Origin of the sequence: Bacillus sp. 196mf (assembly GCF_003217275.1) — a bacterium.
In the GTDB taxonomy this organism is placed as follows: domain Bacteria; phylum Bacillota; class Bacilli; order Bacillales; family Bacillaceae_G; genus Bacillus_A; species Bacillus_A thuringiensis_S.
This window is the reverse complement of record NZ_QJTG01000020.1, coordinates 37,334-95,004: the sequence shown is the minus strand read 5'-3', so window position 1 is coordinate 95,004 and position 57,671 is coordinate 37,334. Positions and strand designations below refer to the sequence as shown.

The window sequence follows — 57,671 nt, the reverse complement described above, 5'->3', positions numbered from 1 at the left end:
CACCTCAGAACCCGTAACAAAAGACATGCAAAAACAACTTACTTGTAAAACAGAAACTGTCCCAGATGGCGGCTTAGTCGTTGAAAGGAACTGGAAAAAATCAAAGTTCATCACAACAGTAAGCCCACTTAACACAACAAAGTTTCAAGGAAAGCTATATATGTTATTAAAAACATCTTTCCTAGAAAATATGTTACTTAAACTCATGAACCAATTTCTTATCATTAGCGTTTTAACAATTATTTTAACAACAATTTCTGTCTTTGTTTTTTCACGCGTTATTACAGAACCACTTGTAAAAATGAAAAGAGCGACAGAAAAAATGTCAAAATTAAACAAGCCAATTCAATTAGGTATTAAACGAAATGATGAACTCGGTAGTTTAGCAAAAACAATTGAAGATTTATCGAGTGAACTTACGTATATGAAAAAAGAGCGCAATGAATTTCTCGCTAGTGTCGCTCATGAACTATTAACTCCATTGACCTATATGAAAGGTTATGCAAAGGTAGCAAAGAGAGACTCTTTAACAAAAGAGGAGCGAGAAGAATACTTACAAATCATTGAGGATGAAACGGATAGTGTAACCGATCTCGTCCAAGATTTATTTATGCTTGTACAATTAGAACAACACCAATTTGTTATAAAAAAACAAAAAGTACTTCTTCAGCCATTTTTAGAACGAATGGTAGAAAAAACAAAAACAACATTAACAAATAAGCAAATGCAGCTTCATGTATATTGCAAAGATGATTTAGAAGTTTGCATAGACGAAAGACGTATGGAACAAGTTATGTTAAATTTATTACACAACGCTTATCAACATTCGCCAGAAAACACATCTATTACGATACGTGTACTCATGAAAACAGATTCTTTTACAATAAGTGTACAAGATGAAGGTGAAGGTATTCCTGAAGCAGATATCCCGCATATTTTTGACCGCTTTTATCGTGTCGATAAATCTAGAACACGAGCTACAGGCGGAAAAGGTATCGGGCTAGCTGTTGCAAAGGAAATTGTAGAATTGCATAACGGTTCTATTCTAGTAACAAGCCAATTAGGAGCGGGAACAAACTTTATAATCGAGCTACCTTTTGAATAATATGCGTGTGAAAACACCAGTAGTAGTAAACACTACTGGTGTTATTTTGTTCATAAAAACAGTTCATATAAGCTAAGCTTTTGAAATTATTCTTATTTCAATATAAAATAAAGGTACATTTGCAAAGATTTGGAGGGTGATATAATTGGATATCCATGTATTAACAAAAGACGAAGCAGAAATTTACTTAGAACTTCGCGTAGAAGGATTAAAGCAAAACCCTGAAGCATTCAGCTCTTCTTATGAAGATATTATTAATAAAGAGTGTGCGATTGAATATAAAGCACAAAAATTAGCACAAGATGAAAACTATACGCTAGGTGCATTTAAAGATGGAAAATTAATCGGGGTTGCAACACTGGAAACGAAACCATATGTAAAACAAGAACATAAAGCTAAAATCGGTTCTGTATATGTATCTCCAAAAGCACGCGGACTTGGAGCAGGAAAAGCACTTATTAAAGAATGTCTTGAGCTTGCTAAATCTTTAGAAGTAGAACAAGTTATGCTTGATGTTGTTGTTGGAAACGATGGAGCGAAAAAACTTTATGAATCATTAGGTTTTAAAACATTCGGTGTACAAGAACGTTCATTAAAATATAACGGACAATATTGGGACGAAGAGCATATGGTCTTATTCTTAGATGAAAATAAATAATAAAAAACATCCTCATGTTTGGAGGATGTTTTTTACTTTCTTGTAAACCATGCCGTGTGTAATAATTGAATCGCTTTCGCAATTTCTTCCTCTGATAATATCGCAAACCCAAGTAAAACTACACTCTCAGGCGCCGTACCGTCTTTATAGTACGTAGACACAGGATATATTTTGATACTATGTTTCGCAGCTTCTTGAATTAATTCTTCTTCCCGCATTCCATTATGCACTTTTAATAAAATGTGTAATCCCGAATCTTCTCCTATCACTTCAACACGATTAGAGAAATACTTCTCTATTTCAAAAACAAGTCGATCTCTCTTCTTTCGGTAGACGACACGCATTTTATGAATATGTTTTTCCCAATAGCCTTCATTTAAAAATCTTCTAATCACTTCTTGGTCCATTCTTGAAACACTTTGTGTATAAAATAAATATTGCTGTTGATACTTTTTAATTAATTTCTTCGGCAACACCATATAGCTCATCCGTAGCGATGGCAATAATGCTTTAGATAGTGTCCCCATATAAATAACTTTCCCCTCTGTATCTAACCCTTGCAACGCCGGTATAGGCTTTCCAGAATAGCGAAATTCACTATCGTAATCATCTTCAATAATATACCTGCTCTCTTCTTTCTTTGCCCATTGTAAAAGCTGCATCCTTCTCGTAATAGGCATAATCATTCCATATGGAAACTGATGGGAAGGTGTAACAAATACAACATTCGCATTGCTATTTTCTAAATCTGCAATACAAATTCCATCTCTATCTAAAGATAACATTTGGACTCTTGCTTCCCCCTTTTCAAAAACAACCATCTTTCTATGATACCCTGGGTTTTCAACTGCATAATTGCTTCCCTTTAACAATTGAAACAATAGTTTCACTAATATTTGTGTTCCCGCTCCTAATATAATTTGACTAGCTGAACAACGTACACCTCTAGATTCATACAAATAATTCGTAATCTCTTCTCTTAAGCTCGCTTCCCCTTGAGGGTGTCCTAGAAAGAGAAGTTCGTTATTATGCGGCTGCCATATTTCATTTACAATTTTCCGATACATATTGAATGGAAAAGCATTTGTATCAATTCCTGTTTGTGTAAAGTCAAATTTATAACTCTTCTCCTGAAACAGTACTTCTTCTATTCTCTCTCCGCTATCCTCTATATGAACCATTTGCTCAATCTTGCATACAAAATAACCTTTTCTCGATATCGACTCAATATAACCTTCTGCAAGTAATTGTTCGTACGCTGCCTCTACTGTATTTTTACTTACTTGTAAATGTATCGCTAACTTTCGCTTAGCCGGTAATTTCGTAAAAGGGACAATCGATCCATCTTTAATTTCTTTTTTTATATACTCATACAATTGCACATACAATGCCTTTTTACTATTCATATTTAAATTAGGCGTTAATTCTAACATAATATCTGACCCCTTAATAAAAATAAAATCTGATACTTTTTACAGTACCAGAAGTTATATATAATTCCTTTTATCATGTCACACATAAAAAATCAAATACTGGAGAGGAGAAACATGATAATGAACAATGGTAGACGTATCGGACTCATTATGATTATTACAGGGGCTACATTATGGGGATTATCTGGTCCAATGATTCAGTGGCTATTTCAACATACTAATGTATCCTCAATTGATTTTTTAACAATTCGATTGTTGCTCGCAGGAATATTTATTTTGTCTTTCTTACTTATAAAGAAACAAAACATATTTCAAATTTGGAAACACCCTAGATATTTTATACAACTTATTATTTTCTCTATTCTCGGCATGCTTGGTGCGCAATACGCCTTTATCGAAACAGTTCATATTAGTAACGCGGTCACAGCAACACTATTTCAATTTCTAGGTCCTGTTCTTATAACCATGTATGTTGCATTTGAACAAAGAAAATTCCCTGCTTCCATGCAACTATTCGCAATTATAGCCGCGCTAATAGGAACATACTTTATTATTACAAATGGCTCAATTGAAAATGTTGTTTTATCTAAAGAAGCTATTATTTTTGGACTATTAACAGCAATTGGATTTGCATTTTATACCCTTCATCCGGCTTCTCTCATTAAAGAATGTGGGACAACTGTAGTAATTGGTTGGGGGATGTTAATCGGAGGAATTGCACTACTTATTTATAATCGTTCATTCGGGTGGAATCACTTTTCACAAACCCTTACACTAAAAACTTTTTCTATGCTTATCCTTATCATTATTAGTGGTACCCTTTCTTTCCTTCTATATATCGGTAGTCTTAAATATTTAGCAGCAACAGAAACAAGCATTTTATCTAGCATTGAACCCCTTGTAGCTGCCATCGTTTCAATTACTTGGCTAAATGAATCTTTTGGAACATATCAATTATTAGGCGGCGTATGTATCGTTCTGTCCGTTATTTTTTTGACGATGCCTCAAAAAGAAACCGAACCAACCTATACAACTGAACAAGTATAAAGTGAAACTTTAATTAGTGGGGCTATCTCCCACTGATTATTAACCTACACCAATCGGGCTTTTACGGGATAAAAAATGTCAAAAGAGGTCGTACAAAACTTACGACCTCTTTTTATACTTTAAAGGAATTGTCCCGCCTTCTAGCAAATACAATTACACTAACAATAAAAACTAGGAGTGTGGCACCATGAAAAAAATCGGAACTATGCTACTTCTCTCCTTCCTCATCACTGGATGCACACCAGCACAACCTGATTCAAAAGCATCTAAAACTGAAGCTGTCGCAACGTCATCCAATCAAGTGAACGCACCTTCCTTCTTTCATCTTAGTGTTTTAAAAGATGTAAATTGGGAAGAAGCCCCCTCATTCATAGACGGAAAAATACCTTTAAAAGGCATCGAAGGAAAAATCGCAATGGCTGATAGTCCTATTATCGCGAATGAACAAAATGAAATAATGTGGTACTTTCTAGATTCTGAAATACCAACTGGAAAATTGTCTATTATTGCGCTAAAACAAGGATCTGTAACTCCGACACCAGTACTCTTTCAAAAAGAAACTTCCAAACAAACTTGGACCACTTCAAATACAATCGATTCTACTGCAAACGAACTCCCTCTCACTATGTCACTACCTTCATCTGGATTATGGTTATTAAATATATATGTGAATGAAAAATATTATGATCAGTTTGTAATCACTGCTGAGTAAAGTGACAAAAATAAACCACTTTCTTACAACAATGTAATTTCTACGGCATGTACTTCGATAGTTGAATTATCTCTCTTCTCTTATACTTAAAGTAAGAAATGAAACGAGGAGAGATGAGAGATGAAAAAAATGATAGAAGTAATCGTAGCAGTAACTGAGGTTTTAGTGAATGGTAAACAAGTTGCAATGGAATTAAATAAATAGTGAAGAAACATAAATAATTCTACACTTCTTCATTATTTTGATTTCTTATCTCAAAAAAGCAGTGCCTTTTAGGCACTGCTTTTAGCTATTAATAACTTGGTATTTTCGTAATTTGCGCCACGCCCGAATCAATAGCTGCTTTCGCTACTGCTTCTGCAACACTTGGAACAACTCTTTTATCTAATGGATTCGGGATTACATAATTCGCATTACGTTCTTCGTCAGTAATGATGTTAGCGATCCCATATGCTGCCGCTAATTTCATCTCTTCTGTAATATCAGTTGCGCGCACATCTAACGCACCGCGGAATATTCCGGGAAACGCCAATACATTATTTACTTGATTCGCATAATCCGAGCGCCCAGTTCCTACTACAGCTGCCCCAGCCTCTAATGCATCCTCAGGGAAGATTTCTGGAATTGGATTCGCCATTGCAAACACAATTGCTTTCTCATTCATCGTCTGTACAAGTTCTTTCGTTAATACGTTAGGAGCAGATACGCCAATAAAAATATCAGCTTGGTGAATCGCTTCTTTTAACGTTCCACGCACATGTTCACGATTTGTCTTTTTTGAAACTTCAATTTGTGCTTCGTTCATCCATGTTTCACCTTCACAAACAATACCTTCTAGGCTAACTAGCGTAATGTGCTTTGTACCAGCCTTTAATAATAATTTTCCAATTGCAATTCCTGCCGAACCCGCACCGTTAATAACGATTTTCACATTATCCATTTGTTTGCTAACAACTTTTAATGCATTAATAACAGCTGCTAAAACGACAATAGCTGTTCCATGTTGATCATCATGGAATACAGGAATATTCGTTTCTTCTTTTAATCGTTTTTCAATTTCAAAACAACGTGGTGCTGCAATATCTTCTAAATTAATCCCTGCAAATGTAGGCTCTAAATTTTTTACAAGGGTAACGATTTCATCTACATCCGTTGTGCCTAAACATAATGGGAAAGCATCTACATTCGCAAATTTCTTAAATAAAATACTTTTTCCTTCCATAACAGGCATAGCCGCTTTCGGTCCAATGTTTCCTAAACCAAGTACCGCTGTTCCATCTGAAACAACTGCCACCATATTACCACGTGCTGTATAGTCATACACCGTTTCTTCATCTGCCGCAATTGCTTTACAAGACTCCGCTACACCTGGTGTATACGTCAGGCTTAAATCATCCGCTGAATTTACTTCCACTTTACTTGTAATTTCAATTTTCCCTACTAATTCTTTATGCAATAACAATGATCTTTCATTAATTTGATTTGCTAACATACTTATAATCTCCCCTTAATTTGACAAGCTAGCTATATGAATATAGCTAGCTTGTTTGATCATGAAAACATTTTTAATAATATTGTCGCCGTTACAACCATTGCCGCCCCGCCTAAACGAGTTGAAATTTGCGCGAACGGCATTAATTCCATACGATTTGAAGCAGATAAAATAGCAACATCTCCAGTTCCACCTAAACCGCTATGACATCCAGTTACAATCGCCGATTCAACTGGATACATCTTCATCACTTTCCCTACAAGAAAACCTGATGCTACCATTGTAAGAACAACCGATGCGCACACAACAACATATCCTACTGAAAGAACTGCTGCTACGTCTTTTAACGGAATATATAGCAATCCTAATCCAACCATTAAAGGCCAAGTTAAATTCTTCGAAATAAATTTATATAAATGGAATGCTCCTTGCTCCATTTTTGCTGGCATTAATTTAAAGTATTTCACAAGTGCTGCTGAAAAAATCATAATGATTGCCCCAGGAATACCGATGAACTTAGAAGCAAATCCTCCGAAGATGAAGAACGTACACGCAATTAATAAACCTGCTCCCATTAATGAGAAGTCAATTGGCTTCTCTGTATTTTGTTCTTTTAATAATTCTGCTTGATTGTCTGTTTTCACTAATACACCGTTACCACTAAGCTCCGGTTTCTTCTCACCTAAACGCTTCATATACCCTGCACTTACAATTGCGAACATATTTCCAATAATAGCTGCTGGAATAAGCTGTGATACAAACGTTGCTGACGATTCATTTAAAATATCACTATAAGCTAGCGACAATGGTAAAATCCCTTCCCCGATACCACCACTTACAATTGGTACGATGATAAAGAAGAATGTGTGCTTCATTTCAAATCCAAATAATGAACCGACCAATAACCCTACTGCTACAGAAGCTAACGTCCCTACTACTAAAGGAATAAACATGCGAACGAAACCTTGTACTAACACTTTACGGTTCATTCCTAAAATACTTCCGACTACTAAACAAGAAATATATAAATATAAAAAGTTCGATTTTTTCATTAACATAGTCGCAGCTTCCATTGAAGCTGGATTCATCCAGTTAAAAAATACAAGTAATGATGGAATAAATAACGAAAGTATTGCTGGACCGCCGATATTTTTTAAAATTGGAATTCTCATCCCAATATCGCCTAAGAAAATCCCCATGATCATAATAACTGCAAATCCACCAATCATATCTGCTGGCAATTTATTATATACAGATGCCCCATAAATAATAGCAGCCAATACTACATATAACGGTAAAGGTATAACACCGATTTTTACATTCATAATTTTAGAAGCGAAAGATTCTCTTTGTACTTCATTTCCGTCAGAAAATGATACCGCTTCCACATTCTTTTGAATTCCCATATGGCACCCCCTCGTTTTCTTAATAACAATATTAAAACGCTTTCAATAGTAAAAATAGTTTTTGTAAGTTTTGTAATTGATTTTGTAATTAAAAAAAGTATAAGCGACTTATACTAAGTCGCTTATACGTAAAACTCTATTTTCTTTTGATTAACACATCTTAATTTACTTACAGGTCTTCCCACATGTTGGTACATCATTTCATTTTCTAACACCCCAATGTCAGTCAGAAACATTACATATTTCCGAATAGAAACTCTTGAAATTCCAACTAATTGTGCCATTTCATCTGTTGTAAACGCTCGTCCATTCAACGACTCGATCTTCTGCCAAATTAATTGCAACGTTTGCTTCGTTAATCCTTTCGGAAGCTCTTTAGTGACAGTAGGCTCTCTTTTTTCTTTTTGTAAAATTAACGAATCTAATTCCGATTGACTAAGCTTTTGTTGTTCTTTCATGAAAGTAAGTTTTTCTCGATATATAGTTAATGCCTCTTTAAATCGTTCGAATGTAAATGGTTTAATTAAATAATCTACAACTCCGTATTGTAATGCTTTTTTAATACTCCCCATATCATGTACAGCTGAAATCATTATAATATCGATTTCTTTTTCTTGATTCCGAATATACATTAAAAGCTCAAACCCAGTCTCTTCAGGCATAAAAATATCAAGTAATACTAAATCCACTCGTGATTTCTCTAATACTTCTATCGCCGACTTTACTGAGTTAACTGCTTGAACAAGTTCAAACCCTCCTACTTGCTCTAAATAATGCGTATTTAACATTGCTACCATCGGGTCATCTTCTACAATTAAAACTTTAATCATATTTGCCTCTCATCCCTACCTTTAGGTATTTCAATTGTTATCGTTGTTCCCTTTCCTACTAATGAATGTATATCAATTTCCCCATTTATTCGCTGTATACTTTCTTTTACAAGATACAAACCATAACCGCGGTTATCTCCCTTTGTGGAATAACCTTTCGTAAATAATTCCTCTATTTCTTTTTCTTGTATACCTTTTCCCGTATCTTGCACTGTAATAGTTAATATATCCCCTTGTTGTATCTCAACTTCAACTTGCTTCTTTTCACAATTCGTCACTGCCTCTAACGCATTATCAATTAAATTTCCCACAATCGTAATAAGTTCATGAGTAATACTTTCATCATCTATTTCCGGCATATGAGAATCTTCACTTATAATTAATTTGATATTCTTCTCTCTAGCATAGCTGAGCTTACCTAGTAAAAAACCAGCAAATACTGGATTTTTTATTCTTTTCATAACTCCACCAATTTCATATTGATGCTCTGATACCATACCGCTTATATACTTCTGTAATTCTTCATACTGTTTCATATGTGTAAGCCCTAATACGACATGCATCTTATTCATAAACTCATGAGATTGTGCCCGTAATGCTTCTGCATATAGTCTAATACCAGTTAGTTCCTCTGCTAGTTTTCGAATCTCTGTTTTATCACGAAATGTTGCAATTGCGCCAACTATTTCTCCTTTTACATATAAAGGAACTCGATTCGTCACAATCGTAATTCCATAAATATTTTGTTCTTCGTTTAATTGTACTTCTCCCGTTTGCAATACTTCTTTTATACGTGAATTCGGCATATACAACTCAACATCTTTACCGATAAAATCTTCTTCAAGTCCGCTTTTTTTAAATAGACGTTTCGCTTCATTATTAATTAGCGTTACTCTAGCCTCTTTATCTACAGCAATAATACCTTCCTTTACAGATTGTAGCATCGTATTTCTTTCTTCAAGAATTTTTGCTATCCTGTGAGGTTCAAGACCGAATAAGCTTTTCTTTATATGTCTAGCTAGCAATATCGCTCCTATAATTCCGACTAATACTCCAACTCCAACTCCAATATAAATGATATATCTACTTTCCTTAACTCTCTCTTTTACATTATCTGCTGAAATACCGACCGCCACCGCTCCAAGCTGTTCACCCGTTTCAGAAAATACAGGTACAAACACTCGCATTGAAATACCTAAAGTTCCTTCTGCCAGTGATACATGTTCCTTTCCTTTCAATGCAGGCCCTTCATCTCCCCCAATAAAATGATGACCTATTTTTTGAGGATTTGGATGTGATTTTCTTATTCCATTCATGTCCATAACTACAATAAATTGAACACCTGTGTTTTTTAATATCCTATTTGTATACGTTTGGATTGCAGAAGTATCTGCTTTCCCAATCAAGCCATCGATTACAATCGAATCATTCGCCACAATGTGTGCAATTGTTTTTGCTTTCTCTGCTTGGTTATCCTCCGTTGTCCGTTCTACATTGTGACTAATTAATATATCTGTCACAAGTAAAGAAAAAATCACAACTGTACAAACTAACAATGTAATCGTTTTCCATAAATTCCATAGTCTTTTTCTTTTTTTCATCCCGTTAATGACTCCCCTAATTGCTGAATAGAAAAATAAGTAAGGTGATATTATTTTCACCTTACTTATCTGCTGTTATTATACTTTAAATTTACTAGTCATCGCTTGTAATTCTTCTGCCATCCCAGCTAAGTTTTGCGAAGCAGAACTAATTTCTTCCATTGAATTAACTTGTTCTTCTGTTGAAGCTGCAACACTTTGCATACTAGCTGTATTTTCTTCTGCAGCCGCTGCAATTTCATCAATAGCATTTGTCACTTCATTTGCATCTCCCGCAATTCTCTTCGTTGTTTCTACCATTTGATTAACTTGAGAAACAATATGTGTAGTAGAACTTAAAATTTCCGTAAAACTTACTTTCGTTTTTGTTACAACATCAAGGCCTTGTTGAACTTCTCCATTCACATTATCCATTGCCTTAACAGTATGTTCAATATCCGCCTTAATTTCTGCAATTAAATTTGCAATCTCTCCAGATGACTCTCCTGATTGCTCTGCTAATTTTCTAACCTCATCTGCTACAATAGCAAATCCTCGTCCCTGTTCACCTGCTCTTGCTGCTTCAATAGCCGCATTTAAAGCTAATAAGTTCGTTTGAGTAGCGATATTTTGAATTGCTTCAGAAATAGCTCCTACCTGCTTTGATTTCTCATCAAGAAGTTTAATAATAGCATCTGACTCGGATACCGACCTAGAAATAGACTGCATTTGTTTTGCGGTTTGTTCAACTAAATCTTCTCCCTCTTCAGCTCTTTCTCGCGCATGTAATGAGGAAATAGAAATTGACTCTGCGCTTCCAGTTACATCTTGAATTGCTGTATTTACTTGTTGTAATGTAGCCGCACCTTCTTCAACACCTTGGCTTTGTGATTCAGCCCCACCTGATACTTGCTCCATTGCAATTGTAATTTGATCTGTCGCATCATTCGCTTGCTGTACGCTCGCTGTTAACTCTTCTGCCGATGCTGCAACATGTTCTGCTGAAAAGCTAATTTGGGTAATAACATCTTGTAAAGACGTAGACATTTCATTAAATGAATTCCCTAGTTTCCCTATATCATCTTTGGAATGGATTGTAATTTTCTCTGTTAAATCTCCCTTACTAATTTTATGTGCCGATTCAGCTATTTTTCGTAATGGCCTTGTAATAGACTTTGTAATGAAATAAATTAATACACTACCAAATACAATAGCGATAGCAATAACAATTAAAGTCTTATAAAACACTGGATTTGCAGCTTGGGTAATTTCTTCATCGAACATAACTCCAACTACTTTCCAGCCTGTTTTCTCATTTGTTGCAAAGATTAAATTCTTTTTATCATCTTGTTCTGTATAAGACACATTTCCTTGTTTATCTTCATAAATTGGTTTAATCCAAGGATCAGTAACTTTTGTACCTGGTTTTCTAGATGGATGACTAACAATTTGCTTATTTTGATCTAAAATAACTGCATAACCTTTTTCACCAATGTTAATCATTTTGGAAATTTTTAAGATGTTATCTAAGTTTAAATTAATTCCTATAACACCTTTACCATCTTTTACTTCTTTCGCAATTGTCACTACCATATTTTTTGTAGATGCTGACTGATATGGCGCAGTAACAATTACTTTCCCTTTATTTTCATGTGCTTCTTTATACCAAGATCTATCTGTTGGATTATACCCATCAGCCATTTGAATAAATGGTTCTCTTATAAACTTTCCCGTCTCTGTTCCAATATAAATACCTTCTACTTCTGGATGAAGCTTTATATATTGTGCTAACTTCGTTCTTACTATTTCTTCTTGTCCATTTGGATATGTATCCTCTGTTAAGATGTCTGCAAAGTACGTCGCATCAACAAATTTCTCTTCTATATTTTGAGAAATAACAGTATTTAAAATCGAAATATTCTCCTTTGCCTTATCTGTCATTTGATGTTCAAAATTTGTTTTGGCAGTTTGATATGAAACACCACCGATAATAATTCCTGGTATAGTTAAAATAATAAAAAATGAAATGATTAATTTTTTATTGATACTCATACATTTAACCCAGTTAAATACTTTTTGCATAATAAGCCTCCTTTATGTAATGTGGATACTTGTGTCATTTTATACAATTAACATATATAAAACAATATATAATGATAAAATGTAATTTTTTCTTCAATTATGCATTTTTACATATTTACTCCCTATAAGTATTTTAATCATAAAAACAAGAGAACTTTAGCATTATATATGCTAAAGTTCTCTTATTTCTTAACAGCTTCTACTCTATAAAACTTCTCTTATAATCCTCAAATGTTTTATCCTTCACCTTATAGTCATATTACTAAAAATCTTCTTCCTAATTTATTTAGCGCTCTTTACATAACTAATTGCCTGACTTCCCATTTGTACCCATGCCTGTTCAAAGGTTTCTCTCGGTACTTTTACATCTAAGCTATCCTCAAGTGGATCTCGAATATATACAGATTCCTGATCATACCCAATAAGTACAACACAATGTTCATTATACGTAATAGAAACATCTCCACTATTTGTTTCCCATGTAGTAAATTCATCTTCATCTAATGGTGCAAATGTTGCATTCGTGATCATGACTACGGGTTTCCCTGCTTTTACACTCTTATAAATTTCTTCTATATTCTTCCCTGTTAAGTCTACAGCTTTATTAGGTAAATATTTTTCCGCTAACTGAAAAAGTGGCCCATGATATACACCGTATCCTGATTCAGAGAATGTATAAATATTACCTACAAATCCTTCATTTGGATTCCCGCGCACACCATCGTCTATAAAATCAACTTTTTTTATTTCATTTGCTAATGTCATCTTATCCACTGAAACACCAGCGTATTGTAACATCATCGCTAAGCTTGTCACTTCACAGCCTCTATCCAATTCTGGTAACTGCTGAATTAATGGAACATTTGATAAGATGACTTTTTCATCGTTATTACTAAACTCCGTTTCTTTTCCTCTTTGTATATTTGAGAATGTTAACTTCTCTACATACTTTGGAATTCCATTTGTATATACACTCCATATTGCTGTACCTAGTAAAGCTGTACATATATACCACTTCAATTTTCTTATCGCTTTCACGCCCTTATTAATTCGTTAAATAAGAATAAAATGCGTCAGCATCCGTTCGTATCATCGGTACAAAATTTAGTTCTTTTCCTTTTTCAGGCTGATCTTTTTTTATCTTTTCCGCTAACTCTTGAATATTCATATTCATTTTATCCATATTAAGCTCATCTGCCATTTGTAGCACCATTTGTTCATTAATTTCTCTTAATATTTGATATATATCTTTACCATACAAATCAATATGATATTTTTTTGCTTCTTCCTGTACTTTTTGTTCGTACACTTCTTGTGCTAACTCTTCAATTTCTTTTCCTTTTTGAGAAATATCTAACTTTCCTGCTTCTTCTCTTACTTTCTTTCCGTAGATTTCTTCCGCGATGTCTTCGATTTCTTGTCCATCTGTCGAAATACCTAATTTATCTGCTTCATCTTTAATTTTAATCGCATTAATTTGAGTAATTAAATCTACAATTGATGTATTCTCTATAGATATACCTAGCTTTAACGCTTCTTGCTTTACTTTTGTTTCATAGATTTCTTCTGACAGCGTCCCAACATCTTTTCCTTCAATCGATATGCCTAACTGCTCTGCTTCCCTTCCTACTTCTGTTTCATGAATTTCTTTTTCTAGTGTAATTTGTTCTTTTCCTTCCGTTTCAATACCTAGTTTCTCTGCTTTTTCTTCTGTATGCACTGCATGTATCTTACCATTGTTCAATTGTTCTTTACTGCGCTGTGTGTAATCTGTCTTTCCTTTTTGTGTTTCAGAAGGAGAGGCACCCCCTAATATACTTAAACTCATTACTCCAATAGTGAATACCGTCATCATTTTCTTTTTCAAAATTAATTCCTCCCTCTTATACTTTCTTTCCCATCATTCCCCTAGTTTTTTTAATACTATACATACATCTCATCGCTGCTTGAGATAACATTATGATTGATAAAACTCACTCACATACACCTAGTCTCTTCTTCATATAACGAACTTTCTTTATGCCATACATAATATAAATAGTTTCTTAACTTTCCCTTAAAAAAGACGACCTTGTAAAAACAAGATCGTCTTCTTACTTATATTTTTTGATTTTTAGGGAAAATCACTTCAAAGCAAGTTCCATCTCCCCATTTGCTCTCTACTGATATTTTTCCATAATGCTTTTCTACAATCCAATTTGCGATTGAAAGACCTAATCCAGCTCCTTCTGACGTACTTCTTGCTTTATCCCCTTGATAAAAACGATCAAATAATTTCGGAATATCTTCTTCTTTCACTCCTATCCCGTCATCTTTCACATGTATACGAATTGAACTACTCGTTTGCGTGCAATCGATTTGAATATGCCCACCTTCGTTTGTATACTTCATCGCATTATCTAACAGTATGACCATCATTTGATGAATCCGCTCTCTATCCCCCATAAAAGATACACCACGTTCTACTTTTAGCATCATTTCTTTTTCTTGATAAGAAGCAATCTCCTTATATGGAGCTACTATTTCTTCTAACAATTTATCAAGTTCAAATGTTTTCTTATCCATCTCAATTTGATTAGAATCAGAACGTGCTAGCAATAATAAATTACTAACGAGTTTCGATAACCGCCTACATTCTTTTGAAATTGTAGAAATATCCATCGCTTTTTCTTCTATCGTAGCGGATGGTGACTGGAATAAAACATCCGTTTTTGATTGAATAACTGCAAGTGGTGTCCTGAGTTCATGTGATGCATCAGAAACGAATTGCTGCTGTTTCTCCCATGAATTTTGAATAGGTACGAGTGCCCTACCAGCTAAGAAAAAGCCGATTCCTATTGCACATAAACTTCCTATGCTACAACCTATAATAAGAATTAAAAATAAAGTATTTAACATTCCTTCTTCCGCTGTTATATCTCGCACGATTTGAACTATTTCTCCATCTTTTTGAAGCGAAAATGCTCTAAAATATCGTCCTTGTACTTTGATATCTTGTAACTCCCCTATTTTTTCCGGAGAAAACTTTTCCAAATTCTCTTCAAAAATAGAACGGAATTTACGGTTATCGCCCTCTATTTTCACTATTTTCCCATTCCAAGTTATTCTAGTTACTCGCGGATCTCCAATTTGGATATTCTCCATACGTTTTCTTGGTGGTATTTTAACATCTAATTTTTCTCTATACTGAGCCATCATTTTTATAGATTGATCCACTTCATTATAAATACGCTTATATGTGTATGAATAAATAATACTACCTAATATACCTATTAATAGGATAAATACTAATGAATTCACTATAGTCAAACGAATGCGTGTCTTTTGAAACATACTTCCCTTTTTCATTGTTCTTTTAATATATATCCAATACCTCGAACGGTTTGAATATCTTTCTGATAACCGAATGGTTCTAATTTTTTACGCAAATGATGCACATACACTTCCACAATGGCTACTGTCGTATCTGAATCAAATCCCCAAACACGATCAAAAATTTGTTCACGCATTAAAATCTTCCCGCTATTTTGAATGAGATACTCTAGTAGCTCATATTGTTTCAATGTCAACTTAATACTTTGTCCATCTACTTGAACGTCTTTATCTTTTCCGAACAATTCAATCCCTTTATAACGAATCGTTTGCTGGGTTGTTAAACTACCACTTCTGCGTAGTAAAGCGCGAATTCTCGCTTTTAATTCAGGGGCCTGGAATGGCTTAACTATATAGTCATCTCCACCAAAATCCAATCCCTTCACCCGATCTTCTAAAGAATCTCTCGCTGTCAAAAACAGGACTGGTGTTTCAATCTTTTCATCACGTATTTTTTGAATTACTTCAAATCCGTCCATCCCTGGCATCATCACATCCAGCAAAATTGCATCATATATATTTTGAAGCGCTAAAAACAATCCATCTTCTCCATTTATTGCCGTATCTACTTCAAATTCATCACGCAAAATTTGTACGATAGACTCTAATAACGAGGCATTATCTTCTACTACAAGTAATCGCATGCTCTCACCTTCCATCAAATAGTTCAATTCTATTTATTATTACATTTCTTCTCTTCATAAAAAAAGAATGTAGTTACATTACGTATTTTCATTTTTAACTATTTCCTTCTAAAATTTTGAAGTTTTATTATAAAAACTTTGTCTTAAATTTAGCTTAATAAAAAATTGAAAGAAATAAGATTCCTCTTATCTCTTTCAATTTTTTATTACATATACCTTTTTACTCGGCAACTCCAAACAATTTAGCTGACCACCATACACAGCCCCGCCATCAATTCCAATAATACGATTACTCCCAAAATACACTCCGCAATCCTCACTACCATGAAGCGTTTTTGTTTCCGTATGCCCAAATACAACAACCTTTTCACCACTATATCCATTATGAAATTCATTACGGATCCACATTAACGTATATGGTTCAGATTCAGAAACTCGTTTCATCGGTTCAACCCCAGCATGTACAAATATATACTCTTCTGTTTCAATGTAATGATCTAATTCTTGAATAAACTTTATATGTTCCTCTAATACACGAGATTGTAACATCGGTTTTTGGAAGTCTTTCTCATTAACCGCAATATCCTCTTCTACAAATCCATAGCTATGTAATGTCTTATCTCCACCATTTCTTTTTACCCAATGGTTCCATGAACGTTCCTCATTTGTCGTTAACGCCTTAATCATCATATCTTCATGATTTCCTTTTAAAATGAGTGCTCCCTCTTCTTTCAATTCTCTTACCTTTTCAATTACAGCACGCGCATTTGGACCACGATCTACATAATCTCCCAGTAAGATTAATTGATCCTGTTTCGCATCATATTGAGCTTCTTCCAATAACTGTTCGAACTTTTCTATCTCTCCATGAATATCACTAATAACAAGAATTCTTTTCATATTATCCCCCCTCTTTCTAATTATAGTTCAAAACGACAGAAAGTTCAGAATTGAAATCCCGCATTAACGGGCAGTAAGCCCCCCACTGATTACAGTTTCACTTTATTACAAACTAAACTATTATCCTTACAACAATGTAAGTCTCTTGTCATCCAATTCGATAGTTGTAATTACTGTATTTCCTTATACTGAGAGTAAGAAATGAAACAAAAAATAAGGAGAGATGAGAGATGAAAAAAGTAATGGAAGTTGTAGTAGCGGTAGTAGAGGTTTTCGTAAATGGTAAACAAGTCGCAATGGAGTTAAATAAATAATGAAAAGGACAACATTCACTCTAGACCCTTTACTCATATAAAAGAGATAAGACTTCATCATTTCTTTGATCCCTTATCTCCCTATAGAGAAAGCCGTATCCCTTTTAAGGATACGGCTTTCTCTTATTTTTGACTCGTACGAGCTGAAATGCTAATTGCTCTATCTGTTGCTTTGGCAGCTTCATCTAACGCTTCTTTACTATTCTTCCCGTCATACATTGCTTCTAATGCTTTTACAACTGCATCTCTTGATTCTGGGAATACACTAATTAAAGCACCTTGTGTTGCCGGAGTTTGCTTCGTCGCTTGCAGTTGATCTACTGTTACTTTCAACTGCGGATATTTTTCATATTGCTCTTTTACTAATGGCTCATTATATGCATCTGGATTAATTGAGAAATAACCTGTTGCAGTATGCCATTTTGCTTGTACGTCTGGCTTCGTTAAATATTTCATAAAGTCCCAAGCACCTTGTTGCGTTTCTTCTGAAACCATATTCGTCATCCATAATGATGCTCCACCAATAACAACACCATTTTGTTTCGAATCCTCTGGATACGGAATATATGAAACACCTACATTAAACTTAGATGCATCAATTAAATCACGAACACCTGCTGAAGAATCTAAATACATAGCAACTTGTCCAGACTGGAACGCGGCACGAATATCATCCCAACTTGCTCCATACTTTCCAAGTGCGCCAGCTTTATTTAAATCATCTAACATTCCAAATACTTTCTGTCCTTCTTTACCGTTAAATACCGCCTTCTTTGCAGCATCTTTACGGCCGTTTTCGTTATCTACATATAAAGCACCTTGTGTCGCTAACAATTCTTCAAAGAACCAACCATAGTTAAGCATGGAGAATCCATATTGTTTTACATTTCCACCTTCTTTAATCGTTAACTTTTTCGCTGCTTCTTGTAATTCCGCATATGTTTTCGGAGCTTTCTCTGGATCTAAGCCCGCCTTTGCAAAAGCATCTTTATTATAAATTAATACTGGTGTAGATGAATTAAATGGCATAGAATACATTTTTCCATCAACTGAATAATAATTTGTAATTGCTTTTTCTAATTTTGACGTATCGTACTTATCTTTTTTTATCCAGCTATCAATTGGTGTGATTTTTTTGCTATCAATCATATATTTCGTTGTAATTTCACTCGATTGAACAAGAGCTGGCGCTTCTTTCGTTGCAGACATCGTTCTAAATTTTGTTAAAGACTCTTCATATGTCCCTTGGAACTCTGCCTTTATCTCGTATTTATTTTGTGACTTATTATAGTCTGCAACAAGACTATCTAGTACACCTTGTGTTTTTCCACCCATCGCATGCCAGAAGCGAATTACAGTTTTATCACCATTTTTTTCAACTGGTGCTACTTTTGCCTGCGCTTCAGGTTTTCCCTCTGTTTTACTATTTGAACAAGCGGCACTAGATAATGCCATTGTTGCTGCCATTAATAGAGCAGCACCTTTTTTTACTAAACTCATTTTAAGCTCACCTTCTCTTAGTTATTTAATTGCACCTTTTGTTAATCCTTGTTGTAATTGTTTTTGTCCTAAAAATAGTAAAATCAATGTTGGAATAACGATAACCGTAACACCGGCCATTACACTTCCCCAATCAGTTGCAACTTCTTGAGACTGAAGCTGCTTTACACCGATTTGCACTGTTCTTACTTTTTCATCAGTGGTCACTAAAAGTGGCCATAAATACATATTCCATGTTGTTAAAAAGCTATATACTCCAAGCGTAATAAAACTCGTTTTACAATACGGTATTACAACGCTAAATAAAAATCTTATATTTCCAATCCCTTCAATAAAAGCAGCTTCTTTCAGTTCATTCGGGAGTGTCATAAAATGTTGGCGTAACAAGAAAATACCGAAAGCTGTTGCAAAAAACGGCACTGTCATCCCGGCGAAACTATTGATCCAGCCAAAGTTTTGAATCGTTAAAAAGTTAGGCACCATCGTTGCTTCCCACGGAATAAGCATCGTTGAAATAAACAGGAAGAAAATTAAGTTTCTCCCTTTAAACTGAAGAAAAACAAAAGCATAAGCTGCTAAACTTGATACGATAAGTTGTCCAATCATAACGACTGTCGATACAATTAAACTGTTATATAAGTATGTAAAAAGCGGTACTTTTTGAAAAATATTAATGAAATTATCAAAAGTAAACTGGGTCGGAAATAACCTTCTCATTTGAATATCGTCTGGTGTCATAAAGCTTATTAAAAATGCATACAGTACAGGAAAAAACACCATCACTGCACTAATAATGAGTAGCATGTATAATAGGAAATTTTGTTTCCACTGTTTAACAATCATTTATAATGCACCTTTCTCTCAGCAAACTTAAATTGAAGTAATGTAGCAACGAAAATGAAAACAAATAATACCATCGCTTGTGCACTTGCTGTTCCAAATTGATGATTCACAAACGCCTCTTTATAAATCGAGTACACAATTAAATTCGTTGCATCATTTGGTCCACCGTGCGTTAAAATATCAATTTGTCCAAAGCTTTGGAACGCACTAATTAATGTTACTGTTACAATAAAGAATAAAGTTGGCGATAGCATCGGTAATGTAACACGGCGAAGCTTATATAAATAACTAGCACCATCTATAGATGCACTCTCATATAAAGACGTATCAATATTTTGTAAACCACCTAATATAACTAAAAATGCAAAACCTGTATTCACCCAAACTGTTGTAACTGATACAGAGAATAGTGCCCAGTCCGGACTCGTTAACCATGCGATTGCAGGAAGGTTCATAGAGGCTAATATATTATTAAATAATCCTACACTTGGATGAAATAAAAATAGCCAAATCACTGCACTAGCAGCTACTGATATTCCCATCGTCGAAGAAAACAGAACTCGGAATAACCCAATACCTCTTACCTTTCCATTTGCAATCAATGCAAGAAACAAAGCAAATATAATACTCGTAGGAACTGTATATAAAACAAATAATAAAGTTGATTTTATACTTTTGTAGAAGGCTGGATCAGAGAATAAATATTGATAATTTTCTAAGCCAACGAAGAGATTAGCTTCTCCATGTATATCGGTTAAATAAAAACTATAATAAATCGTCCTAAACAATGGATAGAACAGAAAAATCGAAAATAGCAAAATAGATGGCGCCAAAAACAATAATCCTATTCTTAAATCTTTCGTTCTCTCCCATAATTTTTTCTTTTTTGACACCTTTGTTTGAACTGGTAACTTACTTACTTCGATCATTATTTCGCCACCACTTTCAACTCTTCTTCAGCTACCACTTTTAAGCGTTCATTCGTGTTTTCGTTAAAGAAGCATAACTTTTCTTGCGAGAATAATAATTTTACTTTGTCACCTTTGTTCAGGAGTAACTGTCCGATAACTTTCGCACTCCAAGTTGTTCCATTTACCGCAAAGTTCAATATAGATTCATTCCCTAATACTTCTACAGATTGCAACGTCACTTCTTGTCCCTCCTCAGACAGTGCAATATGCTCAGGGCGCATGCCTATGCGAATTGTTCCTTCTGGTAATTGCTTTAACTGTCTAATAGATAATGGAATTTGCAATTGTCCTATATGTAATACACCTTTTTCTTTATTTACTTCCCCATCATTTATATTCATAGAAGGAGAACCTATAAAGCTTGCAACAAATTCGTTTGCTGGTTCGTTATATATGTCAAGTGGTGTTCCAACTTGCTGTATACTTCCTTTATTTAAAACCATGATACGATCTCCCATAGTCATCGCTTCTATTTGATCGTGGGTAACGTAAATCATCGTAATTCCTAATCGCTGCTGAATTTCTCTAATTTCAATTCTCATTTGCGCACGTAATTTCGCATCTAAATTCGAAAGTGGTTCATCCATTAAACAGATTGGTGCTTGACTCACGATCGCCCTAGCAAGCGCAACACGCTGTCTTTGTCCGCCTGATAATTGACCTGGTTTCATTTTCACATACTCTTTCAGTCCTACCATTTCAATAGCTTCCATTAGTCGCTTTTGTCGCTCTTCTTTTTGTACTTTTCTTACCTTAAGTCCAAATAAAATATTTTCTTCTACAGATAAGTGTGGATATAATGCATAATTTTGAAATACCATTGATAGATTACGGTCTTTCGGCTCTAGATCATTTGCAACACGTTCATTAATAATTAAATCTCCCGAAGAAATCTCTTCTAAGCCAGCGATCATTCGTAATAATGTGCTTTTCCCGCATCCCGAAGGTCCAACTAAAACAAAAAATTCGCCCTTCTTAATATGAACCGATACGCCTTTAACCGCTGTCTCTTCTGCATTTTTATATACCTTTGAAACATTTTTCAATTCAATCACAAAGTTGCACTCCTTTTTTCTTCATGTATCCATACTTCATAATGACTTGTTGAAATCGCACTTGCTCCTGCACGAATTGCAATTTCCGCATCTTCTCGCGTTTGAATCAACCCGCCTGCAATAATAGGAAACTCTATTTCCTCTACTAGCTGTTTAATTATAGAAGGCATAATCCCCGGCATAATCTCTACTGCATTTGGTTTAGTCGTTTTACAATTTTCAATTGATTTAGTAAGAGATAAAGTATCTACAATAAAAATACGTTGAATTGTTTTCAATCCAATTTTATTAGCATTTCGAATTGTCGAACCCTTTGTTGAAATAATACCTTGTGCCCCGATAACATCTTGAATATACAAAAGCGCTTCCTCTGTATTCGTATTTAAACCTTGTATAAAATCACAATGAAGAAATACATCATGTCCATGTTTCTGCAATTCATATACACGCTCTGGTAATTCCAGCATTGAACCAGTCATAAGAAAAACTGTTTTCGGCAATTTTTTGTATGCTTTGTATCCTTTCCAATCCTTTATCATCGCAATATAAGGTTCTTTAAACATTTATTCCACCTAACTGTTCTATTTTTATCCAAACTAAAAACACCTACTTACATAGAACGCCTTTCTCCTTATTTGAACTCTAGGGAATAGAGCACACCTAAGAAAGTGGCACATTATATGTAAGTGGGTGTTCTCAAATATTCTCTACCCTAGTTATTTTGTTACCTTTACTATATTACGCATTTATTAAGTCAGTTTTGATAGATTGTTAATTAGGTGTTAATCGAATGTTAATATTCACCACATCATTTTTACATTAATCTAGATATTAAAATATAAATAAATAGAACGAAACAATACTTAAAATTCAATCAATATGTAAATTCATTCCATATTTAATGATTTTTAGTTTGCTTGCCACTGCTTGCAAACTAAAGTTATCCCAAGCGGTACTATAAAGTGGAATGCGCCTTTTCTCTTGTATTGATATGGCCCAGGCTGTAACAACATCAGTACCATATCCGTTCCCTTGAAACTCCGCTAAAGTTTCCACACTTGCCTCAGCAGCTACGGGCGTACTTCTGGCACTGCAACAAACAGAAACTACTTTTTCATTTTTTACAATTGCCAAATAAGGTTGCCTCCTTATTTACTCCATATACCATCCATTCATAATCTATTTTTCATGTTCAAAATAAAAATCCCATTCAAATACACATTACTGAATCCATCATACTAACTGATTTCTTCATTCTGTCTATCTAAATGGGATTATTTTTCGTTTTTTACTCTACTGGTTGTTGTGGCTGTACTACTTCATTCGCTCCAGCTACCCTCAACATATTTACAATATCTTTAAAACCTCTTTTTTCAGCGTATTGCAGTGGCGTCAGATGTTCCTTGTTAGCCATGTTTACATCTGCACCGTGATCAATAAGCAATTGAATTACTTTCTTATGGTTTTCACTACCATTTCCTAATACAATTGCTTCTAATAGCGCTGTTCCACCACGTTCATTTTTATAATTCACATCAATATCTGTATGCTCTAATAATTCTTTAACAACCTCTACATGGCCACGTTCAGATGCAGAAATAAGTGCTGTCCCACCTGACCTAGTCGTTTCTTTCGTATTAACTCCTGCATTAATTAATACTTTTACAATATCCGTATATCCTTCTCTACTTGCATAAAGAAGTGGATTACTTTTTTTCTCATCTTTAATTTCAATATTAGCACCTGCACCAATTAATGCTTTAACTGTCTCTACATGATTTTGGTACGTCGCTGCAAGGACAGGCGTTTCTCCGTTGTCACCTTCTACGTTTATATTCGCTCCATCCTGAATCAACTTCATAGCTGTCTCTGTGTCTCCAAGAGTAGCTGAAAGTAACAACTGTTTGTCCATTAAATTTATACTTTTCTCTTCTTTAGATTCTTCCTGTTCTTTATGCTTCTCTTTTTTCTTTTCATTTTTCACATGAACCGGTTTCGATTCTGGTTCTTCTTGCTTATCGCAAGCCACTACCGTCATTAAAAGTCCTAATAAAATACATAATAAAATTTTTTGTTTTCTCACAACTACAGCTCCTATGAAAGATAATGTTTTCTTAACCATTCCTCCATCACATACAATAACTCTTCTTGAGTACATTTATCCATAAGCCCTTTAGATTCCTTCTTTAATCGGATTATCTTAAGCTTATACTATGTTTCTCAACCTATTGAAATGATACGCCTGATGGCCCCATCATTAACATTATGAAGCAATTAGTTTAGCACGTTTTTACCGCATTTGTATACATTTCTAAAAAGTACATAAATGATTGCTTTAGGTTACTATATTCCATTGTAACCGTTCCGCTAAAAATTTTACACCTTTTCTATATTTGCACCTGAGTAATAATAGAAAAAGACAACTACATAGTTGTCTTTTTCTATTAATGATGTCCACCATGATTTCCTGCTTTCGGTTTCCCCATCATCTCTTTATTCATTTCCCATTTATGCTCTGCTAGCTCTTTATACGAAAGAACTTTCCCCTTATAGTTAGATACAAAGCTCTCTGCATCTTTTTTATTTTTAAATGAAATGACATTATAAGCCATCGGTGTCGTTATTGTTTTATCATATACGTAAGTAGCGTCTTCTAACGAAATCCAATCTTTCGAATCATAATCTCGGACAAATTTCTCTTTCGTCTTTTCATCTGAGTTGATCTCCATCCATTTATACATACAACCGATATCATCAAACTTTAACCCTTTTCCATTTTCTAAAATAATTTCTGTTGCAAATTGATTATCTGTTACCCCAATTTGGCAAATATCACATTTATCATGTTTCTCATCAATGGCAACAGCTGCTGTTTCCTTTTTCCCACACCCGACTACTGTAAATACGAAACATAAACATATAGCAAGTACGACATATTTTACTTTCATCAATATTCCTCCCTAGAAACCGTATACTCCACGAAAAGAATACCAAAAGGTTGTGTGAGATTTGTGAAAAAACAATGTGCTTTTTGTAATATAGGAAACAAAAAAAGATGTGTAGTTATTTCTACACATCTCTCATCACTCACAACCTGTAATTAATAAATCATCTTCTAATTTAACTAATAATGTATCCGCACTAATTTCCTGTCCCACTTCTACATTTACCAATCTTATATTTCCACTAATCCCGACTGCAATTTTTTTTAGCTCACCGTCATTTTTTCGGATCATCAGTAATTTTTCCCATTCATATACGTAAGAAGATTCATTAATAAAAATCTCCTCTACTTTTCCTTCATAAGAGCTATAAATCTCTTCTATTCTCGTTTTCATATAACATCTACTCCCTATTTCACACTTCACTATTTTCATCTTATTCTACCATTCTTACGAGGAGTGGCTTACTTTTTAAAAATTCAAATTAACTACCGTGAACAAAATGAACAAAATAAAAATTATGCTTCTAATGATGTTATTTTTCAAATTATTTACCATTTGAATAGATGCTTTTATTATAAATAAAAAACCTTTTTCTGAATTTTTATTCTATTTTGAAAGCGCAATCATTCTTTTGAGGGGGAAATTACATGTTAGCACTACTTGGATTTGTGATGGTATTTGTCTTTATGTTTTTAATTATGACGAAACGTATGTCAGCACTAGTAGCCTTAATATTAATTCCGAGTGTTTTTGCAGTAATTGGCGGATTCTATGCCAATATGGGGCCTATGATGTTAGAGGGGATTCAAAAATTAGCACCTACTGGTATTATGCTTATGTTCGCTATTTTATATTTTGGGATTATGATTGATAGCGGTTTATTTGATCCTGTCATTAGTAAGATTTTAAAATTTGTAAAAGGAGATCCTTTAAAAATCGTTGTCGGAACGGCTATATTGACTATTATCGTTTCTCTAGATGGTGATGGTACAACAACATACATGATTACAGTTTCTGCAATGTATCCACTATATAAGCGCCTTGGAATGAACCCCCTCATATTGGCTGGAGTTGTTATGTTAGGGGCGGGGGTAACAAATCTTACACCTTGGGGTGGACCCACAGCTCGTGTTATGAGCGCACTTGGACTTGAGGCTTCCGAATTATTTACACCTCTTATTCCAGGAATGATTGCTGGTGCAATTTGGGTTGTTTTCGTTGCCTACTATCTTGGAAAAAAAGAAAGAAAACGTTTAGGAATTATGGATGTACAGTATTTAAAACAAATGCAAACAATGGATGAGCAAGCTGCAACTGTTGAAGCTGCAGCGCATAAACGCCCTAAACTTCTATGGATTAACTTTTTATTAACCGCTGCATTACTTGTTTGTCTCATACTAGAAGTTATGCCGTTACCTGTTTTATTTACAGTCGCTTTTGCTATTGCTGTTATGATTAACTATCCAAACTTAGAACAACAGAAAGAACGTATTGCTTCTCATGCAGGGAATGTATTAGCAGTTGTTTCTCTCGTATTTGCTGCCGGTATTTTCACTGGTATTTTATCTGGAACAAAAATGGTAGATGCAATGGCTAACAGTGTAGTAACTCTTATACCAGATGCACTTGGACCACAACTACCAATTATTACAGCACTTCTCAGTATGCCATTCACATTTTTCATGTCTAATGATGCATTTTACTTCGGGGTATTACCTATTTTGACGAAAGCTGCTGCTACTTACGGAATTAGTGCAGCTGAAATGGGACGCGCTTCCTTACTTGGGCAACCCGTTCACTTATTAAGTCCTCTTGTCGCTTCCACTTATTTATTGGTCGGAATGGCCAAAGTTGATTTCGGTGAACATCAACGCTTCACTTTATTGTGGGCCGTTGGAACGACAATGGTTATGTTAATTACCGGAATTGTAATTGGGATTATTCCAATATAAGATGCAAAAAAACAGTAGAAGAAATAAAATCCTCTACTGTTTTTTATTATGAAGAAGCAAGAAAATACCGTCTCTCCGGTCTCCCAACACTTCCATATATTAGCTCTGCGTGGACTTTCTTCCCAGATATCAAATACTCTAAATAGCGCCTTGCCGTTGATCGGCTTACTCCAATCATTGAGCTTAACATTTCTGCTGTAATCCCTTCTTCATTAACTGTTAACATATGCTTTTTTACTTTCGCTAAAGTATAAGGATCTATCCCTTTCGGGGCATATTCTATTTGATCTCCCTTCACGCCTCTTTGAGACCATAAATATTCAATTTGTTCCGTAGATAATTGATTGTTCTTCTTTAACTGTATAATCTTTTTTTGATAGCCTTCTAGACTTGCTTTAAATCGATCAAACATTAGTGGCTTTACGATATAATCTGTTACTCCGCCCCGTAGGGCGTGCCTCACTACATCTGTTTCCGATGCCGCTGTAATCATAATAATATCTGTATCGTGCAAATGATTCCTAATATATGTGACAAGTTCCGTTCCTTGCATATCAGGTAAGTACACATCTAATAACACGAGCTGTGGCTTCACAAGCTCTAGCCATTCTTTCGCTTGTTCTCCAGTCGTTGCCGTTCCAATTACTTTAAATCCCTCAATTTTTTCAGTAAAACGACGATGAATGTCAGCAATCCGAATATCATCTTCTACAATTAATACTTCAATCTCCTCACCCATTACTATTCGCCTCTCTCTTTCGGTAGTGCAATAATAAATAACGCACCACCTAAATCCCCTTTTTCAATTGCAATACTTCCATTTAAATCTTCTACTAACTCTTTCACTTTTGCTAATCCATACCCTCGCTCTCCTCCTTCTTTCGTCGAAAAGCCTTTATAGAATATGCTAGTAATTATTTCATCATGAATCCCTTGCCCTGAATCTTCCACTTCAATTAATATTTCTTCTCCAATATCAGTTACAAACATCCTTACTTTCTTATCATTCTCTTCATTTTTTTCAATTGCTTCAAATGCATTCGTAATTAAATTTCCTAAAATAGAAACGACATAATTACTCTCAATATGTGGACTTAATTTGTCTAAACCACTTTCTCTATCTAGCATAAAATCAATCTTCAACTCTCGTGCTCTATTATAAAATCCAATTAAAATTCCACCTAGCCATGGATTTTGAATCCGCTTCATAATAAATTGAACAAAATCTTGATATACCGCTGTTTCCTTATGAATAAGCTCTAAAGCATCTTCGTATGATTCTAATTGGATAAGACCTGAAAGCGTATACAATAAATTGTTATATTCGTGCGTTTGCGCTCGTAATGCCTCTGTATATTGCTTCGTCTGAGATAATTCTGCTGTTAACTGATCCATTTCAGATTTCAAACGTAAGCTCGATACAACGCCAGTTACTTTATTCTTTACTTTAATAGGTAGACGGTTCGCAATAACAGCCTGTCCTTTTATATTTAATTGACGATCAAACTGTTCTTCACCAGTTTGAAGTACATCTAGTATCGTTGAATTAGGAATTACATTTAAAATAAATTCCCCAATAATATTTTGTTGCTTATCTAGCGAAAGAATATCATAAGCTGCTTGATTGACTAAACTAATCATGCCATTTTTATCGATTACAATAATCCCTTCACGTACAGATTGAATCACTGTACTATGCTCTTCATATAAAGATGAAATTTCTTCTGGTTCCATCCCGAACATCATTCTTTTTATACTTGCCGCTAAATATATAGAGCCGATTATTCCAATTAAAAGACCTATTATTGTAATCCAAAATACACGCTTTCCATACACTTCTACCGCTCCATGAATATCAGCCATTGAAAACCCAACAGACACCACACCAATAATTTCATTTTCCTGGTTACGGACTGGGACTTTCCCACGCAACGAAGGGCCTAATGATCCATTAGCTTTAGAAACATAAGATTTCCCTTCTAATAAAACGCCTTTATTATCTCCGCCAACCATTTTTTCTCCTATTTTATCTCGCTCAGGATGCGCATAACGAATCCCCTCTTTGTTTCCAACTACAATAAAGTCAGCCTCTGTATCAATTCGAATTTTTTCTGCGATTGGCTGAATAATAGAAGCTGGATTTTCTTTTTGAAAAGCTTCCTGAATTTCTGGTATCGCGGCAACTGTTTTCGCAACATGCAAAGCCCGTTTACCAATTTGCTCTTCTACCGTTTCAGATAATATGTAATAAAACAAATAACTCGTTAGCATAAGTACAACTAAAATAAGTGTACTAATAGTTAATGTAATTCTCGGTTGGAGTTTTAATTTTTTAAATTTCAAAACCATTCCCCTAACATGATTAAAGATAGAATTTAAAGAAAATACAGTTTTTTATTATCATAACACGGTTACTATATATTTCTTTCTTTTTTATCTTCATAAAAAAAGAAACGAAGCATAAGTACTACTTCGTTTCTTAACAGTTTATTATTATATTTTAAACTTACCAATCATCTCTTGTAATTCTTCTGCCATTTGTGATAAATGGACTGCTGCTGCATTTATTTCATCTACTGAAGCTAATTGTTCCTCAGAGGAACCAGCAATATTTTGAACACTTGCGGCATTTTCTTCAATCGTAGCTGCAATTTCATTAATAGATGCACTTACTTGTTTTGCATCTACCGTCATTTGTTTTGCTACATCTACCATGCTATCAATTTGTACAACTGTATCATTTGTAGACTTCAATATTTCGACAAAGCTTTGCTTCGTTTCATTTGCAACTACAAGTCCTGATTGTACTTCTGCTCCAACTTGATTCATAGAGCTTACTGTTTCTTTTATATCAAATTGAATCTCTTTCACTAGTTTCCCAATTTCCGTAGAAGACTGTCCTGATTGTTCCGCTAGCTTTCGCACTTCATCTGCTACAATTGCAAATCCTCTACCTTGCTCTCCAGCTCTCGCAGCCTCAATTGCCGCATTTAACGCTAATAAATTTGTCTGTTCTGCAATATGTTGAATTACTTCAAGGATTGCTCCAATTTGTTTCGACTTATCGTCTAACAAACCAATGATTTTGTCTGACTGTGAAACAGACTCATGAATTAATTGCATTTGATTCACAGTTTGTTCAACTAACTTCCCACCATTTTCAGCTTTTTTCTTCGTATACATAGAGGCTGTAGATACTAATGAAGAACTATCTGCAACACGCTGAATTCCTTCTGTAACTTCTTCTAACAATGTTGCTCCTTCTTCAACTTCTTTCGTTTGTATTTCTGCACCACTTGATACTTGCTCTATAGCCTGTGTAATTTGTTCCGTTGCTTCGCTTGTCTGCTTCATACTAGCTGTTAATTCTTCTGAAGATGCCGCTACATGACTTGCTGAAGTGTTTATATTAGAAATGACACTTTGTAACGATGCAGCCATCTCGTTAAAACTTTCTCCTAGCTGTCCAATTTCATCTTTAGAATGAACTGTAATTGATTCTGTTAAATCACCTTCACTAATCTTCTTCGATGATATGACAAGTTGTTTTAACGGTTTAATAATAGACGCAATTATGAAGTAAATTACAATCCCACCGATTATTAGTGAAATTCCAAGAACAGTTATTGTTTTATAGAAAATAGGTTCAGCCGCTTCGATAATTTCTTTGGAAGGCATAATTCCTGCTATTTTCCATCCAGTTTTCTTATTCGTTTTAAAAGTGATATTGCGATCTTCACCATCTAATGAATAATGAAAATCCCCAGCTTCCTGTTTATACAATTCTTTACTAAGTTTCTCTTCTAATTTCTCTCCTGGCTTCATTTTCGGGTGCGCTACTACATTTTTATCTTGATCAAATATCGCTACATATCCTTCCTTACCGATATTAACCATCTTAGAAGTAGTAACGATATCATTAATGATTAAGTCAATCCCAAGAACTCCACTTTTATCCTCGTTTTGTTTTGCTAGTGTAATAACAATATTTCCTGTCGTTTTTGACTTATATGGAGCAGTTACAATTACTTCTCCGCTTTTCTTCACTGCCTCTTTATACCAATCTCTTTCTGTAGGATTATATCCATCTGGCATCTGAATAGCTGGTGATTGAATGAACTGTCCATTACTAGATCCTGTATAGATTGCTTCCATTTCTGGATGCAGTTTATTGTATTCTTCTAGTTTATTTTGTATGTTTTGAATTTGATCTGCTTGGTAACTTGATTGTGTAAATAATTTCGTAAAATAAGTTGCATCTATTTTTTTACTATCCAATTCCTTATTAATTACATTATCCAAAATTTTTATATTATCTTTCGCCGAGTTTAAAATTGTTTCATTAAAATTCGTCTTCGCCTGTTGATAAGACGTCCAACCAATTACAATACTTGGAAGAATTAAAATAATAATAAATGATACAAGTAACTTTGTTTTTAAACTACTACTCCTTAATTTCCCTTGAAACATACTTCTACCCCTCCATACCGTTTTAAATGTAATTAATTAACATTTAATCTTTATATAAAAATAATACGATTTAAATGTATCAATGAGACTCTCTATCTTTTTATACATCTAAAGAATTGATACATATCTTTTTCATTCTATATAAATTAAATAATTAAAACAATGTATAAAAATGTATATTATTCGAAATATTATAATTCATAGGAGAACCTCTAGTATTTCACTTACTAGAGGTTCTTTTCACCTTACTATTCTTTTTCTACTTCTTTTTTCTCATCTTCTACTACAGATACAACAGGTTTATCGCTTGATAATTGTTGTACCGCTCCTTTTCCTGCAAATCCTTCTAATAGCTCTTTTAAGTCAATGCCAGAAGAAGCTTTTAACGTTTCTTGCATCGTTGCCATTAAATCAGTCGCATAACCCGCAACTTTTCCGGCCCCGCTATTTTTACCACCGCCGCCTGTATCGACAACTGTGATTTTATCAATATTACTAAGCGGACTTGCAAGTTCCTTCGCATAACTTGGAAGCATTTTAAGAACCATATCCATAATTGCCGCTTGACCATATAATTCAAATGCTTCTGCGATTTTTTGTTTCGCTTCTGCTTCTGCTAAACCTTTTAATCTAATAACATCTGCCTCTGCTGTACCTTGCGCTTTTTGTACTTCCGCTTTCGCTTGACCTTGTGCTTTTTCAATTTCCGCCTTCGCTAAACCTTCTACACGTACTTCTTCTGCACGTGCTCTCGCTTCTGCTTCAATCTTATATTGATCCGCATCGGCTTTTTTAATTTGTTTTACTTTTTCTGCTTCCGCTGATTGCTCAACAGCATAGCGATCTGCATCGGCTTTTTTCTTAACTTCTGCATCATATTGCTTTTCACGACGCGCAATTTCTTTTTCTTCTAACTCAATTTGCTTTTCACGCTCAATGATTTTAACGCGCATTTGCTCTTCTGTAACACCTTGTTGTGCTTTCGCTTGTTGTAATTCGTAAGAAAGATCCGCATCTGCACGCGCTTGTTCTTGTTCTCTCTTATAAGACTGTACTTTTAATTCTTTATGTTTTTCAGCTTCAGCGATTTGTGCATCACGTTGATATTCTGCTTCTTTTGCCTCTTTTTCAGCACGGGCTTTTTCAATACGTGCTTCTTTTTCACGCTCTGCATTCGCAATTGTTGCATCACGCTTAACTGTCGCAATTTGGGGCTGACCAAGCGCATCTAAGTATCCGTTTTTATCCATTATTTCTTTAATTGTGAAAGAAACAATGCGAAGTCCCATCTTCTTTAAATCTGTAGAAGCTACTTCATGTACCTTTTGAGCAAATTGCTCTCTATTACTATACGCATCTTCTACTGTCATAGAAGATAAGATAGCACGGAGATGCCCTTCTAAAACTTCTTTTGCTTCTATTTTTAACTCTTCTGTTTCTTTTCCTAAATATTGTTCAGCTGCTGTGGAAACTTCTTCAATTGTTGATCCCACTTTAATAATAGAAACACCGTTTACTGTGATCGGTACACCTTGTTTCGTATACGTATCACGTGTACCAACTTCTAATTTATAGTTTAATAAGCTTAAAGGCTCTGCTCTTTGCATAATTGGAACTACGAAAGTACCGCCCCCGCGAATAATCTTAATCTTCTTTCCATCATCAGTGGTAACTACATTCTTTCCTCCACCAAGCCAGTTCCCTGTAACAATTAACGCTTCATCCGGACCAACCGTACGATACTTCGTAATAAATACTAAAATGAGTAGAATTAAAATTGCGAGTAAAACTCCACCGATAATTAATGGAATCGTCATGTAAATTCCCCCTTATAATTTTGGTTTCTTTAAAGAATAAGCGATGTTTTGTACAAGTAAAACACCATCTTGGACTCCCTCGATAATAACCTCTGTTCCTTGCGAAATATCTTTTTTTCCAACAGTTTTAGCTGGGATTGCATTACTTCCAAATTGGGATGAAATTAATACTTCACCAAATCCTTCTGTAGGAATTGTCGTAATGACTTCTCCTTTACAACCGATAAATTCATCCATACGTTGTACGGTATTTTGTTCTGCTTCTGCAATCGGTTTTAAAATTAGTATTTTCATGATGAAAACACCGATAAAAGATATAGCAAATGCAGCCCCAAAAATAAGAATGCTATTAAAGGAAAATAAATATTCTCCTATATAACTAAGTCCACATAACATGGCGAAAAAACTAAGTAATAAAGTAACAACGGATACAGATCCGCCCCCAAAACTAAATATCGATTCAAATATATCTCCAAAAAAGATATAAATAACAGTGAGTATAGTAGCAATAATAAATCCATATAAATAAATTGTTTCAAGTGGATAACCAAACAAAGCCATTTCTTATCCCCCTCTCTTAAACAATCCCTTTTTTGTTATGTGTATGCCCCACCTCTTTCAAAGATTATCGTTCTTAATTTTCAGTTATTTCCCTTTTAAATAAAAGCCTGTAAGACAGGCCTCTAAAAAAGAACAGGAGAAACCTATTGTGACAGGCTCCTCCTAGAAAATAACCGATATATTATATATCTATATAATATACTATTTTCCACAAAAAGTAAAGTTAAACATACATTGGAAAAGCGCTTATTTTACTGACAATTTGTATGTTCCATCGCCATTATCATATTTATATACATACAAGTAATACTTACCTGGTTTTGCATTAAATTTTGCTTCTATATGATTCCCATTAGCTTGACCGTAAGCCGCATAATTTTGCATATCTGATTCATGGTGAAGTACCCATGTCATCCCAATTCCATACTCATTTAAAACAGAAATGTCGATATCTTTCGCTGATGCTACATTAAATGTATAAACATCAGTGTGGTCCCCACCAATAAGACTACCTTTTATAGTACTATTTAGCCCGATACGATTTGCTTCCTCTGGACGATTATTTGGTTCTGATTCTGTTAAACTTCCATCTTTAATCGTAACAGTTGTTTCGCTTCTGCTCTCTTTTCCCTTATCATCTTTTACTCTTAACGATACTTTATAAGAACCTTCTCTTTCATATACATGTACTGGATTCACTTCTGCACTTGTGCTTCCATCTCCAAATTCCCATAAATAAGAAGCAATTTTTCCATCTTCATCGCTTGAGCCATCACTTTTAAATTGAATTCCCTCTTTTACAAGACCATTATAAGGGCCATTTATATTAACCGTTGGAGCTTTATTTTCTCCATCATCTTTTGCGATTCCATGGAAGACTACATCATATTCAAATTCATTTGAGCTATTCACACGATAATTGACAAAGTATGCTGTAACAGTTTTGTAGCCACTCCATTCTTTTTGCGCCAATTGTTCTAAAGATTCATTTACTCTTTTACTCATTTCTTTCCAATCTTCTGATTCACCTTTTGTGACACTACCTGTATACGTACCTTCTAATGTAAATGTATTAAAGAATTGAGAATTATGTTTTGTCATTTTTGTATCTTTCATAGGCAACGTATCACTAATTTCTTTCTTCACCGCTCCTAATGACTTCGTTGCATGTTCAGCTAAATAATCATCAGCTACTTCTGGTACAGTGTATGTATCTTGATTATCAATTAACTGCTGCATATACTCTTGATACTCTTTATTTAACTTAGGATCTTTACTTAGATTTTCACGATATGCATCATAATTTTTCACGTCATTCGCACGAATCAAATCTTGAATTTTATCAAATGTTTCAAACTGATGCGTATATAAATAAGACTGCAATGCGAACGAGTAATTATAGAAATCCCAAGAACCGTATTTAGCAAATAGTGTACGCTCTGCTGTATAACGGCTTGCAGGATCAGATGATAATCCGCTAATTATACTCTTTCTTGGTACAACGTTATTCGTACGAGTAGATCCTGCGAAAAACTCTGCATTTCCTTCTTGGAACCAAGTTAGCCTTTCATTTTGATACATATCTCCTCTTCCAAATAAACCAGGAACTTCATATCTCCCTTGCAGATAATGAGTAAATTCATGACGGAATAACTCTTCTAAACTATAAATACTTTGCTCTGGCGTACGCTCATATGTAAAGAATGTTCCTGTCTCTTCAATATAAATTCCACCGTTGTTTGTTTCATATCCATACAATTGTCTATTTAACTGATATTCATCTGGACTATTATAAATTACGATCGTTAATACATCATCCGCATTTCCTGGCTCTAACGCTTTGTCATTTCCAATTACACGGTGATACTGTGCCTTTACTTCCTTCGCAGCCCAATATAGTCTCTTAATTTTTTCTTCTGATACTTTATCTCCTGTTTTGAACACAATTGATCCATCGTCGAATGTATACGTTTTTGGTAAGTATTGCTCTTTTCCTTCTTTACGTATTTTCTCTAAATCTACTGTATTCCCACTATAATCTTTACCATTATAATTTGTTGTAATTTGTTCTACCGCAACAAAATAAGGTTCACTTAAGCGCGGGTACATATGCATCGCTTGTGTAACAACCTCTAATCCTTTATTTGGATTGCTATGAAACTTCCCTAAACGGCTAGCAAAATAAATGCCATTATTAACGAGCCATTTATTTTCTGACGTTACTTCATTTAGAAGAGCAATACGATTTATTTCATTAATAAACCCATCTACTTTTCCATACCACATCGTTTCATTCGCTTCTTTACGAGCCTCAGTTAAGTACGACTGTATATCATAGTCAATACCTTGCATAATATCGTATATTGCTTGTCCCTTCATTCGATCATTTACATAAGTAGTATAATTATCATTGTATTGCTTTAAAATATTCGATGCGTATTGAACCGTTTCAACATCGCTTGAAGCATTACTAATTAATTTACCGTATGCAGATACGACTGTATCTTGTTCAACTGTACCAAGCTTAAAGTTTGGATTTTTTGCGATTGCTTTTAAAGCAGGTAAACATTTATCCTGGAAGCTTCTTTCATTTAAGTCGCTTAATTCACTATTATAAAATGCAAGATAAAAAGCTGAACGCAACACTTCAGTAAACGTTTGAATTCCTTTTGAATCATCTTTTGTAAATGTACTACCTCTATGAGCTAATTCATCTATAATGACTTGCATTTTTCCTTTATCTTTATAAAAAGCCTTTGCATCTTCATTAAACTGAAATAAGTCTGTAATTTGGTGCCACTTAATACTGCCTAACGTTTCAACCAATTCTTGATCATTCATTTTGTTTAAATCAGCCATTGAATAGCTTTCTTTAACTTGCTTTACTGCAGTTTTCTTCGTAATAGATGCTGGTCGCTGTGAAAAATCTCCTACTTTTAAACGTTCTTGAAATGATAAAGTTTCATCAACTTTTGAAATATGTCCAACTTCATCTACCGACTTTTCAATTCCAACCGGTTTCGTTTTCAACACGTTATACGGTACTTTTTCTTCCGCTGCTGCATGAGTTTGAAGTGCGCCTAACGATAAAGCCATTGTACTAATGCTAAGCATCACTTTATTGATCTTTGATTTCTTGTTCATATCCTTGCCCCCTATTTTAATATTCCATTCAAGAATTTAACATAAAATCTGGATGTAACAATATAAAATGCAATATTTCATATTATTTCTTCCTATAATTTGTACATATCGTGAACACATTGCTCTTTACCTCCCTAAAACAAATTACATCCTTTCATGTTAAAAAAGGGAGTTTTTTGACAATTAAAAACTTAATTGTTATGATTACTATAATTGTTAACTTTATTAAATAAGGGTGGGATTCTATGATAAAAAAAGAAAACAGTGTATTTTATATCTCCTTCTTGCTAACAACATTATTCATTATATGGGGAATTACCCCAGCAAGTTGGATACAAGGCTACGATTTACAAAGTGTTACATCTTCTTTAAACTCATTTATCCTCAATAAATTTGGGTGGTTTTACTCTCTACTTATGACTACAATGATTATTTTGGCTGCTTATTTAGCATTTTCTAAGTACGGTTCTATTCGTCTTGGTAAAGATGGAGAAAAGCCAAAATATAATTATCCATCTTGGCTATCCATGTTGTTTGGGGCAGGAATGGGAATTGGACTCCTCTTTTATGGAATCGCTGAACCGATTTCACATTTTACAGATCCATTAACAGGAAAAGCAGGTACAGAAGAAAGCGCCAAACTCGCTATGCAATATTCATTTTTCCACTGGGGACTCTTTCCGTGGTCACTATACGCAATGGTCGCTTTAACAATTGCATATTTCACATTCCGCAAACAAAAAGGTAGCACTATCGGGGCTACAGTTACTCCATTATTTAATCGATCGAAAAATTCCCGTATCGGAAAAACAGTTGATATTTTAGCTGTTTTAGCCACAGTGTTTGGCATTGTACCATCTGTTGGGATTGGTGCTCAACAAATTGCTGGAGGATTAAGCTATTTATTCCCTTCCATTCATAACACTTTACTTACCCAGCTCGTACTTATAGCTATCTTCGCTGTTTTATATTTAACAAGTGCACAAACTGGCTTAGATCGTGGGATTAAATATTTGAGTAACTTGAATTTCTCTCTTGCAGGTATTTTACTCATCTCTTTCTTACTTTTAGGGCCAACCGTATTTATTATGAAATATTTCACATCTACACTCGGTTCTTATATTGGAGCTTTGCCTAGTATGGGATTAAATTTAGGAGCATTTAATGAAAAATCTTCTTCTTGGATTGAAAATTGGACTATTTTCTATTGGGGATGGTGGATTTCTTGGTCTCCATTCGTCGGCACATTTATCGCACGTATTTCTAAAGGGCGTACAATAAAAGAATTTATTTTTGGAGTTGTATTAGTCCCAACTCTTATCTGTACATTTTGGTTTGCAGTATTTGGTGGTACCGCAATTCATATGGAAATGTTCCAATCGCTTGGAATAGCTGATGAAATTGCAAAAAATGGTACAGAGATTGGATTATTTGCTGTTATTTCACATCTACCATTCTCTACATTTTTAACGATTATCGGGTTAATTTTAGTAGCCACATTTTTCGTTACTTCTGCTGATTCAGCAACATTTGTTGTTTCCATGCAAACGAGTAACGGAAGCTTATCACCGAAAAATAGTTTAAAACTTATATGGGGATTAACAATCGCGATAATTGCCGCTATTTTATTACAAGCTGGAGGATTAAATGCACTACAAATCGCAGCTATCATCGCAGCACTACCATTTTCTATCGTAGTCGTTCTTATGGTCATTTCGCTCTTTAAGGAGCTGCGAAAAGAAGATGTTAATTTGCAAACAAAAGAAGTATCTCAAAAAATAAAAAAGGTTATGTAACGATTAGCACCTCAAATTACTTCTGAATCCGTAACAACTGAGGGAAAAGTAGATTAATAAAACCCATTCGTATGAAATATAATTTTCATACGAATGGGTTTTCACTCTATTATATAGTGTTGTAAACATGCCTTCTCCTCAAATTCTACTTTCTTGTACAATTTCATCGCACGATCATTATTCGTATTCAAACATAATTCTATCTCCTTCATTCCTTGGAAGGAAATAATATACTGAATTGCCTTTTGTAATAACCGCTCTCCGACACCTTTTCTTCTACTATTTTCAGCGGTTGCAATAAATTCGATATTCGCTTCTTGAAACTCTGGATTTACTTCCACATATACATAACCTTCTAACTTATCATTCTTAATACTTACAAATAATTTATTCGTATTACTTAAACGTTCAATAATTTCGTTTCCGTCATAATACGTATTAGAAAACACATGATTGTGTAAAGCGATAAACTGCTCAAACACTTGTGGTAAAGCCTCTTCTACATTACATATAATATGGTGCTTCACAATATTATTTAAAACGAGAATACTATGTCGACCTTGTTCTTTTGCATGTAAATTCCTCATTAAACGGGCACAATTATTATTTTCCACATGATAAAAACCATAAAATCTCTCAATATGAAAAGGCACCTTTTCTATAAGTTCCTTCCACATATGTAAAGCAACTTCTTCCCAATTCTCTGCGATAATAAACGGTCCCCATATCTCTGCACATTTCTTTACTTCATCCACATCAAATCCTAATAAACCTATTAAATTATTATTCTCATAAGTAGCAACAAAAGATTGTTCCCAGCCTATATCTGAAAAATCATGAATAATTGTCTGTAACAACTCCTCTTTCTCATCTCCACAATAGCCAACATGATGAGTAGCATCTTTATTCATATTCGCAATAAATGCTGCCACCTCTTCAATTTCCAAAATAGAACTGACATACATAACCTCTCCTCCTTCACTAATATATTCACACCTTTTCCATTTATCTCCTTCTAAAAAAGACATCACCATAAGCATATTTCAAAATGAAATCGCCATGATAATGTCTTCTCAAAAACTCATATAATCATCTTACGTTATAATAAGATAGAACGTTTTTTATTTCTTAAATAATCTCTTTCTAAATACAAACATACTCAGTGCTGAAAGAACTAACGCTATGCCTGAAAGTAATGTTGATGTATTCTCTTGTCCACCTGTTGCTCCTAATGATTTCTTACTTTCTTCTTGCTTATTAACAGCTGGTTTATTTTCTTTCACAACTTGATTATTCACGTTTTGTTCTTGGACTACTGCTGATTGATTTACCGCGTCTTTTGAACCTTCAATTTCTTTTCCTGTTTCTTTTACCTCCGCTTTCGATCCTTCAACTCCTGTTGTTGGCTCGTCCACTTCCTCTTTCGCTTCTTCAACTTCTTTCGTTGGCTCTTTTACTTCCTCTTTTACTTCTTTTACCGGTTCTTTCACTTCTTCTTTTGTACCTTCAACTTCTTTTATCGGTTCTTTCACTTCTTCTTTTGTACCTTCAACTTCTTTTACCGATTCTTTCACTTCTTCTTTTGTTTCTTCAACTTCTTTTACCGGTTCTTTTACTTCTTCTTTTGTTTCTTCAACTTCTTTTACCGGTTCTTTTACTTCTTCTTTCGTTTCTTCAACTTCTTTTACCGGTTCTTTTACTTCTTCTTTCGTTTCTTCAACTTCTTTTGTTGGCTCTTTTACTTCTTCTTTTTCAACTATATTTTGGATTACCGTTCCGTTAAACCTTATGCTAATTTCATCAGAATCTAAATCAAATTTATACACCTTTTCACCTAGGGTACTCCATTTTATTACTCCGTTATTAAACGTCCCTCCCTCACTTACCAATTGAATATTTTCAATACTTTCTCCTTCTAAATCATATACAGGAACTTGAATTTCTTCGTTTATTTTTGCATCATTTAAAATGATATTTTGTCTTCCAACATCAATTGTAAACTACTGACCTAATTGTATTAACGGCCTTACATCACGAATCTCATTTCCAGCTAAATTTAAGCTAAATAAGTTTAGCATGGAACCAATAACCGTTACATCTTTAATATGATTGTCCGCAAGATTTAACCACTGTAAATTTTCCAATGAAGATAGTGGTGTTATATCTTCAATTTGATTATGAGATACATTCACATTATTCAATTGTTTCAAGTTTGAGATGAACTCAATATTTTTCAGGCCTACTCCTTCTAAAGTGAGTTTTTCTAAGTTCGTCATGTACTCTAAACCTGTTATATTTTTTATCTCATTTCCATTTTCTTTAAGTATCTCTAATTTTTTAATCTGTAATAAATCTTCTTTTGTGATAGGAGCGTTTACATTCTCTCTACCTAAATTCTCTTTATTAATATGTTGTTGTAAAGTTTTATCGAGAATTACATTTTGACTTTCTTTTTGTTTTTCAACTATATTCTGTATAACCGTGCCATTAAATCTTATTTTACTTTCAGTAGAATTAGTATCTAGTTTAAATTCATATATTTTTTCTCCAGGACTATTCCATTTTATAAATCCGTTATTCAGAGTAGCCCCCTCACTTTGTAGATTAATATTTTGAAGTGGCTCTCCTTTAAGGTTGTATACTGGGATTTTTATTTCTTCATCTACACTTGCTTCATTTAAAAAGATTTTTTGTCTTTGAATGTCAATTGAAATTCGCTTACCTAATTCCTCAACAGGCCTTACGTCAGAAATTTCATTTGCTCCAAGATTTATCTCATGTAAATTTGTTAAGGTGCTCAGCGGCGATACATCAGAGATATAATTCTCTTCTAAATTCAGCACTTGTAAATTTCCTAATTGAGATAGTGATGATATATCTTTTATTTCACTATCAGAAATTTCTAGTTCAATAAGATTACTCATTTTACTAATAGATTCAACATTATTAATTTTATTGTTCCCTATCCATAATAGTTCCACATTATTTAATCGATCAATTCCCGTAAGATCACTGATTTGATTATTTGCTAAGTATAATTGTTTCATAGTTGATAATGTAAATAATGGCTGGATATCTTTAATGTTATTACCGATTAAATCTAATGTTTTAATTTTTTTCATTTTACTTAATGGTGTAAGATCAGAAATTTTATTATCTCTTAAAAAAAGCATATTAATATTCTCTAGCTGCTCAATTGGGTGAATACTTTCAATTGAATTAGACGTTAAATCAACGTACTTCAAACCTCTCAATTTCGAGATGGCTGATATGTCTTTTACATTAGACTCTCGTAACGTCAACTTCTCTAAATTTGTCATATACTCTAAACCAGTTATTTCATTTATTCCTTTACCAGAATAAATGGATAACGTTTTAATTTTTAATAAATCTTTCTTTGTGATTGGCGCATCAACATTATCTCTATCTAAGTTGTATTTATTAATATATTTTTGTAATTGCTTATCTAATATTACATTTCCGTTTTCATCTTGTTTCTCCTCTTTATTTTCCTTTTGTTTTTCAGGAACATTGTTCTCTAAATTCAATGTATTTACTTCAAACTGTACTTGGTACTTATTGTCATAGGCCATTGTTGGAATATAAATATGCATTCGCATATTATACCTTTTTCCTAATTCCCCTACTTCAAACTGAATCACTTTCGTTCCATTTTTCTTTTTATCTTCTGATATTACTTTCACATCATGAAACACACCTGGAGTATGAATATCCTCTGTTTTCAAGTATTGAAAGAAATCACTATCACTTAACGTTGCTGTTACAATTTTCTTTCCATTCTCAATTGTTAGTTTCGGATCCTTTATATAAACAGCTGCCATAGACTCTTCATTCGTTTTATCTTTATACGCTTTAATAACAGCGTCATATGTACCATCTTCTAAACCTTGTCCCGTTTTATTCGTCTCAATTGCTACTGCCGCTAAAGCAGGTGTTGAATAAACAGCAAACGGAAGTGATAACGTCGCCACTATAATCATTGCATTTATACGTTTTCTTTTATTTTGTTTCAACTTTACATCTCCTCTGAAATATATAATTCGAAATGTAATCATTTCTCGAATAAATGATAATGATTTTCATTATCATTGTCAACTGGGAAAATAAAAAGTTTACAAAAAAAGAACCTCTTTAAAAGAGGTTATGCCATTTTCTCACCTGATTCTTCTCTAAAAAAGCTTTTCATCGCATGAAATACGTCTGCTTTTTGCTTTAAAATATAGTATCTAAAGTTTTCATCTTTAATATTTTTATAGGCTGACATGAGTGTACTGTGGCGGTTATACTGGTTCACTTCCCCATACCCAAACATATTACACTTCTTCATTAATTCTTCCACAAGCTTTACACATCTAGCATTATCTGATGTTAAATTATCACCATCTGAAAAATGGAATGGATAAATATTATAGCGATCTGGTGAATATTTATTATCGATTAACTCGAGTGCTTTTTTGTATACGGAGGAGCAGATTGTTCCACCACTTTCTCCTTTTGAAAAGAATTCTTCTTCTGTAACGACTTTCGCTTCTGTATGATGAGCAATAAATTCAATATCAACTGTTTCATACTTTGTGCGTAAAAATCTTGTCATCCAGAAAAAGAAGCTACGTGCCATATACTTCTCCCACATTCCCATCGATCCACTCGTATCCATCATCGCTAAGACAACAGCCTTTGAATCTGGCTTTAATACTTCATTCCAAGTGCGGAACTTTAAATCTTCTTGATGAATTGGATGGAAAGATGCTTTACCACGCATCGCATTTCGTTTATATGCGGATATCATTGTTCGTTTCTTATCGATATTTCCCCATAATCCTGTTTTTCTAATGTCATTAAATTCAACATGTTCAATCCGGTTTTCATCTATTTCTTTTCTCTTTAAATTAGGCAGCTCTAACTCTCTGAAAAACGCTTGCTCTAATTCTAAAATAGAGACTTCAGCTTCATAGTAATCTTCCCCAGCTGCATCTCCTGCTCCTTGCCCTTTTCCTGGCCCTTTTTGTTTTTGACCACCTGATCCATCTCTCGCAACGACATCACCAACTTTGCTATCACCGTTTCCTTGCCCAACATGTTTATTTTTATCATAATTGTATCTAATCTTATATTCATCTAGAGAACGAATTGGTATTTTTACAACATCCTTGCCATTAGACATAACTATACTTTCTTCTGTTACAAGATCGGGTAAATTATTCTTAATTGCCTCTTGTACTTTTTCTTGATGGCGCTGTTGGTCGTCATATCCTTTGCGATGGAGGGACCAGTTTTCCTGTGAAATCGTATAATTTGGTTGATTTTCTTCGCCCATTCCTTTCCCTCCTTACTGTAATTGTCTTCCTGTATGAACAGCAAGCTACAAATTTTGTTCTGTAATGTGCAAGCTAGAATATTTGAAAGGTAACTGCCCATAGAAAATCATCCCATAAACATTTATAACGTTTTTCATACAATACCCCGAGCATCCTAAACAAAATTTTGCCACTCACATAATAGAAAGAAATATTCAGCCACTGATAAGAAAGAAACACAATGCATTGTTGCACACATTTTTACTTTGCAACATATTGTATTGTGTTGGCTTTTTTCGTATGAATGGTTGGTTACTCTATCATATGCATATTGTAAAAATAATTGACAATAAATTCATGAAATTGCATCTTAATTTATTACATTTGGACAAGGTATGACACTTTACACACATATGAACGGATAATAAAACGCTGTCCCGCAAAATACAAGAGACAGCGTTTTGTTATCAAACTATCGGTTTAACAAGCTACCTACATAGCGTAGTAATTCATTTGCTGAAGAAGAATTATAGCCATGCTCATCAATTAAACGTGCAACAACATCATTGATTTTCTTAAGCTGATTTTCGTCCGGTGTTTTCGTTGATGTTGTAATTTTCACTATATCTTTTAAATCAGCAAATAGTTTTTTCTGAATCGCTTCACGAAGACGTTCATGTGAATTATAATCAAAGCGTTTTCCTTTACGGGCATAAGCAGAAATGCGAATTAAAATCTCTTCACGGAATGCTTTCTTAGCATTTTCTGAAATTCCAATTTGCTCTTCAATTGAGCGCATTAGTTTTTCATCTGGACTCATTTCTTCCCCTGTTAACGGATCACGTAATTTCGATTTATTGCAGTACGCCTCGACGTTATCTAAGTAATTATCCATAAGCGTCTTAGCTGATTCTTCATATGAATAAACAAACGCTTTTTGTACTTCTTTCTTCGCGATTTCATCGTATTCTTTTCTCGCTAATGAGATGAAATTCATATAACGTTCACGGTCTTCATTACTAATCGATGGATGCTGATCCAGCCCATCTTTTAAAGATCTAAGTACATCTAACGCGTTAATAGATGGTACCTCTTTTCGAATGATTGTAGACGAAATTCGGTTAATGACATAACGAGGATCAATACCCTTCATACCTTCATCTTGATATTCGCGTTGTAATTCTTCTACATCAATCGCATTATAACCTTCTACCGTTTCTCCATCATACAAACGCATCTTTTTAATTAAATCAATATCCGGACGCTTCGGATCTTTTAAACGAGTTAAAATAGTGAACATTGCTGCAACGCGAAGTGTATGTGGTGCAATGTGAACATTCGACACATCACTTTCACGAATCATTTTTTCATAAATATGTTCTTCTTCACTTACTCGTAAATTATAAGGAACTGGCATTACAATAATTCTTGAGTGTAATGCTTCATTTTTCTTATTTGCTATAAATGAGCGATACTCTGTTTCATTCGTATGCGCTACAATTAATTCATCTGCTGAAATAAGCGCAAATCTTCCCGCTTTGAAATTCCCTTCTTGCGTAAGCGATAATAAGTGCCATAAAAACTTCTCATCGCATTTTAACATCTCTTGGAACTCCATCATTCCTCGGTTTGCCTTATTTAATTCTCCATCAAATCGATACGCACGGGGATCTGATTCTGAACCATATTCTGCAATCGTAGAAAAGTCCAGACTACCTGTTAAATCTGCAATATCCTGTGATTTTGGATCAGACGGGCTAAATGTACCAATCCCTGTACGGCGATCTTCAGAGAAGAAAATACGCTCTACAACTACATCCTCAATTCTTGATCCATATTCTTGCTCTAAACGCATGACATTTAGTGGTGATAAATTCCCTTCAATTCTAACTCCATACTCATCAAAGAAATCATCTCGTAAATGATGTGGAATTAAATGCAGCGGATCCTCATGCATTGGGCATCCTTTAATTGCAAAAATGGCTCCGCGATCTGTTCTTGAATATGTTTCTAATCCTCGTTTCAACATCGTAACTAACGTTGATTTCCCTCCACTAACAGGACCCATTAATAATAAAATTCTTTTTCTAACATCTAATCGTTTTGCAGATGGATGAAAATATTCCTCTACAAGACGTTCTAGAGCATCCTCTAATCCAAAGAGCTGATTACTAAAGAAGTTATACTTTCTTCTACCATCAACTTCTTCAATTCCGGCATCTTTTATCATATTGTAAATGCGAGAGTGTGCTGTTTGAGCCACCCATGGTCTTTCTTTCACAAGCTCCAAATACTCCGCAAACGTACCTTCCCATTGTAAACGTTCTTCTGCTGCTCGATGCTGTTCAATCTTTTTTAGAATATCCATTATAGCTCCTCCCCCATCTCCTTGTTCAATCGGATTATTATAAAAGGTATGCTAGGATGTCCTTAAACATTCTTTAAATCAAAACGAAATATATAATAGCACGCTAAAATTCTCTCCAAAATTCAAAGAAAATTCTGTATAATATAGGTATTAACGTTTTTACACTGCTATTCATTATAAATAAATTCTTTTCTTCTAAGAACCTTACATACATTTTGGGTAATAAATAAAACTCGTGAACCGAAAAAAGTAAGGAGGATATTAGTATGAAATTATTATTAATTTTAGGTGTATCACTCACATTTCTTACAGCGATTTTTACATCCGGTTACAATGACAAACCAGGTACACATAAAAAATGATGTGCTTTTAGCACATCATTTTTTATGCATTATTTATAATACATATTTTCCATATCATATTTGGATAGTGGTCGGCTATAATAATAACCTTGTACAAGCTTCACATTCTTTTCTTTCAAAAACTGTATTTGCTCCTTTTTTTCTACTCCCTCTGCAATTACATTCAATTCTAAAGTATGAGCTAAATGAATAATTGCAGCTGTAATATTCGTATCACGTTCATCTATATGTATACCTTCCATAAAAGAACGATCAATTTTTAAAGTATCAATTGGATATGTTTTTAAGTAACTTAAAGATGAATAACCTGTTCCAAAATCATCTAAATGAATCTTTAAATTTTCTTCTTTTAATTGTAGTAACACTCTCTTCGATATATCTTTATGTATAAGAGCTCCTTCTGTAACCTCTATCGCTAATAAATGAGCTGGTACATTGTACTTATTTAAAGCCCGTGTAATCATCTCTATTAATGTAATAGAGCGAAAGTGTCTAGCTGAAATATTAACTGCAATTGGGACCACTTCATATCCTTTATTTAACCATTCGCGCAGTTGCTGACACACTTGATTTACTACCCATTCATCGAGCTTAATAATAAATCCTGTTCTTTCTGCCAACGGAATAAATTGGTTTGGAGAAACAAATCCTAATTCCTTATTCTCCCACCTTATTAAAGCTTCCATACTAGCTATTTTTTTCGTCTCAATATTAATTTGTGGCTGATAATATAAGAAAAATTCATTTTTTTCTATAGCACGATGTAACTGGTTTTCTATTATAAACCTTTGTTCACGCTCACAGTCTAATCCACTACAATAAAAATGATAATGTCCTTTTCCTTTGTCTTTTGCTTTTTCTAAGGCAGCATCGACTCTCTGAAATAGTATTTTTTCATCTTCTCCATCTGCTGGAGCCATTACAATTCCAATTGACGCACTTAAATATACATCTTCTTTCTCAATTACAAAATATTCACTAATATTTTTCAGTATGCTTTTTGCAACTTCCTCTACACATTCTTTCGTTATATTTTCTATCAACATAACAAATTGATCATCGTGTTCTCTAAATAAGTGCATACCTTCTATTTTTAGATTGCTTAAACATTCTGTCACTTTTTGTAATACTTTATCTCCCTCTTTATGACCAAATGTATCATTAATACGATGAAACTCATCTAAATCTATAAATACAAGCGCAAAATTTATACTCTCTTTTAAAAAAGTATTTAACTTATTTGTACATGAAATTCTATTCATTAATCCTGTTAACTGGTCATAGTAAGCTAAATATTCTGTTCGCATTTCGTTTAATACTTGCCTTGTAACATCTCTCGTAACAATATACACTCCAACAATTTCACCGTTCACAATAATCGGGATAGTTCTCAAAGAAATATATAGCTCGTACCCTTCTTTATGAACATATTTCTTTGAAACAATTTGTTTTGCTTTTCCTTGCATCGATCCCTTAAATATAATTTGAAAATCTTTTTCATATTCTTTATTAATAAATTCAAAAATAAATTTATTATTTAATTCCTCATACCGGTATCCAAATATTTCATACGTTGCCGGATTTGCATATGTAACTCTCCCTATAGAATCTATAGATATAATTGAGTCATTATTATATTCCAGTAACGACTTAAATAACATTTGTTTTTCCTCTATCTCTGTCTTCTCCTCAATTTGAGCTGTAATATCTCTTGTAATACAAATAACAAATTGACATATTCCTTCTTCATCGCAGACAGGATTAAGTGAAGATTCATAATGTATCTCACCTTTTGGTAATTTGACTACATCACAAAAAGTGTGTGCTTTCGCTTCTCTCACTACTTTTTCATATTGCCTTTGCAATATCCCCGCTATATCTTTCGGTAATACTTCTGCAAAAGTTTTTCCATAGCACTCTTCGCTTAACCTAGCATAATCCATTCCTATTTTATTCACATACATATATTTAAACGTTTCATCATCAATAACTTTCAATATAAATACTAAATCTTGAATAGCATGTAATAACCCTTGTCTAATTAAATCCATATCTATCATACTTAAAAAGGTATTTTGATTACTATATTCTTCCTTCATATTTATCTCAACCCGTCTTATCTATTTTTAATCATATATCCCATTCTATATGATTATGTCCTCTCTTTTAAACGTATGATCACATATTATTTTTATTTTATAAAAAAAAGTCGCCATATGGCGACTTTTAATAAACGATTTCTAAATCTAATCCAGGGTAATTTTGTTGACGGAATGCTTCATAAATTAAAATTGCTGCTGTATTAGATAAATTTAATGAACGTACTTTATCTGTCATTGGAATACGTAAACAATGATCAAAGTTTTCTTCGATTACATTAGCTGGTAAGCCGTTTGTTTCTCTTCCAAATACAAAATAGTAATCCTTCTCGCGCTTGCTATAGTCAAACGCTGTATGAGCTTTCTCGCCATACTTCGTTAAATAGAAGAATTCACCATCTTTATTTTTTTCATAAAATTCTTCAATTGAATCATAATACGTAATTTTCACGTGCTGCCAATAATCTAATCCGGCACGCTTTAACATTTTATCATCCGTTGAAAATCCAAGCGGTCTAATCAAATGTAATTCTGTTCCAGTTGCTGCACAAGTACGAGCAATATTTCCTGTATTTGCTGGAATTTCTGGCTGATATAAAACAACATGTACTCCCACGCGATATTCACCTCTGTTTTTTGTCTACTACGTATTATACCACTTGAGCGAAAAATCTCTACCCATTAATAATATGAAAGAATTTATATTTCATTTGTGGTGTATATTTACTAGAGTCTTCATAGTTCCAATAACGTCGACGGCTATTTGCTGAATGTGCATTTACAAGCGGCATACCATCTGCATCTTTTGCTACTACAATCGTCGTATGATTCCATCTTCCGTCATCCTCGAAATCATAAGCAATTACATCTCCAAGAATAAGTTCTTCTGGCCTCTCTACCGCCTCTGCTCGAAGTCCTGTTGTAGCACCTGACAAATACCAATAAAAAGAATGTGCAACAGCCCAGCTCCAACTCCACTGATTCTCCCTTTGCCACCATCCTTTACGAATATTAGGATATCCGTTCATAGGTACTTCTCCAGTATGAAGACATTGAGAAATGAAATTCGTACAATTATCAGGGAAATTACGATACATAGGATTTCGGTCATCCCACCAACGCTCTGCATATTTCACTGCCTCTAAACGATTATACTGATAAGAACCGTACTTCTCTTTCGTAATTTCCCTTTCTAATGTCTCACCCATTCTAATTTCTTCTGACACTTCAATATCATAATCGCCTATAATCCGACTATTATTTAAACAAACTCTTCGTTTTAATTGTTCCTCTTCAATATAAAATAATTCTTTATGCTTAATTAAATATTTAAAATGTATTTGATAATCAATTTCTTGATGGTCATTACTATTTAATTGTCTAATGAAAGAAACATCCGCAATTGCTTTCACTATATGTGCACTACGCCTTTGAAACAATTGTTTCTTTCTCTGTGCCATTTGTAGTAAATCCTCAGCAATACCATCCACGTCTGTTCGTTTCTCTGTGATATATGCTAAAAACTGTTGTACTTGCTTTTCAATATTCATTTTTACAGCCATTTCGTTTCCCTCCCATATTACAATATGAAAAAGGGAAATATTATCTACTCTTTTTTCTGTGCTAACAATTCAAGCCCGCGATTCATTTCATGAAGTACTTCTTCATCTTTCTCACGTTCCATCGCTTTCTCAATCGCTTCGCCTACTCCATCTCCCCCAATTTTCCCAAGTGCCCATGCTGCCGTTCCGCGCAATACCGGTCTTGGGTCATCTTTCATAACACCAATTAAATCAGGAATTGCCGATGCTTCTTTAAAATGTGCTAATGCTAAAATCGCATTTCTTTGCAGTGGCTTTTTCCCTCTCCATGACCCTGACATAATCCCATATTTCTCTTTAAAATCACGATTACTAATTGTTAAAAGTGGCGTTAATAATGGTTTAACTAGCTCAGGATCCGGCTCCATCTCAGGATGATTATGAAAATCCATTCCTTTGTTTTTCGGGCAAACAGTCTGACACGTATCACATCCATATATACGATTTCCTATTTTATCGCGATATTCTTCAGGTAGGAATCCTTTCGTCTGTGTTAAAAACGCAATACACTTCTTCGAATCTAACTGTCCCCCCTGTATTAAAGCACCTGTAGGACAAATATCGATACATTTCGTACAGCCCCCGCATTGATCTTCTATCGGCTTATCTGGCGGGAATGGAACATTTGTAATCATTTCCCCTAAGTATACGTACGAACCGAATTCAGGTGTAATAATAGCACAGTTTTTCCCACTCCAGCCAATGCCTGCACGCTCTGATACAGCTCGATCACTTAATTCACCTGTATCAACCATGGACTTCACTTCTATATCTGGAAGTTTTTCAATTAAATATGCTTCTAATTTTTGCAAACGATCTCGTAAAACAAGATGATAATCTTGTCCCCAAGAAGCACGGCAAAAAATTCCACGGCGTTCTCCACGCTTACTTAATGGTGCATTTTTTAATTTTGAAGGATATGCTAAAGCAATCGCAATAATTGATTTAGCACCCGGTAATAAAAGTTGCGGATTCGTTCTCTTCTCTATATCAGGCTCTTCAAATCCAGATTGATAATTTAATTGTTGTTGCTGGATTAAGCGCTGCTTTAATTCCTCAAAAGGAGAAGCACTCGCAAAGCCTATTTTATCTATGCCAATTGTTTTACTATACGCAATTACATCTTGCTTTAATTGTTCAAAATCCACTCTTAATCGCCTCCTCAGATGAATCCATCATCCCTTATGTAACGACTTTATTGGTTAGTAATTCACTTTTGGAATACTATTATTTACTTCTATTTTCGCATGTAATTATATTTTTCAAACATTAAAAAACGCAATGCCTCGTTTATCTCGGAAACGAAACACTGCGTTGATCACAATTTATAGAAAAACATTTAATAAAATTTGGAGCGGGTGAAGAGAATCGAACTCTCGACCAGAGCTTGGAAGGCTCTTGTTTTACCACTAAACTACACCCGCAAATATGAATTACATATAAGATATTAGAATAACTTATGTAAAGTAGTATAGCATGTTAAAAAAATAGAGGCAAGAATTTTATCGAAAAAAGTCGAAAAAGTGATGAGAGACCTCATCACTTTTTCAATTCTTTATCAATGGCCTTCTTCATACTATCGAAATCAGGGTTTGCAAGATTTCCGTTTACATATACTGAAGGAGCACCTTGAACTTTTAATTTTTGAGCACGATCTGAATCTTTACGTACTTTTTCTGTAATTTCTTTACTGTGTAAATCTTTCTTAAATTGCTCTACATCAACTTTTGGAAGTTTCTCTTTCACAATGCTAAGAAGCAAATCTTCTGTAATCCATTCTTCCGTATCTTTCTTTTGATTTTGATAAATCTCATCATAGAAAATCCAGAATGAATCTTTATCTTGTTTATAAATTGCTTCACCAGCTGCTGCACCTAAATCCGAGTCTTTTCCGATAAATGGGAAGTTAATAAAATATAACTGCACTTTGCCTTTATCAATATACTCTTCTTTTAATCGAGGTAATACTGTTACATCCCAAGTACGACAAGCAGGACATTTAAAGTCTCCAAATTCAACTACCTTAACTGGAGCATCATCTTTCCCTAAAGATTGTTGCGTGGAATAAGCAAACATCTCATTCCCTTTATCTTTTTTGTCATTTATGATGCTATACGCAATTGTTCCAATTACAATCAATACTGCGATAGAAAAAACTATACCAAGAGCCATGAGTTTATTTGATTTCATATACATTCCTCTTTAAATTCATATTCTGTATACAGCATTGTACACAATACACATAATATCAACACTTATATACGTCACGCAATGAACACGCTCACATAAATTACAAAAACACAATAATTGTGACGATATTGTGTCACAATTTGTCACAATTTATTCAAAAAAAGAAGCTCCTCTGTAGGAACTTCTCTTAACTTACTGCTTTTTTACGCGCACTATTTAACATCGACTGCTCTATTTTTATATCATGACGAATTACTAATTTCTCACTAACTGCTTGAACATACTCATCATGGCTTATATAGCCTTCTTTCTCCATTAGTCTCAACACAACATTTCGTCTCTCTACTGCTTTATCATAATTTTGGGCAGGTGAGTAATAAGCAGGTGCTTTTACTACAGCAGCCATCATTGCACTTTCAGCCAACGTTAATTGGTTCACCTTTTTACCGAAGTAAAGGTTTGCTGCTTTTTCAATTCCCCATGCTCCTTCACCATAATAAATGTTACTTACATATAATTTTAAAATTTCATCCTTCGTAAATGTGCGTTCAATTTTTTTCGTATAAAAAATCTCTTTCCACTTACGAGAAAATGTACGCTCATTAGTTAAAAAAGCATTTTTAGATAGCTGCTGTGTAATCGTGCTTCCTCCTTGCACGACACCACCAGCCTTTATATTCTCAACAGAGGCCCTAATAATTGCTATATAATCTAAACCGTTATGATGATAAAATCTTTTATCTTCTGTCGCAATAAATGCATGTGTTAATGATTCTGGCACCTCTAAATTAGCCGGTACATGTAATTTACTAATGTCACTTTTCTCAATCATTACATTTCCAATGAATAATAACGTACAACTTAACAATAATAATAATATAATGGCTTTATAAAAAAGTTTAGTCATTGGATTTAATGCAACTTTTTGATGATAGTTCACCCTAGATAATACTCGTTCTTTCATCTTGAACACCTCTTTTCCACACAGCATATAACTCTTACTTTAAGAATACATTGTTGTAAAAAAATATCCCATCGATTTCTCTTACAAGTACCTTACATCATTGTAAGGTATAAAGTGAAACTTTAATCAGCCCTCACCAATCACGTTCCCGGCAAATAGCGGGGTAAAAAAGTATTGTATCACAGACCTTTTTTATCTACTATTCATCTGAAATATTGAATATAGATTATATTCAATCACGAATAACCAATAACAGAGTAAGCCTTAAGGCTATTATATTTTCACTTTATACTTTAATTATATCATCTACAAATATATGTACTTTTGAGTATCTAGTAATCTTAATGTATATAACATATACATTATACAGAACAAACGTTCTATAAATCAATACTAACACTATTATTATTTTGACCTTTTTCTTAAACAGTATACAAAAAAGAGTAGTGATTTGAATGTATCTCAAATCAGCTACTCTTTTCTTTACAATCTTCCTATTAAATTATATGGCTGTACTTCCCACGTTTCATACGGAATACAATGTGTTGCTCTCATTGCATCAAGCGTTCTGGATTTCATATGAGGACGGGTTATATACTCATCTATGTTCTCTTCATTTAAATCAACAAATTTAGCCTCTTGTATTTCTTCAGGTTGAATTTTTATTTCGCCACTCACATATGCTACTTTAAAAACAACAGCTAGAATGTGCATAGAGGCATTATAATAAACCCCGGTAATTCCGATAGGCTTCACCGTTAACCCTGTTTCCTCTTTTATTTCCCTACAGACAGCTTGATCGAGTGCTTCTCCTTCTTCTACCTGTCCTCCTGGCATTTCCCACGTATCAGCTCGCCAGTGTACCTTTGTTAATAACACTTCATTTTTCTCATTTGTTAAATAACCTGCTACGGCAACTATATGCTTTGGTGTCTTATATTCCATACTAAGCCTCCTAGAAATAATGGTTATTTCATATATCCCTATAAGCATATTCCCTATCTACACCAAAATACCTTTAATAATTCATCACCTTAATTAACTTCATAAAAAAAGCCCCTATTCGTTAAACGAAAAGGGGCTTTCATCGTATTACTCTCCTAAGTCTACGTTGTGGTAAACTTGTTGTACATCTTCTAAATCTTCTAATGCATCAACCATTTTCTCAAATTGTACTTGAGCATCTTCAGGAAGTGTAACATCACTTTGTGCAAGCATTGTTAATTCTGCAACTGTAAATTCTTCAACACCAGCACCTTTAAGTGCAGATTGTACTGAATGGAATTGATCTGGTTCAGCATACACGATAACAGCATCTTCTTCTTCTAGAATGTCACGTGCATCTACATCTGCTTCCATTAAAATTTCAAGAACTTCATCTGATGTTTTACCTTCAAGGCCGATAACAGCTGTCGCATCAAACATGTAAGCTACAGAACCGTTTACACCCATGTTACCACTGTTTTTGCTAAATGCAGCTCGTACATCTGCTGCAGTACGGTTTACGTTATTTGTAAGTGTATCTACAATAACCATAGCTCCATTTGGTCCAAATCCTTCATAACGAAGCTCGTCATAATTTTCCTCTGAACCGCCTTTTGCTTTTTCAACTGCACGATCAATAATTGTTCTTGGTACATTGTATGTTTTCGCACGTTCTAATACGACTCTAAGCGCTTGATTTGATTCTGGATCTGGCTCGCCTTGTTTTGCCGCCACATAAATTTCACGTCCAAATTTCGCGTATATACGGCTTGTATTTGCATCTTTTGATGCTTTTTTGTCTTTAATATTGTTCCATTTACGGCCCATACTTTCCACTCTCTTTCTCGTTTTAAATCTACATAAAAATATTAATATGAAATATAATGTGTGTTCAACACATTTTTAAAAGAAATATAAAAAGTTCATTTTTGATTCATATTACAGACATAATATAAATCACTATCATTTTGTTCTTTCGACAAGTTATATTATACATGAATTCCTAAGTTTATTACGAATTTTAGCATCACATAATATAATTTAACAAAAAAGACTCTAACATTTCTATTAGAGTCTTTTTATATTGCAGATACCGATTTCCATAATATCCCCATAATTACTTTCTATTGTTGTACAATAAAAATAGGGAAAAATTTAAAGAAAAGGTAGAGGGGGAATTATGACACATTCAAATGAGAAAAAATTACATGCTTTTAAAGGAATAGGAGAGAAGTTAAACCCAACTATCTATCAAGTAAGATTCATGAAATTAGATGAACCAATCCAATTTGAGGCGTTTCCTGAATTGAAGGAATTAGGGGACTGGTTGAGTACTTCAACGCACATGTGGTCGTGCCACTCAACTATGTACAAATACAACAGAGAAAAGTTTGAAAAGAAGTTTTTAGAAATTACGAAATTAACAGCTGATCATGTACTAATATCTACTGGTGGTGTCGGATTTAACTTCATGTCACCCGGGTGGAGAAATTCTCTCTAGAGTGCTCGAAGGGCATATTATAGAATACCGCAATTAAAAGGATAAAATTGAATGTTTGTTTTTATCCTTTTAATGTTTCGCAGTTTACTCACCGTACACTTTTTGTGCTTATTTTGTCATGTAATGAAAAGAAAACACAAAAAAACTCTATACTAATTGTATAGAGTTTTTTACGACGTTCATGATACCGATGGTCGGGGTCGAACCGACACTCCCGAAGGAACACGATTTTGAGTCGTGCGCGTCTGCCAATTCCGCCACATCGGCACAAAAGAAAAGGCGGCAACCGGATTTGAACCGGTGATAAAGGTTTTGCAGACCTCTGCCTTACCACTTGGCTATGCCGCCATATTAAATTTTATTGGAGCGGAAGACGGGATTCGAACCCGCGACCCCAACCTTGGCAAGGTTGTATTCTACCACTGAACTACTTCCGCAAAAATGGCTGGGCTAGCTGGATTCGAACCAGCGCATGACGGAGTCAAAGTCCGTTGCCTTACCGCTTGGCTATAGCCCATCGAATTCTTACTTAATTATATGTAAGTATCAATTAAATTATTTGTAATTTTTAAAATAAAAATGGGGCGACTGATGGGAATCGAACCCACGAATGCCGGAGCCACAATCCGGTGCGTTAACCACTTCGCCACAACCGCCATGTTGTGTAAATATATTTGGCAGGGGCAGTAGGAATCGAACCCACACTGGAGGTTTTGGAGACCTCAGTTCTACCTTTAAACTATGCCCCTATGTAAATGGTGGAGGGGGGCAGATTCGAACTGCCGAACCCGAAGGAGCGGATTTACAGTCCGCCGCGTTTAGCCACTTCGCTACCCCTCCGAAACTTACATGGTGCCGGCTAGAGGACTTGAACCCCCAACCTACTGATTACAAGTCAGTTGCTCTACCAATTGAGCTAAGCCGGCGTATTTTATTGAAATAAATGGTGGCTCGGGACGGAATCGAACCGCCGACACGAGGATTTTCAGTCCTCTGCTCTACCGACTGAGCTACCGAGCCTTATTAAAATGGCGGTCCCGACCGGGGTCGAACCGGCGATCTCCTGCGTGACAGGCAGGCATGTTAACCACTACACCACGGGACCATTTGGTTGCGGGGACAGGATTTGAACCTGCGACCTTCGGGTTATGAGCCCGACGAGCTACCGTGCTGCTCCACCCCGCGATAATACTATTCATATAAAATTTATATGGTGGAGGATGACGGGATCGAACCGCCGACCCCCTGCTTGTAAGGCAGGTGCTCTCCCAGCTGAGCTAATCCTCCAAAGTGGTGACCCGTACGGGATTCGAACCCGTGTTACCGCCGTGAAAGGGCGGTGTCTTAACCACTTGACCAACGGGCCAAATATTATAAATCCTATGGCGGAGAGCAAGGGATTCGAACCCTTGATACGCTTGTGACGTATACACGATTTCCAATCGTGCTCCTTCGGCCAACTCGGACAGCTCTCCAATGGCTCCGCAGGTAGGAATCGAACCTACGACCGATCGGTTAACAGCCGATAGCTCTACCGCTGAGCTACTGCGGAATAATATTGCCTGGCAACGTCCTACTCTCACAGGGACAAGGTCCCAACTACCATCGGCGCTAGAGAGCTTAACTTCCGTGTTCGGTATGGGAACGGGTGTGAC

43 protein-coding genes, 16 tRNA genes, 1 rRNA gene and 3 pseudogenes (2 of these 63 running past the window's edge) are annotated in these 57,671 nt (G+C 34.5%); 7 read left to right on the top strand and 56 right to left on the bottom strand.

Annotated features, from left to right (window positions below; genetic code table 11):
- Positions 1-1,105, top strand: partial view of a HAMP domain-containing sensor histidine kinase gene (locus ATL10_RS22840; RefSeq protein WP_110497564.1) — the 3' portion only. The gene continues 350 nt to the left of window position 1, outside the view; the window shows 1,105 of its 1,455 coding nt (coding positions 351-1,455); the start codon falls outside the window, past its left edge; the stop codon is at positions 1,103-1,105.
- A 145-nt stretch (positions 1,106-1,250) separates the two neighbouring features.
- Positions 1,251-1,763: a GNAT family N-acetyltransferase gene (locus ATL10_RS22835; protein WP_000351212.1), complete on the top strand. Its 513-nt coding sequence runs from the start codon at positions 1,251-1,253 to the stop codon at positions 1,761-1,763.
- Positions 1,764-1,795: 32 nt separating this feature from the next.
- Here the strand turns inward: ATL10_RS22835 and pdxR are convergent, their stop codons facing one another.
- The gene (gene pdxR / locus ATL10_RS22830) at positions 1,796-3,196 is read right to left on the bottom strand and encodes a MocR-like pyridoxine biosynthesis transcription factor PdxR (RefSeq protein ID WP_000891880.1); all 1,401 of its coding nucleotides are present in this window, start codon (positions 3,194-3,196) and stop codon (positions 1,796-1,798) included.
- A 120-nt stretch (positions 3,197-3,316) separates the two neighbouring features.
- Here pdxR and ATL10_RS22825 point away from each other — a divergent pair, with 120 nt between their 5' ends.
- On the top strand, positions 3,317-4,243 hold the full coding sequence (locus ATL10_RS22825) for a DMT family transporter (RefSeq protein ID WP_001059049.1): 927 nt from the start codon (positions 3,317-3,319) through the stop codon (positions 4,241-4,243).
- A 187-nt stretch (positions 4,244-4,430) separates the two neighbouring features.
- Positions 4,431-4,955, top strand: a complete 525-nt coding sequence (locus ATL10_RS22820; RefSeq protein ID WP_000719680.1) for a DUF4871 domain-containing protein — start codon at positions 4,431-4,433, stop codon at positions 4,953-4,955.
- Between the two features lie 292 nt (positions 4,956-5,247).
- Here the strand turns inward: ATL10_RS22820 and ATL10_RS22815 are convergent, their stop codons facing one another.
- From ATL10_RS22815 to ATL10_RS22725, 19 genes and pseudogenes are all read right to left on the bottom strand, one after another.
- Positions 5,248-6,447 (bottom strand): NAD(P)-dependent malic enzyme, encoded by a 1,200-nt coding sequence (locus ATL10_RS22815; protein WP_000880783.1) that lies wholly within the window; start codon positions 6,445-6,447, stop codon positions 5,248-5,250.
- A gap of 59 nt (positions 6,448-6,506) precedes the next feature.
- The gene (locus tag ATL10_RS22810) at positions 6,507-7,853 is read right to left on the bottom strand and encodes a 2-hydroxycarboxylate transporter family protein (protein ID WP_016513619.1); all 1,347 of its coding nucleotides are present in this window, start codon (positions 7,851-7,853) and stop codon (positions 6,507-6,509) included.
- Between the two features lie 122 nt (positions 7,854-7,975).
- The gene (locus tag ATL10_RS22805) at positions 7,976-8,683 is read right to left on the bottom strand and encodes a response regulator (protein WP_000598688.1); all 708 of its coding nucleotides are present in this window, start codon (positions 8,681-8,683) and stop codon (positions 7,976-7,978) included.
- Positions 8,680-10,284: a sensor histidine kinase gene (locus tag ATL10_RS22800; RefSeq protein ID WP_000746401.1), complete on the bottom strand. Its 1,605-nt coding sequence runs from the start codon at positions 10,282-10,284 to the stop codon at positions 8,680-8,682. Before ATL10_RS22800 ends, ATL10_RS22805 begins: the two co-directional genes overlap by 4 nt.
- A gap of 78 nt (positions 10,285-10,362) precedes the next feature.
- Positions 10,363-12,345, bottom strand: a complete 1,983-nt coding sequence (locus tag ATL10_RS22795; RefSeq protein WP_071714238.1) for a methyl-accepting chemotaxis protein — start codon at positions 12,343-12,345, stop codon at positions 10,363-10,365.
- Between the two features lie 282 nt (positions 12,346-12,627).
- Entirely contained in the window at positions 12,628-13,383 is a 756-nt protein-coding gene (locus tag ATL10_RS22790) for a C39 family peptidase (protein ID WP_086387701.1), read from the bottom strand.
- A 7-nt stretch (positions 13,384-13,390) separates the two neighbouring features.
- A complete protein-coding gene (locus tag ATL10_RS22785; protein WP_000728588.1) occupies positions 13,391-14,212 on the bottom strand; it encodes a hypothetical protein in 822 nt (273 codons plus the stop codon).
- A gap of 230 nt (positions 14,213-14,442) precedes the next feature.
- The gene (locus tag ATL10_RS22780; RefSeq protein WP_080017751.1) at positions 14,443-15,693 is read right to left on the bottom strand and encodes a sensor histidine kinase; all 1,251 of its coding nucleotides are present in this window, start codon (positions 15,691-15,693) and stop codon (positions 14,443-14,445) included.
- Entirely contained in the window at positions 15,690-16,361 is a 672-nt protein-coding gene (locus tag ATL10_RS22775) for a response regulator transcription factor (protein ID WP_001238623.1), read from the bottom strand. Before ATL10_RS22775 ends, ATL10_RS22780 begins: the two co-directional genes overlap by 4 nt.
- Positions 16,362-16,556: 195 nt before the next feature.
- The gene (locus tag ATL10_RS22770; protein WP_098284462.1) at positions 16,557-17,261 is read right to left on the bottom strand and encodes a metallophosphoesterase family protein; all 705 of its coding nucleotides are present in this window, start codon (positions 17,259-17,261) and stop codon (positions 16,557-16,559) included.
- Between the two features lie 437 nt (positions 17,262-17,698).
- On the bottom strand, positions 17,699-19,075 hold the full coding sequence (locus tag ATL10_RS22765; protein ID WP_110497562.1) for an ABC transporter substrate-binding protein: 1,377 nt from the start codon (positions 19,073-19,075) through the stop codon (positions 17,699-17,701).
- Positions 19,076-19,096: 21 nt separating this feature from the next.
- A complete protein-coding gene (locus ATL10_RS22760) occupies positions 19,097-19,918 on the bottom strand; it encodes a carbohydrate ABC transporter permease (RefSeq protein WP_000635946.1) in 822 nt (273 codons plus the stop codon).
- On the bottom strand, positions 19,915-20,847 hold the full coding sequence (locus ATL10_RS22755; RefSeq protein ID WP_000573797.1) for a carbohydrate ABC transporter permease: 933 nt from the start codon (positions 20,845-20,847) through the stop codon (positions 19,915-19,917). Before ATL10_RS22755 ends, ATL10_RS22760 begins: the two co-directional genes overlap by 4 nt.
- On the bottom strand, positions 20,847-21,944 hold the full coding sequence (locus tag ATL10_RS22750; protein WP_000571387.1) for an ABC transporter ATP-binding protein: 1,098 nt from the start codon (positions 21,942-21,944) through the stop codon (positions 20,847-20,849). The genes ATL10_RS22755 and ATL10_RS22750 overlap by 1 nt, the downstream gene beginning before the upstream one ends.
- Entirely contained in the window at positions 21,941-22,507 is a 567-nt protein-coding gene (locus tag ATL10_RS22745) for a glycerol-3-phosphate responsive antiterminator (RefSeq protein WP_000472002.1), read from the bottom strand. Before ATL10_RS22745 ends, ATL10_RS22750 begins: the two co-directional genes overlap by 4 nt.
- A gap of 307 nt (positions 22,508-22,814) precedes the next feature.
- A pseudogene (locus tag ATL10_RS22740) lies at positions 22,815-23,090 on the bottom strand (GNAT family N-acetyltransferase); the annotation flags it as partial.
- 142 nt (positions 23,091-23,232) lie between these two features.
- The gene (locus ATL10_RS22735) at positions 23,233-24,102 is read right to left on the bottom strand and encodes an ankyrin repeat domain-containing protein (protein WP_000287336.1); all 870 of its coding nucleotides are present in this window, start codon (positions 24,100-24,102) and stop codon (positions 23,233-23,235) included.
- 286 nt (positions 24,103-24,388) lie between these two features.
- Positions 24,389-24,892 carry a nitrous oxide reductase accessory protein NosL gene (locus ATL10_RS22730; RefSeq protein WP_110497560.1) on the bottom strand — a complete coding sequence of 168 codons (504 nt, stop codon included), beginning with the start codon at positions 24,890-24,892 and terminating at the stop codon, positions 24,389-24,391.
- A 135-nt stretch (positions 24,893-25,027) separates the two neighbouring features.
- Complete coding sequence (locus ATL10_RS22725; RefSeq protein WP_000857376.1) at positions 25,028-25,282, bottom strand: hypothetical protein; 255 nt, start codon at positions 25,280-25,282, stop codon at positions 25,028-25,030.
- A gap of 254 nt (positions 25,283-25,536) precedes the next feature.
- Here ATL10_RS22725 and ATL10_RS22720 point away from each other — a divergent pair, with 254 nt between their 5' ends.
- Positions 25,537-26,841 carry a CitMHS family transporter gene (locus ATL10_RS22720; RefSeq protein ID WP_000880483.1) on the top strand — a complete coding sequence of 435 codons (1,305 nt, stop codon included), beginning with the start codon at positions 25,537-25,539 and terminating at the stop codon, positions 26,839-26,841.
- 46 nt (positions 26,842-26,887) lie between these two features.
- On the opposite strand, the gene ATL10_RS22715 is transcribed toward ATL10_RS22720, so the two are convergent.
- The 7 genes and pseudogenes from ATL10_RS22715 to colA form a co-directional block, all read right to left on the bottom strand.
- A complete protein-coding gene (locus tag ATL10_RS22715; protein WP_000503468.1) occupies positions 26,888-27,580 on the bottom strand; it encodes a response regulator in 693 nt (230 codons plus the stop codon).
- Between the two features lie 2 nt (positions 27,581-27,582).
- Positions 27,583-29,190, bottom strand: a complete 1,608-nt coding sequence (locus tag ATL10_RS22710) for an ATP-binding protein (RefSeq protein ID WP_003269387.1) — start codon at positions 29,188-29,190, stop codon at positions 27,583-27,585.
- A gap of 144 nt (positions 29,191-29,334) precedes the next feature.
- Entirely contained in the window at positions 29,335-30,195 is an 861-nt protein-coding gene (locus tag ATL10_RS32405) for a methyl-accepting chemotaxis protein (RefSeq protein ID WP_369812832.1), read from the bottom strand.
- A gap of 81 nt (positions 30,196-30,276) precedes the next feature.
- Positions 30,277-31,311 (bottom strand): annotated as a pseudogene (locus ATL10_RS32400) (HAMP domain-containing protein); the annotation flags it as partial.
- Between the two features lie 248 nt (positions 31,312-31,559).
- The gene (locus ATL10_RS22700; RefSeq protein WP_000155000.1) at positions 31,560-33,128 is read right to left on the bottom strand and encodes a flotillin family protein; all 1,569 of its coding nucleotides are present in this window, start codon (positions 33,126-33,128) and stop codon (positions 31,560-31,562) included.
- 12 nt (positions 33,129-33,140) lie between these two features.
- Positions 33,141-33,689: an NfeD family protein gene (locus ATL10_RS22695; RefSeq protein ID WP_001173144.1), complete on the bottom strand. Its 549-nt coding sequence runs from the start codon at positions 33,687-33,689 to the stop codon at positions 33,141-33,143.
- Between the two features lie 246 nt (positions 33,690-33,935).
- Positions 33,936-36,833, bottom strand: a complete 2,898-nt coding sequence (gene colA, locus ATL10_RS22690; RefSeq protein ID WP_110497558.1) for a collagenase ColA — start codon at positions 36,831-36,833, stop codon at positions 33,936-33,938.
- Between the two features lie 245 nt (positions 36,834-37,078).
- Here colA and opuD point away from each other — a divergent pair, with 245 nt between their 5' ends.
- Complete coding sequence (gene opuD, locus ATL10_RS22685; protein ID WP_071739131.1) at positions 37,079-38,629, top strand: glycine betaine transporter OpuD; 1,551 nt, start codon at positions 37,079-37,081, stop codon at positions 38,627-38,629.
- A gap of 101 nt (positions 38,630-38,730) precedes the next feature.
- Here opuD and ATL10_RS22680 read toward each other — a convergent pair whose 3' ends face one another.
- The 13 genes and pseudogenes from ATL10_RS22680 to ATL10_RS22605 all read right to left on the bottom strand — a co-directional run bounded on the left by ATL10_RS22680 (position 38,731) and on the right by ATL10_RS22605 (position 55,343).
- Positions 38,731-39,594 carry a GNAT family N-acetyltransferase gene (locus ATL10_RS22680; RefSeq protein WP_110497556.1) on the bottom strand — a complete coding sequence of 288 codons (864 nt, stop codon included), beginning with the start codon at positions 39,592-39,594 and terminating at the stop codon, positions 38,731-38,733.
- Positions 39,595-39,750: 156 nt separating this feature from the next.
- Positions 39,751-42,663, bottom strand: a pseudogene (locus ATL10_RS22675) (leucine-rich repeat domain-containing protein).
- 128 nt (positions 42,664-42,791) lie between these two features.
- The gene (gene yhbH / locus ATL10_RS22670) at positions 42,792-43,967 is read right to left on the bottom strand and encodes a sporulation protein YhbH (protein ID WP_000503516.1); all 1,176 of its coding nucleotides are present in this window, start codon (positions 43,965-43,967) and stop codon (positions 42,792-42,794) included.
- A 452-nt stretch (positions 43,968-44,419) separates the two neighbouring features.
- Positions 44,420-46,315, bottom strand: a complete 1,896-nt coding sequence (locus ATL10_RS22655; RefSeq protein WP_000353273.1) for a PrkA family serine protein kinase — start codon at positions 46,313-46,315, stop codon at positions 44,420-44,422.
- Positions 46,316-46,706: 391 nt separating this feature from the next.
- The gene (locus tag ATL10_RS22645) at positions 46,707-48,776 is read right to left on the bottom strand and encodes a sensor domain-containing protein (RefSeq protein ID WP_000657161.1); all 2,070 of its coding nucleotides are present in this window, start codon (positions 48,774-48,776) and stop codon (positions 46,707-46,709) included.
- Between the two features lie 127 nt (positions 48,777-48,903).
- Complete coding sequence (gene trmL, locus ATL10_RS22640; protein ID WP_000538147.1) at positions 48,904-49,392, bottom strand: tRNA (uridine(34)/cytosine(34)/5-carboxymethylaminomethyluridine(34)-2'-O)-methyltransferase TrmL; 489 nt, start codon at positions 49,390-49,392, stop codon at positions 48,904-48,906.
- 58 nt (positions 49,393-49,450) lie between these two features.
- Positions 49,451-50,338 (bottom strand): amidase domain-containing protein, encoded by an 888-nt coding sequence (locus ATL10_RS22635; RefSeq protein WP_000279322.1) that lies wholly within the window; start codon positions 50,336-50,338, stop codon positions 49,451-49,453.
- A 44-nt stretch (positions 50,339-50,382) separates the two neighbouring features.
- On the bottom strand, positions 50,383-51,525 hold the full coding sequence (queG, locus tag ATL10_RS22630; RefSeq protein WP_000345209.1) for a tRNA epoxyqueuosine(34) reductase QueG: 1,143 nt from the start codon (positions 51,523-51,525) through the stop codon (positions 50,383-50,385).
- Between the two features lie 202 nt (positions 51,526-51,727).
- Positions 51,728-51,801 (bottom strand) — tRNA-Gly (locus ATL10_RS22625).
- Between the two features lie 115 nt (positions 51,802-51,916).
- Positions 51,917-52,567: a DsbA family protein gene (locus ATL10_RS22620; RefSeq protein ID WP_000841308.1), complete on the bottom strand. Its 651-nt coding sequence runs from the start codon at positions 52,565-52,567 to the stop codon at positions 51,917-51,919.
- 187 nt (positions 52,568-52,754) lie between these two features.
- Complete coding sequence (locus ATL10_RS22615) at positions 52,755-53,531, bottom strand: transglycosylase domain-containing protein (RefSeq protein ID WP_000664716.1); 777 nt, start codon at positions 53,529-53,531, stop codon at positions 52,755-52,757.
- A 483-nt stretch (positions 53,532-54,014) separates the two neighbouring features.
- Complete coding sequence (locus ATL10_RS22610; protein WP_097925562.1) at positions 54,015-54,476, bottom strand: NUDIX hydrolase; 462 nt, start codon at positions 54,474-54,476, stop codon at positions 54,015-54,017.
- A gap of 147 nt (positions 54,477-54,623) precedes the next feature.
- Complete coding sequence (locus tag ATL10_RS22605) at positions 54,624-55,343, bottom strand: YebC/PmpR family DNA-binding transcriptional regulator (RefSeq protein WP_000532949.1); 720 nt, start codon at positions 55,341-55,343, stop codon at positions 54,624-54,626.
- Between the two features lie 352 nt (positions 55,344-55,695).
- On the opposite strand from ATL10_RS22605, the gene ATL10_RS22600 reads away from it, so the two are divergent.
- The gene (locus tag ATL10_RS22600; RefSeq protein ID WP_097925564.1) at positions 55,696-56,016 is read left to right on the top strand and encodes a DUF3884 family protein; all 321 of its coding nucleotides are present in this window, start codon (positions 55,696-55,698) and stop codon (positions 56,014-56,016) included.
- Positions 56,017-56,201: 185 nt separating this feature from the next.
- On the opposite strand, the gene ATL10_RS22595 is transcribed toward ATL10_RS22600, so the two are convergent.
- The 16 genes from ATL10_RS22595 to rrf all read right to left on the bottom strand — a co-directional run.
- Positions 56,202-56,283, bottom strand: a tRNA-Leu gene (locus ATL10_RS22595).
- 10 nt (positions 56,284-56,293) lie between these two features.
- Positions 56,294-56,364: transfer RNA gene (locus tag ATL10_RS22590), tRNA-Cys, on the bottom strand.
- A gap of 14 nt (positions 56,365-56,378) precedes the next feature.
- A tRNA-Gly gene (locus ATL10_RS22585) sits at positions 56,379-56,453 on the bottom strand.
- A 5-nt stretch (positions 56,454-56,458) separates the two neighbouring features.
- A tRNA-Gln gene (locus ATL10_RS22580) sits at positions 56,459-56,533 on the bottom strand.
- Positions 56,534-56,596: 63 nt separating this feature from the next.
- Positions 56,597-56,672, bottom strand: a tRNA-His gene (locus ATL10_RS22575).
- 19 nt (positions 56,673-56,691) lie between these two features.
- A tRNA-Trp gene (locus tag ATL10_RS22570) sits at positions 56,692-56,765 on the bottom strand.
- A gap of 7 nt (positions 56,766-56,772) precedes the next feature.
- Positions 56,773-56,856 (bottom strand) — tRNA-Tyr (locus ATL10_RS22565).
- Positions 56,857-56,866: 10 nt separating this feature from the next.
- Positions 56,867-56,942, bottom strand: a tRNA-Thr gene (locus tag ATL10_RS22560).
- Between the two features lie 18 nt (positions 56,943-56,960).
- Positions 56,961-57,036: transfer RNA gene (locus tag ATL10_RS22555), tRNA-Phe, on the bottom strand.
- Between the two features lie 9 nt (positions 57,037-57,045).
- A tRNA-Asp gene (locus ATL10_RS22550) sits at positions 57,046-57,121 on the bottom strand.
- Between the two features lie 3 nt (positions 57,122-57,124).
- Positions 57,125-57,201 (bottom strand) — tRNA-Met (locus ATL10_RS22545).
- A 26-nt stretch (positions 57,202-57,227) separates the two neighbouring features.
- Positions 57,228-57,303: transfer RNA gene (locus ATL10_RS22540), tRNA-Val, on the bottom strand.
- Between the two features lie 4 nt (positions 57,304-57,307).
- Positions 57,308-57,382 (bottom strand) — tRNA-Glu (locus ATL10_RS22535).
- A gap of 17 nt (positions 57,383-57,399) precedes the next feature.
- Positions 57,400-57,491 (bottom strand) — tRNA-Ser (locus ATL10_RS22530).
- A 2-nt stretch (positions 57,492-57,493) separates the two neighbouring features.
- Positions 57,494-57,568 (bottom strand) — tRNA-Asn (locus ATL10_RS22525).
- An 8-nt stretch (positions 57,569-57,576) separates the two neighbouring features.
- Positions 57,577-57,671, bottom strand: a 5S ribosomal RNA gene (rrf, locus tag ATL10_RS22520) (it continues 20 nt past the right edge of the window).

Excerpts from the sequence above, each read along its gene's own strand:
- ATL10_RS22795 (WP_071714238.1), bottom strand. The coding sequence starts at position 12,345 with ATGCAAAAAGTATTTAACTGGGTTAAATGTATGAGTATCAATAAAAAA.
- ATL10_RS22755 (WP_000573797.1), bottom strand. The coding sequence starts at position 20,847 with ATGATCGAAGTAAGTAAGTTACCAGTTCAAACAAAGGTGTCAAAAAAG.
- ATL10_RS22825 (WP_001059049.1), top strand. The coding sequence starts at position 3,317 with ATGAACAATGGTAGACGTATCGGACTCATTATGATTATTACAGGGGCT.
- ATL10_RS22715 (WP_000503468.1), bottom strand. The coding sequence starts at position 27,580 with ATGGGTGAGGAGATTGAAGTATTAATTGTAGAAGATGATATTCGGATT.
- ATL10_RS22770 (WP_098284462.1), bottom strand. The coding sequence starts at position 17,261 with ATGAAAAGAATTCTTGTTATTAGTGATATTCATGGAGAGATAGAAAAG.
- ATL10_RS22620 (WP_000841308.1), bottom strand. The coding sequence starts at position 52,567 with ATGAAATCAAATAAACTCATGGCTCTTGGTATAGTTTTTTCTATCGCA.
- ATL10_RS22815 (WP_000880783.1), bottom strand. The coding sequence starts at position 6,447 with ATGTTAGCAAATCAAATTAATGAAAGATCATTGTTATTGCATAAAGAA.
- ATL10_RS22745 (WP_000472002.1), bottom strand. The coding sequence starts at position 22,507 with ATGTTTAAAGAACCTTATATTGCGATGATAAAGGATTGGAAAGGATAC.
- ATL10_RS22725 (WP_000857376.1), bottom strand. The coding sequence starts at position 25,282 with ATGAAAACGAGAATAGAAGAGATTTATAGCTCTTATGAAGGAAAAGTA.
- ATL10_RS22775 (WP_001238623.1), bottom strand. The coding sequence starts at position 16,361 with ATGCGATTACTTGTAGTAGAAGATAATGCCTCGTTATTAGAGTCTATC.
- ATL10_RS22760 (WP_000635946.1), bottom strand. The coding sequence starts at position 19,918 with ATGATTGTTAAACAGTGGAAACAAAATTTCCTATTATACATGCTACTC.
- ATL10_RS32405 (WP_369812832.1), bottom strand. The coding sequence starts at position 30,195 with ATGAAGCAGACAAGCGAAGCAACGGAACAAATTACACAGGCTATAGAG.
- yhbH (WP_000503516.1), bottom strand. The coding sequence starts at position 43,967 with ATGGGCGAAGAAAATCAACCAAATTATACGATTTCACAGGAAAACTGG.
- ATL10_RS22805 (WP_000598688.1), bottom strand. The coding sequence starts at position 8,683 with ATGATTAAAGTTTTAATTGTAGAAGATGACCCGATGGTAGCAATGTTA.
- ATL10_RS22810 (WP_016513619.1), bottom strand. The coding sequence starts at position 7,853 with ATGGGAATTCAAAAGAATGTGGAAGCGGTATCATTTTCTGACGGAAAT.
- ATL10_RS22720 (WP_000880483.1), top strand. The coding sequence starts at position 25,537 with ATGTTAGCACTACTTGGATTTGTGATGGTATTTGTCTTTATGTTTTTA.
- ATL10_RS22765 (WP_110497562.1), bottom strand. The coding sequence starts at position 19,075 with ATGAGTTTAGTAAAAAAAGGTGCTGCTCTATTAATGGCAGCAACAATG.
- ATL10_RS22635 (WP_000279322.1), bottom strand. The coding sequence starts at position 50,338 with ATGGCTGTAAAAATGAATATTGAAAAGCAAGTACAACAGTTTTTAGCA.
- ATL10_RS22710 (WP_003269387.1), bottom strand. The coding sequence starts at position 29,190 with ATGGTTTTGAAATTTAAAAAATTAAAACTCCAACCGAGAATTACATTA.
- colA (WP_110497558.1), bottom strand. The coding sequence starts at position 36,833 with ATGAACAAGAAATCAAAGATCAATAAAGTGATGCTTAGCATTAGTACA.
- ATL10_RS22680 (WP_110497556.1), bottom strand. The coding sequence starts at position 39,594 with ATGTATGTCAGTTCTATTTTGGAAATTGAAGAGGTGGCAGCATTTATT.
- ATL10_RS22780 (WP_080017751.1), bottom strand. The coding sequence starts at position 15,693 with ATGAAAAAGGGAAGTATGTTTCAAAAGACACGCATTCGTTTGACTATA.
- ATL10_RS22730 (WP_110497560.1), bottom strand. The coding sequence starts at position 24,892 with ATGAAAGTAAAATATGTCGTACTTGCTATATGTTTATGTTTCGTATTT.
- ATL10_RS22700 (WP_000155000.1), bottom strand. The coding sequence starts at position 33,128 with ATGACGATTCCATTAATTATCGGTGGAGTTTTACTCGCAATTTTAATT.
- ATL10_RS22645 (WP_000657161.1), bottom strand. The coding sequence starts at position 48,776 with ATGAAGGAAGAATATAGTAATCAAAATACCTTTTTAAGTATGATAGAT.
- ATL10_RS22605 (WP_000532949.1), bottom strand. The coding sequence starts at position 55,343 with ATGGGCCGTAAATGGAACAATATTAAAGACAAAAAAGCATCAAAAGAT.
- ATL10_RS22600 (WP_097925564.1), top strand. The coding sequence starts at position 55,696 with ATGACACATTCAAATGAGAAAAAATTACATGCTTTTAAAGGAATAGGA.
- ATL10_RS22655 (WP_000353273.1), bottom strand. The coding sequence starts at position 46,315 with ATGGATATTCTAAAAAAGATTGAACAGCATCGAGCAGCAGAAGAACGT.
- opuD (WP_071739131.1), top strand. The coding sequence starts at position 37,079 with ATGATAAAAAAAGAAAACAGTGTATTTTATATCTCCTTCTTGCTAACA.
- ATL10_RS22615 (WP_000664716.1), bottom strand. The coding sequence starts at position 53,531 with ATGAAAGAACGAGTATTATCTAGGGTGAACTATCATCAAAAAGTTGCA.
- pdxR (WP_000891880.1), bottom strand. The coding sequence starts at position 3,196 with ATGTTAGAATTAACGCCTAATTTAAATATGAATAGTAAAAAGGCATTG.
- ATL10_RS22735 (WP_000287336.1), bottom strand. The coding sequence starts at position 24,102 with ATGTACTCAAGAAGAGTTATTGTATGTGATGGAGGAATGGTTAAGAAA.
- ATL10_RS22695 (WP_001173144.1), bottom strand. The coding sequence starts at position 33,689 with ATGGCTTTGTTTGGTTATCCACTTGAAACAATTTATTTATATGGATTT.
- ATL10_RS22610 (WP_097925562.1), bottom strand. The coding sequence starts at position 54,476 with ATGGAATATAAGACACCAAAGCATATAGTTGCCGTAGCAGGTTATTTA.
- ATL10_RS22820 (WP_000719680.1), top strand. The coding sequence starts at position 4,431 with ATGAAAAAAATCGGAACTATGCTACTTCTCTCCTTCCTCATCACTGGA.
- ATL10_RS22800 (WP_000746401.1), bottom strand. The coding sequence starts at position 10,284 with ATGAAAAAAAGAAAAAGACTATGGAATTTATGGAAAACGATTACATTG.